This window comes from Micromonospora sp. NPDC049230 (assembly GCF_040647875.1).
Lineage (GTDB): Bacteria > Actinomycetota > Actinomycetes > Mycobacteriales > Micromonosporaceae > Micromonospora.
This window is the reverse complement of the sequence record NZ_JBEZCZ010000032.1, coordinates 1-56,973: the sequence shown is the minus strand read 5'-3', so window position 1 is coordinate 56,973 and position 56,973 is coordinate 1. Positions and strand designations below refer to the sequence as shown.

52 protein-coding genes (1 of these 52 only partly in view) are annotated in these 56,973 nt (G+C 71.5%); 30 read left to right on the top strand and 22 right to left on the bottom strand.

The genetic code is table 11. The features are described 5' to 3' along the window. Positions 1 to 435, top strand: the 3' portion of a protein-coding gene (locus AB0A95_RS24360) for a TrkA family potassium uptake protein (RefSeq protein WP_357558072.1). It extends 234 nt beyond the left edge of the window; 435 of the gene's 669 nt are visible here — the last part of the coding sequence; its start codon lies off the left edge, out of view; the stop codon is at positions 433 to 435. 38 nt (positions 436 to 473) lie between these two features. Here the strand turns inward: AB0A95_RS24360 and AB0A95_RS24355 are convergent, their stop codons facing one another. The 7 genes from AB0A95_RS24355 to AB0A95_RS24325 all read right to left on the bottom strand — a co-directional run bounded on the left by AB0A95_RS24355 (position 474) and on the right by AB0A95_RS24325 (position 9,266). Beyond that, positions 474 to 2,132 carry a serine/threonine-protein kinase gene (locus tag AB0A95_RS24355; protein ID WP_357558071.1) on the bottom strand — a complete coding sequence of 553 codons (1,659 nt, stop codon included), beginning with the start codon at positions 2,130 to 2,132 and terminating at the stop codon, positions 474 to 476. 121 nt (positions 2,133 to 2,253) lie between these two features. Next, the gene (locus tag AB0A95_RS24350) at positions 2,254 to 3,816 is read right to left on the bottom strand and encodes a fused MFS/spermidine synthase (protein WP_357558070.1); all 1,563 of its coding nucleotides are present in this window, start codon (positions 3,814 to 3,816) and stop codon (positions 2,254 to 2,256) included. A gap of 36 nt (positions 3,817 to 3,852) precedes the next feature. After that, positions 3,853 to 4,869, bottom strand: a complete 1,017-nt coding sequence (locus tag AB0A95_RS24345) for a hypothetical protein (RefSeq protein WP_357558069.1) — start codon at positions 4,867 to 4,869, stop codon at positions 3,853 to 3,855. A 216-nt stretch (positions 4,870 to 5,085) separates the two neighbouring features. Further along, on the bottom strand, positions 5,086 to 5,895 hold the full coding sequence (locus tag AB0A95_RS24340) for an inositol monophosphatase (protein ID WP_357558068.1): 810 nt from the start codon (positions 5,893 to 5,895) through the stop codon (positions 5,086 to 5,088). After that, positions 5,888 to 6,340 (bottom strand): response regulator, encoded by a 453-nt coding sequence (locus AB0A95_RS24335; RefSeq protein WP_007465485.1) that lies wholly within the window; start codon positions 6,338 to 6,340, stop codon positions 5,888 to 5,890. The genes AB0A95_RS24340 and AB0A95_RS24335 overlap by 8 nt, the downstream gene beginning before the upstream one ends. Further along, positions 6,337 to 8,070 carry an ATP-binding protein gene (locus AB0A95_RS24330; protein WP_357558067.1) on the bottom strand — a complete coding sequence of 578 codons (1,734 nt, stop codon included), beginning with the start codon at positions 8,068 to 8,070 and terminating at the stop codon, positions 6,337 to 6,339. Before AB0A95_RS24330 ends, AB0A95_RS24335 begins: the two co-directional genes overlap by 4 nt. Continuing rightward, positions 8,067 to 9,266, bottom strand: coding sequence for a fused response regulator/phosphatase (locus AB0A95_RS24325; RefSeq protein ID WP_357558066.1), 1,200 nt, complete (start codon positions 9,264 to 9,266; stop codon positions 8,067 to 8,069). Before AB0A95_RS24325 ends, AB0A95_RS24330 begins: the two co-directional genes overlap by 4 nt. A gap of 370 nt (positions 9,267 to 9,636) precedes the next feature. On the opposite strand from AB0A95_RS24325, the gene AB0A95_RS24320 reads away from it, so the two are divergent. After that, on the top strand, positions 9,637 to 11,955 hold the full coding sequence (locus tag AB0A95_RS24320) for a M28 family peptidase (protein ID WP_357558098.1): 2,319 nt from the start codon (positions 9,637 to 9,639) through the stop codon (positions 11,953 to 11,955). Positions 11,956 to 12,104: 149 nt separating this feature from the next. Here the strand turns inward: AB0A95_RS24320 and AB0A95_RS24315 are convergent, their stop codons facing one another. Further along, complete coding sequence (locus AB0A95_RS24315) at positions 12,105 to 13,616, bottom strand: ATP-binding protein (protein ID WP_357558065.1); 1,512 nt, start codon at positions 13,614 to 13,616, stop codon at positions 12,105 to 12,107. Positions 13,617 to 13,636: 20 nt separating this feature from the next. Between AB0A95_RS24315 and AB0A95_RS24310 the strand changes: the two genes are divergently transcribed. The 11 genes from AB0A95_RS24310 to AB0A95_RS24260 all read left to right on the top strand — a co-directional run bounded on the left by AB0A95_RS24310 (position 13,637) and on the right by AB0A95_RS24260 (position 23,008). Next, complete coding sequence (locus AB0A95_RS24310; protein WP_357558064.1) at positions 13,637 to 14,035, top strand: hypothetical protein; 399 nt, start codon at positions 13,637 to 13,639, stop codon at positions 14,033 to 14,035. An 86-nt stretch (positions 14,036 to 14,121) separates the two neighbouring features. After that, entirely contained in the window at positions 14,122 to 14,874 is a 753-nt protein-coding gene (locus AB0A95_RS24305) for a hypothetical protein (protein ID WP_357558063.1), read from the top strand. 432 nt (positions 14,875 to 15,306) lie between these two features. Beyond that, positions 15,307 to 16,545, top strand: coding sequence for a helix-turn-helix transcriptional regulator (locus tag AB0A95_RS24300; protein ID WP_357558062.1), 1,239 nt, complete (start codon positions 15,307 to 15,309; stop codon positions 16,543 to 16,545). Between the two features lie 276 nt (positions 16,546 to 16,821). Continuing rightward, positions 16,822 to 17,016 carry a hypothetical protein gene (locus AB0A95_RS24295; RefSeq protein ID WP_357558061.1) on the top strand — a complete coding sequence of 65 codons (195 nt, stop codon included), beginning with the start codon at positions 16,822 to 16,824 and terminating at the stop codon, positions 17,014 to 17,016. Beyond that, positions 17,013 to 17,321, top strand: coding sequence for a hypothetical protein (locus tag AB0A95_RS24290; protein ID WP_357558060.1), 309 nt, complete (start codon positions 17,013 to 17,015; stop codon positions 17,319 to 17,321). The genes AB0A95_RS24295 and AB0A95_RS24290 overlap by 4 nt, the downstream gene beginning before the upstream one ends. Continuing rightward, complete coding sequence (locus tag AB0A95_RS24285) at positions 17,321 to 17,620, top strand: flavin reductase (RefSeq protein WP_357558059.1); 300 nt, start codon at positions 17,321 to 17,323, stop codon at positions 17,618 to 17,620. The genes AB0A95_RS24290 and AB0A95_RS24285 overlap by 1 nt, the downstream gene beginning before the upstream one ends. A gap of 98 nt (positions 17,621 to 17,718) precedes the next feature. Continuing rightward, positions 17,719 to 18,240, top strand: coding sequence for a hypothetical protein (locus AB0A95_RS24280; RefSeq protein ID WP_357558058.1), 522 nt, complete (start codon positions 17,719 to 17,721; stop codon positions 18,238 to 18,240). A 538-nt stretch (positions 18,241 to 18,778) separates the two neighbouring features. Then, a complete protein-coding gene (locus AB0A95_RS24275) occupies positions 18,779 to 19,711 on the top strand; it encodes a helix-turn-helix transcriptional regulator (RefSeq protein WP_357558057.1) in 933 nt (310 codons plus the stop codon). A gap of 370 nt (positions 19,712 to 20,081) precedes the next feature. After that, the gene (locus AB0A95_RS24270) at positions 20,082 to 20,507 is read left to right on the top strand and encodes a MerR family transcriptional regulator (RefSeq protein ID WP_357558097.1); all 426 of its coding nucleotides are present in this window, start codon (positions 20,082 to 20,084) and stop codon (positions 20,505 to 20,507) included. 77 nt (positions 20,508 to 20,584) lie between these two features. Further along, complete coding sequence (locus tag AB0A95_RS24265; protein WP_357558056.1) at positions 20,585 to 22,030, top strand: MFS transporter; 1,446 nt, start codon at positions 20,585 to 20,587, stop codon at positions 22,028 to 22,030. A 60-nt stretch (positions 22,031 to 22,090) separates the two neighbouring features. Beyond that, positions 22,091 to 23,008, top strand: a complete 918-nt coding sequence (locus AB0A95_RS24260; RefSeq protein WP_357558055.1) for a TIGR03619 family F420-dependent LLM class oxidoreductase — start codon at positions 22,091 to 22,093, stop codon at positions 23,006 to 23,008. A 42-nt stretch (positions 23,009 to 23,050) separates the two neighbouring features. Here AB0A95_RS24260 and AB0A95_RS24255 read toward each other — a convergent pair whose 3' ends face one another. The 3 genes from AB0A95_RS24255 to AB0A95_RS24245 form a co-directional block, all read right to left on the bottom strand. Further along, entirely contained in the window at positions 23,051 to 23,305 is a 255-nt protein-coding gene (locus tag AB0A95_RS24255; RefSeq protein ID WP_007465523.1) for a Smr/MutS family protein, read from the bottom strand. A gap of 122 nt (positions 23,306 to 23,427) precedes the next feature. Continuing rightward, positions 23,428 to 23,796, bottom strand: a complete 369-nt coding sequence (locus AB0A95_RS24250) for a tetratricopeptide repeat protein (protein ID WP_357068371.1) — start codon at positions 23,794 to 23,796, stop codon at positions 23,428 to 23,430. Between the two features lie 88 nt (positions 23,797 to 23,884). Further along, a complete protein-coding gene (locus AB0A95_RS24245) occupies positions 23,885 to 24,655 on the bottom strand; it encodes an ROK family protein (protein ID WP_357558054.1) in 771 nt (256 codons plus the stop codon). A gap of 62 nt (positions 24,656 to 24,717) precedes the next feature. On the opposite strand from AB0A95_RS24245, the gene AB0A95_RS24240 reads away from it, so the two are divergent. The 3 genes from AB0A95_RS24240 to AB0A95_RS24230 all read left to right on the top strand — a co-directional run bounded on the left by AB0A95_RS24240 (position 24,718) and on the right by AB0A95_RS24230 (position 27,725). Beyond that, positions 24,718 to 26,355, top strand: a complete 1,638-nt coding sequence (locus AB0A95_RS24240) for an ABC-F family ATP-binding cassette domain-containing protein (protein ID WP_357558053.1) — start codon at positions 24,718 to 24,720, stop codon at positions 26,353 to 26,355. Between the two features lie 42 nt (positions 26,356 to 26,397). Beyond that, entirely contained in the window at positions 26,398 to 26,706 is a 309-nt protein-coding gene (locus AB0A95_RS24235) for a hypothetical protein (protein WP_357558052.1), read from the top strand. Between the two features lie 293 nt (positions 26,707 to 26,999). Further along, positions 27,000 to 27,725, top strand: a complete 726-nt coding sequence (locus tag AB0A95_RS24230) for a methyltransferase domain-containing protein (RefSeq protein ID WP_357558051.1) — start codon at positions 27,000 to 27,002, stop codon at positions 27,723 to 27,725. Between the two features lie 118 nt (positions 27,726 to 27,843). Here the strand turns inward: AB0A95_RS24230 and AB0A95_RS24225 are convergent, their stop codons facing one another. Beyond that, positions 27,844 to 29,346: an amino acid permease gene (locus AB0A95_RS24225; protein ID WP_357558050.1), complete on the bottom strand. Its 1,503-nt coding sequence runs from the start codon at positions 29,344 to 29,346 to the stop codon at positions 27,844 to 27,846. A 200-nt stretch (positions 29,347 to 29,546) separates the two neighbouring features. Between AB0A95_RS24225 and AB0A95_RS24220 the strand changes: the two genes are divergently transcribed. After that, complete coding sequence (locus tag AB0A95_RS24220; protein ID WP_357558049.1) at positions 29,547 to 31,202, top strand: family 10 glycosylhydrolase; 1,656 nt, start codon at positions 29,547 to 29,549, stop codon at positions 31,200 to 31,202. A gap of 180 nt (positions 31,203 to 31,382) precedes the next feature. Further along, the gene (locus tag AB0A95_RS24215) at positions 31,383 to 31,916 is read left to right on the top strand and encodes a phospholipase (RefSeq protein ID WP_357558048.1); all 534 of its coding nucleotides are present in this window, start codon (positions 31,383 to 31,385) and stop codon (positions 31,914 to 31,916) included. Positions 31,917 to 32,085: 169 nt separating this feature from the next. On the opposite strand, the gene AB0A95_RS24210 is transcribed toward AB0A95_RS24215, so the two are convergent. Continuing rightward, entirely contained in the window at positions 32,086 to 34,926 is a 2,841-nt protein-coding gene (locus AB0A95_RS24210) for an adenylate/guanylate cyclase domain-containing protein (protein WP_357558047.1), read from the bottom strand. Positions 34,927 to 35,078: 152 nt separating this feature from the next. Next, a complete protein-coding gene (locus AB0A95_RS24205; protein WP_357558046.1) occupies positions 35,079 to 35,291 on the bottom strand; it encodes a zinc ribbon domain-containing protein in 213 nt (70 codons plus the stop codon). Positions 35,292 to 35,327: 36 nt separating this feature from the next. Here AB0A95_RS24205 and AB0A95_RS24200 point away from each other — a divergent pair, with 36 nt between their 5' ends. The 3 genes from AB0A95_RS24200 (at position 35,328) to AB0A95_RS24190 (ending at position 41,456) form a co-directional block, all read left to right on the top strand. Further along, positions 35,328 to 36,971 (top strand): lytic murein transglycosylase, encoded by a 1,644-nt coding sequence (locus AB0A95_RS24200; protein ID WP_357558045.1) that lies wholly within the window; start codon positions 35,328 to 35,330, stop codon positions 36,969 to 36,971. Positions 36,972 to 37,043: 72 nt separating this feature from the next. Beyond that, the gene (locus AB0A95_RS24195) at positions 37,044 to 38,060 is read left to right on the top strand and encodes a GNAT family N-acetyltransferase (RefSeq protein ID WP_357558096.1); all 1,017 of its coding nucleotides are present in this window, start codon (positions 37,044 to 37,046) and stop codon (positions 38,058 to 38,060) included. A 93-nt stretch (positions 38,061 to 38,153) separates the two neighbouring features. After that, positions 38,154 to 41,456 (top strand): lamin tail domain-containing protein, encoded by a 3,303-nt coding sequence (locus AB0A95_RS24190; RefSeq protein WP_357558044.1) that lies wholly within the window; start codon positions 38,154 to 38,156, stop codon positions 41,454 to 41,456. A 667-nt stretch (positions 41,457 to 42,123) separates the two neighbouring features. Here AB0A95_RS24190 and AB0A95_RS24185 read toward each other — a convergent pair. After that, entirely contained in the window at positions 42,124 to 42,471 is a 348-nt protein-coding gene (locus AB0A95_RS24185) for a MerR family transcriptional regulator (protein WP_357558043.1), read from the bottom strand. 57 nt (positions 42,472 to 42,528) lie between these two features. Between AB0A95_RS24185 and AB0A95_RS24180 the strand changes: the two genes are divergently transcribed. Genes AB0A95_RS24180 through AB0A95_RS24165 form a run of 4 tightly spaced genes read left to right on the top strand, consistent with a single transcriptional unit; the run spans position 42,529 to position 44,061 of the window. Beyond that, complete coding sequence (locus AB0A95_RS24180) at positions 42,529 to 43,104, top strand: NAD(P)H-dependent oxidoreductase (RefSeq protein ID WP_357558042.1); 576 nt, start codon at positions 42,529 to 42,531, stop codon at positions 43,102 to 43,104. A gap of 8 nt (positions 43,105 to 43,112) precedes the next feature. Further along, a complete protein-coding gene (locus AB0A95_RS24175) occupies positions 43,113 to 43,340 on the top strand; it encodes a hypothetical protein (protein ID WP_357558041.1) in 228 nt (75 codons plus the stop codon). Between the two features lie 29 nt (positions 43,341 to 43,369). Beyond that, the gene (locus AB0A95_RS24170; protein ID WP_357558040.1) at positions 43,370 to 43,651 is read left to right on the top strand and encodes a hypothetical protein; all 282 of its coding nucleotides are present in this window, start codon (positions 43,370 to 43,372) and stop codon (positions 43,649 to 43,651) included. After that, positions 43,603 to 44,061 (top strand): hypothetical protein, encoded by a 459-nt coding sequence (locus tag AB0A95_RS24165; RefSeq protein WP_357558039.1) that lies wholly within the window; start codon positions 43,603 to 43,605, stop codon positions 44,059 to 44,061. The genes AB0A95_RS24170 and AB0A95_RS24165 overlap by 49 nt, the downstream gene beginning before the upstream one ends. Here AB0A95_RS24165 and hemB read toward each other — a convergent pair. The 5 genes from hemB to AB0A95_RS24140 are packed head-to-tail and all read right to left on the bottom strand — an operon-like array spanning position 44,012 to position 49,723. Further along, positions 44,012 to 44,995, bottom strand: coding sequence for a porphobilinogen synthase (hemB, locus tag AB0A95_RS24160; protein ID WP_357558038.1), 984 nt, complete (start codon positions 44,993 to 44,995; stop codon positions 44,012 to 44,014). The genes AB0A95_RS24165 and hemB overlap by 50 nt on opposite strands. Before the next feature lie 21 nt (positions 44,996 to 45,016). Next, positions 45,017 to 46,597, bottom strand: coding sequence for a uroporphyrinogen-III synthase (locus tag AB0A95_RS24155; RefSeq protein WP_357558037.1), 1,581 nt, complete (start codon positions 46,595 to 46,597; stop codon positions 45,017 to 45,019). Continuing rightward, positions 46,594 to 47,562 (bottom strand): hydroxymethylbilane synthase, encoded by a 969-nt coding sequence (gene hemC / locus AB0A95_RS24150; protein WP_357558036.1) that lies wholly within the window; start codon positions 47,560 to 47,562, stop codon positions 46,594 to 46,596. The genes AB0A95_RS24155 and hemC overlap by 4 nt, the downstream gene beginning before the upstream one ends. Next, positions 47,559 to 48,956 (bottom strand): glutamyl-tRNA reductase, encoded by a 1,398-nt coding sequence (locus AB0A95_RS24145; RefSeq protein WP_357558035.1) that lies wholly within the window; start codon positions 48,954 to 48,956, stop codon positions 47,559 to 47,561. Before AB0A95_RS24145 ends, hemC begins: the two co-directional genes overlap by 4 nt. After that, complete coding sequence (locus AB0A95_RS24140; RefSeq protein ID WP_357558034.1) at positions 48,953 to 49,723, bottom strand: redox-sensing transcriptional repressor Rex; 771 nt, start codon at positions 49,721 to 49,723, stop codon at positions 48,953 to 48,955. Before AB0A95_RS24140 ends, AB0A95_RS24145 begins: the two co-directional genes overlap by 4 nt. A gap of 370 nt (positions 49,724 to 50,093) precedes the next feature. Between AB0A95_RS24140 and AB0A95_RS24135 the strand changes: the two genes are divergently transcribed. Together AB0A95_RS24135 and AB0A95_RS24130 are read left to right on the top strand one after the other, a co-directional pair. Beyond that, positions 50,094 to 51,395, top strand: a complete 1,302-nt coding sequence (locus AB0A95_RS24135; protein WP_357558033.1) for a sensor domain-containing protein — start codon at positions 50,094 to 50,096, stop codon at positions 51,393 to 51,395. Positions 51,396 to 51,453: 58 nt separating this feature from the next. Next, entirely contained in the window at positions 51,454 to 52,104 is a 651-nt protein-coding gene (locus AB0A95_RS24130; protein ID WP_357558032.1) for a response regulator transcription factor, read from the top strand. Here AB0A95_RS24130 and AB0A95_RS24125 read toward each other — a convergent pair. Then, on the bottom strand, positions 52,085 to 52,747 hold the full coding sequence (locus AB0A95_RS24125) for an HAD hydrolase-like protein (protein WP_357558031.1): 663 nt from the start codon (positions 52,745 to 52,747) through the stop codon (positions 52,085 to 52,087). The two genes, AB0A95_RS24130 and AB0A95_RS24125, sit on opposite strands and share 20 nt — an antisense overlap. A 20-nt stretch (positions 52,748 to 52,767) precedes the next feature. After that, entirely contained in the window at positions 52,768 to 53,022 is a 255-nt protein-coding gene (locus AB0A95_RS24120; RefSeq protein WP_238658313.1) for a glutaredoxin family protein, read from the bottom strand. A 717-nt stretch (positions 53,023 to 53,739) separates the two neighbouring features. Between AB0A95_RS24120 and AB0A95_RS24115 the strand changes: the two genes are divergently transcribed. The 3 genes from AB0A95_RS24115 to AB0A95_RS24105 all read left to right on the top strand — a co-directional run bounded on the left by AB0A95_RS24115 (position 53,740) and on the right by AB0A95_RS24105 (position 56,861). Next, a complete protein-coding gene (locus AB0A95_RS24115; RefSeq protein ID WP_357558030.1) occupies positions 53,740 to 54,705 on the top strand; it encodes an ECF subfamily RNA polymerase sigma factor, BldN family in 966 nt (321 codons plus the stop codon). Positions 54,706 to 54,986: 281 nt separating this feature from the next. Next, entirely contained in the window at positions 54,987 to 55,859 is an 873-nt protein-coding gene (locus tag AB0A95_RS24110; protein WP_357558029.1) for a DUF5667 domain-containing protein, read from the top strand. A gap of 126 nt (positions 55,860 to 55,985) precedes the next feature. After that, positions 55,986 to 56,861, top strand: a complete 876-nt coding sequence (locus tag AB0A95_RS24105) for an HAD-IB family hydrolase (protein WP_357558028.1) — start codon at positions 55,986 to 55,988, stop codon at positions 56,859 to 56,861. The last annotated feature ends 112 nt before the right edge of the window (positions 56,862 to 56,973 follow it).

Sequence of the window (56,973 nt, the reverse complement as noted above, 5' to 3'; positions counted from 1 at the left end):
GCCATCGGGGCCTCGGTGGAGGCGAGTGTGCTCACCGTGCTGGCCCTCGTCGAGTTGGGCCTGCCACAGATCTGGGCCCGGGCCACCTCGCAGAAGCACGCCAAGATCCTGTCGTCGGTGGGCGCACACCACGTGATCTTTCCGGAGGCGGAGACCGGCGACCGGGTTGCGCACCTGATCGTCAGCCGGTTGCTGAACTTCATCGAGTTCGACGACGACTTCGCCATCGCCACCGTCCGAGTGCCCGAGACCCTTGTCGGTCGTACCCTGCGCGACCTACGACCCGAGGAGCACTACGGGATCCGGGTGGTCGGCGCGAAGCTGCCTGGTGAACGCTTCCGCTACACCTCGGACGACACCGCGCTCCCTGCGGGTGGGGTGCTCATCGTGGAGGGTGGGATCGACCAGGTGCAGCGGTTCGCCGGGCAGCGCTGACCGTCACCGCGGGTGGGGGCCGTGACCACGACCCCCGGTCAGTTTGGCGCTTTTCCCGGACCACCACCCTGGCCTACGGCCTTCGGTTTCGCCGGGCCCTTGGGTGCCGCCGGTGGCTTGGCCTTCGGCGCTCCACCGCCGCCGCCGGCGCCGGCACGCACCGTCGTCTTCTTCGGCGGGGCCTTCGGCGCGGTGGGCTTGGGCGGCGGGGCCGTGGACGGCGTGCTGCCGGCGACCCCGGAGACGCGTACGCCGCAGGTCACCTCGCCGAGTCGGAACTCCACAGGCAGCGGGTTGGCCCCGCTGTACGTCCCGGTGAGGGTGAGCTTCTCGGCCGCGCCGGGGGCCAGCGTGTTGCGTTGGGCCGCCGGCCGGATCACCACGGTGCTCCCCTGCTGGTGCACCGGCGCGGGTTCCGCCTTCGTCACCGTCTGCTGACCGGGGAAGCTGAAACTCATCGCCCAGTCCCGCAGCTCCCGGTCACCGGTGTTGGTCAGCGTCAGGTCGGCGGCGAAGTCGGTGCCGGAGTCCGTCCGCAGCGCGTACGCCACCTCGCAGGGCGCCGCGGTCGGCAGACCCATCCGCGCCTCGGTCGTCGGCCGGCCCTCACCGTTGGCCGGGCTGCGCGAGGTGAACCCCCACATCACCCCGGTGACCGCGATCAGCCCGACGGCTGCCACCCCGGCCTCCACCCGCCGACGCCGGGTCACCCGCTGCCGGGCTCGCCGGTTCCGTTCGCGGGTACGCGGAAACGGCATCGCGTCGGTCGCCGCCGACCAGGGCAGAATCGTGGTCCGCGCGCTGCTCAGCACGGCCGGGTCCAGGGGGCCGGTGGCCGGGGAGACCGGCACCGCCGCCAGCATGCCGACCGCGTCGGAGAGGATCCGGGTCAGCTCGGCGGAGGCCGGTCGGTCGGCGGGCCGCTTCGCGAGGCAGCGCCCCACCAACTCGGTCACCTCGTCGGGCAGCCCCGCGACTGTGGGCATCGGCTCCGGGTCGGTGTACATGTGTGCGCGCAACATCTGGGTGGTCGTCGTGGCCTGCCACGGCAGCCGGCCGGTGAGCATCCGGTAGAGCAACAGCCCGACGGCGTACACGTCGGTGGCCGGGGACACCTGGCCGTTGTCCAGCCGTTCCGGTGCGAGGTACGCGGGTGTGCCCAACAGCGCGCCGTCCGGCCCCTTCTCGCTCTCCCCCACGAGGGCGGAGATGCCGAAGTCGACGACCTTGACCCCGGTGGAGGTGAGCATGACGTTGCCCGGGGTGACGTCGCGGTGCACCACGCCCCGGGCGTGCGCGGTGGTCAACGCCGAGCTGACCTCCGCGCCGATCGTCACCGCCTCCCGCCAGGGCAGCTGGCTCTCCCGGCCCAGTCGGCTGGCCAGCGAGGTGCCGTCGACAAGCTCCATCACCACGTACGGCACGGTCAGACCGACCTGCTCGGACTCGCCGTAGTCGTACACGTTTGTGATGTTGGGGTGGCAGAGTCGCGCGGCGGCCTGCGCCTCGATCCGGATCCGGTGGCGGAAGGCCCGGTCGCTGGCCAGTCTGGAGGCCAACACCTTCACCGCGACCTGGCGGCCGAGCACCTCGTCGTAGCCGCGCCACACCACCGACATGCCGCCCGCACCGAGCTGCTCGATCAGCCGGTACCGCTCATCGAGGAGCTGCGCGCTGTTTCGGTCCCCACCACCCATGGTGACCGTTGTTGCCCAGGATCAACCGACCTACACCTGGAGTATCGGAATCGGTCAGGATTGTCACCCGTTCAGGGTGTGTCGAAGCCCTCGGCCGAGCCGAGGGCTGCGACACGCGCCCCTAGGCGGTGGCCAGCAGTTGGTCCACCGGGGCGTAGTCGTCGGTCAACACCAGCGCCCCGCCGACGAAGTCCGTCAGCGCGGTGCCGGAGAGCAGGCTGACCTTCGGATCCACAGCGGTCAGCCGGGCCCGCACCGCTTCCAGCGGCAGCGGCGCGTCGGAGCCGACGATGAGGAAGTTGGAGCCCCGTTCCTCGGCGAGCGCCTCCGGCGGCGCGATCAACGCGACGTGCCGGAACTCGGTGGCCACGGTGGCCAACTCGGCGCGGATGAACCGCAGCGGCGGGTAGTCGATGACGTTCTGCACGTACACGCCGCCGGGGCGGGTAACCCGCCGGACCTCGGCGGCCATCTCCCGGGTCGCCAGGTGCCAGGGCACCACCAGGTGACCGAACGCGTCACCGACCACCAGGTCACGGCTGTCCGTCGGCTCGCCGGCGACGAGCATCCGGGCGTCGCCCACCACCGCCCGCAGCTCCGGCCCGGCCCGTACGCCCAGCTCCTGCTCGCCCAGCTCGACCAGCCCGCCGTCGATCTCGAACACCACGTTGTCGGTGCCCGGCCGGGTGGCGGTCAGGTAGCGCGGCACTGTGAATCCGCCGCCGCCCAGGTGCAGCGCGTCCAGCCGCTGACCGGCCGGCGCGGCGACGTCCGCGACGGCGCCGATCCACTTCGTGTACGCGTACTCCAGGTGTTTCGGGTCGGCGAGGTCCACGTACGAGTGCTGGGCCGAGTTGAGCAGCAGCGTCCGCCCGGTGGGCCGGTTCGGGTCGGTGGTGACCCGGGCGCAGTGGTACGCCGTCTCGATGTCACACGGGTTCGGTGCCACTGTGCTCAGCCCCGCCCCGATCAGGCCGAGCACGGCCAGTGCGGCCCGGGTCCGGGCCGGACCGGGCAACTCGGTGGGCTCCTGCCGGCGCAGATACCAGCCGAGGCCGATGCCGACCAGCCCGAGCGCAATCGCCAGGGTCACCAGGATGACAGTGCTGCGCAGGGCGGCGACCAGCACGAAGCCGGTGAGCAGGGTCGCGGTGATGCCGCCCAGGGTGCCGATCCCGGAGAGTCGACCGACCACCTGGCCGGTGCGGCGCAGATCGGCCAGTTGAAGCTTCACGACCAACGGGGTGACCGCCGCCAACAGCGCGGCCGGCACGAACACGGCAAGCGAGACCAGGAGCAGGATGCCGCTGGCCGCGCCACCGCGCAGCACCTCACCGGCGTACCGGACGACGGGCAGGGTCACGGCGGTGGCGATGCCGGCCAGCACCAGCGCCGGGGCCAGCAGACCGCGCGGGTTGCGCCGGTCGGCCAGCCAGCCGCCGGTCCACGCCCCGTAGGCGATCGCGGCCAGCGCGACGCCGATCACCGAGCTGGTCACCTGGAGGGTCACCCCGACGTATGGGCCGACCAGGCGCAGCGCGACGGTCTCCAACACCAGCACGGCACCGCTGGAGAAGAAGACCAGGAAGGCGGCCAGGCCGTTGGGCAGCGCCCGGCCGGTGACCGGCACGGACGGGGCAGCGGCGGCCGGCGGGGCCGCGACGTCGGGCGGTGGGGAACTCATCGTCGCGATGGTACGCAGCGAAGCTGGCGTTCAGGGTCAGTACAGCGATAGATGAACGTGGTTCGTGTGGGAAGCGGCGGGGCTGCCGCTGCCGCTGTACGACCGCCAGCCGGTGCCGGGATGCCAGATCTGCCGGTACCAGATCACGTAGAGCACGCCCAGTCGGTCGGCGTTGCGCACGTGCCAGGCGGCCAGGCTGTCGCCGTACGCCTTGTCGCCGCCCGTCGCGTTCTTGTCCTCGAAGCCGTTCGTGGCGGCTGCGAAGTCGCAGGCACGCCCCTTCGGGTGCTCGCCGCCGCCACCGCTGCGCTTGCAGGAGACGTGCCGCTTGTAGCCGGCCGCCTGGGTCTGCTTGAGCGCGTTGAGGGTGCGCGGAGTGATGCAGCCGGACGTGGTCGGGTCCTTCACCGAGCACGACTCCGACGGCCAGGATCCGTCGGAGTTGCGTGGTGCGGGCGTCGCCGAGGCGGAGCTGCCGCCGCTGAAACCGTTGCTGCTGCCCGAGCTGACCTCGGCGAGGGCCTCCTCGGCCTCCTTCTTCTTCTTCGCCATCACGGCGAGCTGCTTCTGCTGCTCGCGGACTTCCGCGTCGATGGCGACCTTGGCCTGTTGCGCCTGCTCCCGGGCTTCGACGAGATCACGCAGCCGCTTGCTGTCCCGCTGGGCCATCAGGTCGAGGTCGCTCGCCCGTTCCAGGAACGCCTGCGGCGTGGCGGTGTTGAGCAGCATCGACGCCGGGCCCAGCCGACCGAGCCGGTAGGACTGTGCGGCGACCTCGCCGACCTGCTCGGTGAGCCCACCCATGCGGCCCTCGATCGCCGTCAACTCGCCGGTCAACGCCGTCTGACGACGCTTGGAGTTGTCGAGCTTGGCCTTGGCCTCGATGTGCCCCTTGGCGGTCAGCTCCAACGCGTCCTGAAGCTTCTTGCTGCCACCCTCGCCCGGCTCGGCGTACGCCGGCACGGCGGCACCGCCGAGCACCAGCGCGACGGCGGCGAGCAGAGCGAACAGAGCGCGGCGACCGAGCCGCGGGCTGAGCCTGGTCCTGGGCACGAAAGCGTCCTTCCGTCGACCGCCGGCCCCCGGTGAACAACTGCACGGCGGCGGCCCCACCGGCGCCGATCGGCGTCCTGCTGGCGGAGACCGCCGGTCACGATACCGGACTGTGGGCCGCTGACCAGCCCCCGGACCGTCGGCATACCCAGATGTCGACGGAGCGTTCCGGCAGTGTCGCGCAGCGCGCGAATCAACAGTCGCGCAGTGCGCGGATCAGTCGCCGAGGAGGGCGTCGCGTACCTCTGCCCAGACCTGCTCGTTGGCGGCGACGAGCAGACCGCGGCCGTCGTCGGCGGGGTGGTAGTCGACGCCGTCGAACCGGCGGGCGACGCCACCGGCCGCACGGACCAGCACGGTGCCCGGGGCATGGTCCCACGGCAGGGTGCGCCAGAAGAGGACGAACTGCTGCTCGCCGGTGAGGATGTCCAGATACTCCCGGCCGGCGCAGTGTTGGCCGGGCAGCAGCTCACCGAGCCGTTGGCCGCCGGCGCGGACCTGGTCGCGGGTCTCCGGCGGCAGGAACTGGGTCATCGCCGCGCCACGCAGCTCGCCGAGTGGCGGCACCGAGATGGTGCCGTCCACCGACTGGCCGTTGAGCAGGGTGCCGTCGTCCGCCCAGCCGGCCGCGAGGGTGCCGGCGAGTGGGTCGAGGATCCAGCCGGCGGTTGGCCGACCATCGGTCAGCAACGACACCATCAGGGCGAACGGCCGGCGACCGGCGGCGAAGTTGGCGGTGCCGTCGACCGGGTCGACAAGCCAGACGTCACCGGCGTCGCGCAGGTGCCGCAGCAACCCCGGATCGTCGGCGACGCCCTCCTCACCGACCACCGTCGAACCCGGCCGCAGCCGGCGCAACCCCGCGGACAGCAACTCCTCGGCCCGGCGGTCGGCGACGGTGACCACCTCACCTGGTGCCTTCTCCGACACGTCGGCGTCGTCGAGCTTGCGGAACAGTGGCACGACGACCTGGTCGGCGGCCTCCCGCAGCAGGTCGCCAACGTCGTCGAGCAGGGTGTCAGCCACGCGGCGGCAGCTTGACCACGCTGACGAAGAACTCGTCGATCTGGCGGACCACCGAGATGAAGCGCTCGAAGTCCACCGGCTTGGTCACGTAGGCGTTGGCGTGCAGCTGGTAGCTGCGCAGGATGTCCTCGTCGGCCTGCGAGGTGGTGAGCACCACCACCGGGATCCGACGCAGTTCCGGGTCGTTCTTGATCTCTTCCAGCACCTCCCGGCCGTCGCGCCGGGGCAGGTTGAGGTCGAGCAGGATCAGATCGGGTGCGACAGCGTCCGCGTACTGGCCCTCCCGCCGCAGGTAGGCGAGCGCCTCGGCGCCGTCGGAGACGACGGTCAGCCGGTTACGCAGCTTGTGCTCCTCGAACGCCTCCTGGGTCATCAGCACGTCACCCGGGTCGTCCTCGACGAGCAGGACCTCGATCGGGCTCTTGCCATCCGCCGGCGCGGTCATCCCACCGTCTCCCTCATGTCACCCGTTCTACCGCCTTCCGGCGACCTGTCGGCCCGGTCCGGCCGGTCCGACCCCCCGGACTGCTCACTCGGCGTCGCCGGAGTCTCGTTCGAGGGCGTCGCGTCGTCCGCAGTCAGGGCCGGTGGCTGCTCCGGCGAGTCGACGGCGGCAGCCGCCTCCAGGTCCTCGGGAAGCGCCGGCAGCGTGAACCGGATCGCGGTGCCCTCCGGCACGGAGGTGTCCACCCAGACCCGACCGCCGTGATATTCAACGATCTTCTTGACGATGGCCAACCCGATGCCCGTGCCCGGGTACGCGTCCTTCGAGTGCAGCCGCTGGAAGATCACGAAGATCTTGTCGGCGAACTCCGGCTCGATCCCGATGCCGTTGTCCTGGCAGCTGATCTCCCACTCGGTGCCCACCAGCCGGGCCGAAACGTGCACAGTGGGCGCGACGTCCGCGCGGCGGAACTTGATCGCGTTGCTGACCAGGTTGGCCAGCAGGTTGGTGAGCAGTGGTTCCTCACCCGAGATCACCGGCAGGTCGGTCCAGGTCAGCTCGGCGTCGGCGTACTGCCGGGCGGCCTCGGTCTGGCCTGCCACGTCGCCCATCACCTTGTTGAGGTCGACCTCGACGAAGCCGGTGGTGAGCCGACCGATCCGGGAGAACGCGAGCAGGTCGTTGATCAGGCGCTGCATCCGCTGCGCGCCGTCCACCGCGAAGGCGATGTACTGGTCGGCGCGCTCGTCGAGCTGCCCGGCGTAGCGGCGCTGGAGCAACTGGCAGAAGCTGGCCACCTTGCGCAGCGGCTCCTGGAGGTCGTGCGAGGCCACGTACGCGAACTGTTCCAGGTCGCGGTTGGACCGGGTCAACTCCTCGGCCTGCTTCTGAAGCTGGCTGTTGACCCACTCGATCCGCTCGCGGGCGGCCCGCACCTCGGCCAGGTCGGCGGCGATCTTCTGGCGCATCGCGTCCACGTCGTCGCCGAGCTGGATGAACTCCGGCGGGCCGGTGGTGGCGATGCGGTGCTGGTAGTCGCCCTCGGCGACCTCGCGGACCTGCGTGGCCAGGCCGGTCAGTGGCCGGACCACCATCCGGTCCAGGGAGAGCAGCAGCACCGCGCCGGCCACGACGACCACCAGGGCCGCCACGATCAACAGGACGACAAGCACGTTGCTGCTGGTGCGTACGTTGTCGGCGGTCTGCTCCCGGGCAGCCAGGACCTCCTCCTGAAGGTCGTTGACCGCCGTGCGCACGCCGTCGAACTGCTGCCGGGCCTGCTCGGTGACAAGTGCCTGGCCCGCGCTGGTGCCGCTGCGCTCGGTGGTGGTGATCACCGGCTCGGCCACCGACTGCCGCCACTGCGTGGTGCGTTCCTCGACTATCCGCAGCTCCTGGCTGATCTGTGGATAGTCGTCGAGCAGCGCCCGCATCGAGACGATGACGCTCTGCTCCTGGGCGAGCCCCTCCCGATAGGGGTTCAGGTCGTCCTGGTCACCGCTGACCGCGTACCCGCGGATCGCCGTCTCCTGGTCGAGCAGCGCGTTGAGCAGCTCCTGCGACTGCACCCGCAGCGGGCCGGTCTCGTTGAGCACGGCGTCGATCTGGGTACGGTTGCGGGCGGCCATGGTCGCCTCCGCGGCGGCCAGGGCGATCAGCAGCACCCCCACGACGGTGAGCAGCGTGATGACCCGACGGCGCAGACTCCAGCCGCCAACCACCGGCTTCACCGGCCACCACCCCGGCTCACCAGCAGCATTGCCACGTCGTCGGCGAGCGGGCCGCCGTTGATCTGCTCGGCCCGGCCGACCAGCCACGCCGGCAGGGCCGGCAGCGACACCTCGCGGTTGGCCGGCTCGTCCAGCAGCCCGCTCAGGCCCGGCACGTCGAGTCGCTCGTCACCGGCACCCACCCTCCCCTCGATGAGCCCGTCGGTGTACATCAGCAGGGACCAGTCATCGGTGTCGAACTCCAGGTCGTAGGCGATCGGCCGGCGGGGTCGTACGCCCAGCAGCAGGCCGCCGGGCGCGGGCACCGGGGTGACCCGGCCGCCGGAGAGCAGCAGCGGCGGGGGGTGCCCGGCGAGTCGGACTGTCGCGCGGTTGGCGTCCAGGTCCAGCCTGGTCGTGGCCACCGTCGCGAAGATCTCCTGAAGGCGGCGCTCACTCATCAGCACCTGCTCCAGCGCGGGCAGCACCTCGTCGTCCGGCACACCGGCGAGCACCAGGGCCCGCCAGGCCACCCGCAGCTCGACGCCGAGCGCGGCCTCGTCCACCCCGTGCCCACAGACGTCGCCGACGATCAGGTCGAGACGGTCCGGACGGGTCTGCACCACGTCGTAGAAGTCCCCGCCGATCAGGGCGGCGTGCCGGCCCGGCCGGTAGAAGGTGTGCACCGCCACCTGGTCGGTCGTCATCAGCGGCTGGGGCAGCAGGCCGCGTTCGAGTCGGGCCGACTCGGCCTGGCGCAACTCGACCTCGCGCAGCCGGCGGGCGTTCTCGTCGGCGCGCTTGCGCTCCACGGCGTAGCGCAGCGCCCGGGTCAGCAGCACCCCGTCGACCTGACCCTTGACCAGGTAGTCCTGTGCGCCCTCGGCGACCGCCACGACGCCCAGGTGCTCGTCCGAGCGGCCGGTCAGCACACAGACCGCGGCGCCGCTGGACATCTCCAGCACCTGGCGCAGCCCGTCCAGCCCCTGTGCGTCGGGCAGGCCCAGGTCGAGCAGGACGCAGTCGACGTCGGTGATCCGCTCCCGCGCCGCGCGAAGGCTGGTGGCGACCAACAGGTCGATCATCGAGTTGGTCTCGGCGAGCAGCTCGCCGACGAGGAACGCGTCGCCCTCGTCGTCCTCCACCAGCAGCACCCGCAACCGCTCGCCGGGTGGCAGGTCGGCGTGCCGCGCCAGGCCACCGTGCGGGTACGGCACAACTGGGGACCCGGTCGAGCCGGACCCCCGGTGCGGCCGGGTCACCGCCGCGAGACGCGGGAGATCGCTGGTGATGTCGGGCTCCTTCCGAGTGCCCTGCTGATCCTGTATTAGACAACGGTCGCACACAACACGATGCCCACGGCACGGGCGGGGATGGGGCGCATCACTGCCCGCCCAGAGAGAGGCAGCCGATCGGCCGTCCCGCCCCGGGCCCCGGAACGGCAGGATGATGCCACCCCAGGCCCCACCACCCCGAGGAGTTTCCGTGGGCGCACCTCCCACCCCGGCCACGACGGGCACGCCGGCCCGCGCGACTCCGGGCGTACCCCCTGCGGACCGCGCGCTGACCCGGCCGCACCGGCGGCTCGTGGCCGCCGCGGCGGCGCTTGTGGCGCTGGCCGCCGTCGGCGCCGGCAGTCTGCTCGACCTGCGCACGCCGACACCGAAGCCGGCGGACGCCCCGGTGGGCGAGTTCAGCGCCGGCCGGGCGTTCGAGGACGTCCAGGTGATCGCCGCCCGGCCGCACGTCGCCGGCAGCTCGGCCAACGACCAGGTCCGCGCGCACCTTGAGCAGCAGTTCCGCGGGTTGGGCCTGGAGACCGAGGTGCAGGACACCGTGGCTCCGGAGGCCGGTCAACTCAGCGGGGCGGCGGGCGGGGCGACACTGGCCCGGGTCCGCAACGTGGTGGCCCGGCTGCCCGGCACCGACTCGACAGGTCGGGTCTTCCTGGTCGCCCACTACGACTCGGTGCAGACCGGGCCGGGCGGCAACGACGACGCGGCCGGCACCTCGACAATCCTGGAGGTGGCCCGCGCGCTGACCACCGGCCCGCGACCCCGCAACGACATCGTCTTCGTGTTGACCGACGCCGAGGAGGCGTGCCTCTGCGGGGCGTCCGCGTTCGCCGCCAGCCACCCGCTGGCCGCCGACGGCGGGGTGGTGCTCAACCTGGAGGCGCGCGGCTCCGCCGGACCGGTGATCATGTTCGAGACGTCCCGGAACAACGCGAAACTCGTTGACGTCTTCGGCCGGGCCGCCCCGCACCCGGTCGGCACCTCGTTCGCTGTGGAGATCTACCGGGCGCTGCCCAACGACACCGACTTCACCGCGTTCCTGGACCGGAAGTTCGTCGGGCTGAACTCGGCGTACATCGACGGCGGGGCGATCTACCACACCCCGCTGGACACACCGGCGGCCATGGACCGGGGCAGCCTCCAACAGCACGGGGACAACGCGCTGGGCCTGGCCCGGGAGTTCGGCCGCACCGACCTGACCGACCTGCGCTCCGGGCACGACGCGACCTACTTCCCGGTCCCCGGTGGGCTGGCCCGCTACCCGGGCTGGCTCATCCTGCCGCTGGCCCTGCTCGCGGTGGCGGCGGTGGCCGCGCTGGGCTGGCTGACCCGCCGCAGTGGCCGGGCCAGCACCGGCCGGCTGGTCGCCGGCTTCGCGCTGGCCCTGGTGCCGATCATCGCCGCGCCGGCCGCCGCCCAACTGCTCTGGCTGGCGATCACCACGATCCGACCGGGGTACGCGGAACTCCTCGACCCGTACCGGCCGATCTGGTACCGGTTGGCTGTCCTGGCGCTCGCCGCCGCCATCGTGTTCGCCTGGTACGCGCTGCTGCGCCGCCGGATCGGCCCGGCCGCGCTGGCCGTGGGCGGGCTGGCCTGGCTGGCCCTGCTGGGGGTGCTGCTCGCCGTGGCGGTGCCCGGCGGGGCGTACCTCACCACAGTGCCGGCGCTGGCCGGCGCCCTCGGCGGGCTTGTCGCGCTGCGGACCCGGCAGACCGGGCCGTGGCCGGTGGTGGCGGTGACCGCCGCCGCGGCGGTTGGCGTGGTCATCCTGCTACCCACCGTGGTGCTGCTCTTCCCCGCGCTGGGGATGGCGATGGGCGGGGTGGCCGCGCTTGTCGCGGTGCTGCTCGGCCTGACCGCCCTGCCGGTGGTCGACCTGCTGCACCCGCAGGCCGGCGGCCAGCGCGGCCTGCGGGCGTTGCGCGCCCGCCGGCTCGGCCTGCTGCCGGCCGTGGCCGCCGCCGTGGCGGCGGTGGTGCTCGCCGGGGTCGGGCTGGGCGTCGACAGGTTCGACGCCGCCCATCCCGCGCCCACCCACCTGATGTACGCGATGGACGCCGGCACCGGCCAGGCCCGCTGGCTCAGCCACGAGGCCGACCCGCAGTCGTGGACTGACGGTTACGTGGACGGGACCGCCGACGTCGGCGACGACTTCCCCGGCCTCGGCGACGGTGAGCTGCGGGCCGGCCCGGCACAGTCGGCGAGCCTGCCGGCACCGAAGCTGGACGTGGTGGCCGACACCACCTCCGGTGGGGAACGCACCCTGCGGCTGCGGCTCACCCCGCAGCGGGTCGCCCGGCTCGCCACCCTGCACGTCGACACGTCGACGGCCACAGTGCTGCGGGCCGAGGTGGCCGGGCGGCCGGTGCCGGTGGAGCCCCGGGCGGGCAGGTGGGGCTTCGGGCTGGTGTTCCACGCTCCGCCCGCCGAGGGCGTCGAGGTCACGCTGACAGTGCGGCCGATCGCCGGGCAGGTGTCGTTGCGGGCCATGGACGCCAGCGACGGGTTGGACGCGCTGCCGGGCTTCCGCCCCCGACCGCCGGGCGTCGGCGTGGTCGGGTCGCACAGCTCCGAGATGCTGGCGGTCGCCCGCACGTATCCCTTCTGACCGGCCATCCGGTGGTCCGGCGGAGACTGCTTCCCGCCGGACCACCGCACTAGCCGTAGAGGGCTGACACCCACAGGTGGGTCACCGTGTCGACCAACAGTCTCCGGTCGTCGAACGGCGGCACGCCGCACGCGGCCAGTGGGGCGGCATCAGACCGACCACGCCCGCACGATGTCGTCGGGCCCCCAGACAAGGTCCACAGCCCCAGCCGGAAGGTTGACCCCAGAGCGGCTGACGACGACCAGCCCGCTGGTCCCGGGCTGAAAACCCGGAATCATCGGGGCGTGGCGGCGCAGGTCGTCGAGATGGTGCCGGTCGAAGGGGCCGTCCTGCCACTTGATCGAGCCGGCGAACGCGATGTGCGAGGCGATCGGGGCGCGGTCGGCGCCGACAAGGTCGATCTCCGGGTTGGACTGCCGGTTCCACCAGCCGCCGACCTCCCACGTGTCGGTCCAGGGCAACTCGCCAGCGCCAGCGGAGATGGCCAGCGCGTCGCGGATGATCGGCTCGACGGCGTTGCCCCGCCAGGCGGACCACCGACTGTCAAGGGTGGCGCGAGCGGCAGCTGTCCGATCACGCAGAACCAGTTGCTGCACATCGCGCAGAATGGCCAGGTACAGACGCAGGTTGCTGTCGGCGATTCGATACTGGGCCAGTTTGCTGGGCTTTGTGGAGAGCGGCTTGTCCACAGCCAGGATCTGTTTCTCCTCGACGAGCCGATGCAGCAGCGGCGACAGGGTGCCGGAGCTGACCGGGCCACTGCGGTCCCCGGCGGCGGCGGCGATGTTGCTGAACGTGCGGCTACCTGTCCCGCCGACCGCTTCCAAGATGCGCCGGGCAGTGTCCGGAGCGGGAAACTCCGACGCCAGGGACTGTTCAGGGACGGTGAACAACGCTGACGTCTTGTTGGCGATCTCCTGACTCAGGAAATCGGCGGGTGGCGTTCCCGGCAGCCATTCCAGGGCGATACCGGGCAGTCCACCGGTGATCAGGTACGCATCGATCGCGTCCGCGCCGCCCAACCCGGTCACGGCGGCGGTTTCGGCAGGATTGAACGGGCCGAGGACCATGTTCGTGGCCCTTCCGTAGAACGGTCTGTCGTACTCGGTGAATCGCTGCATCATGTGCAGATCACTGCCGAGCAGCAGCAGGAGCACCGGCTTGCTGGAGATGAGCCGATCCCAGGCGACCTGAAGGTGCCCGTCGAACGTCGCGTCCTGCTCGGAGATCCAGGGCAGTTCGTCGAGGACGACCACACTCGGCGTATCGGGCAGGACACCCGCCAAGATCCGCAGCATGTCTCCCCAGCCACCGGCCGGCGGCTGGGACGGCAGAAGATCACGACCGCCAGCGGTGAGCAGCGACGAGTCGCGCAGAGCGCTGAGAAAGTAGCCGACCGCTTCGGTGCTCGACGCGCCCTTGACCGCGGTGTAGAAGCAGTACGGCAGGTCGACCCGGTCGCACAACTCCTGTACCAGCCGCGACTTGCCCACCTGCCGCCGTCCACGGATGGCGACAGATCGCCCTTCGCCGGTGCGCTTCACTTGATCAAGCTGCCGGCCGAGCCTGTCAAGTTCCGCGCGACGCCCGACGAACATCGGCGCTCCCGAAGCTAGATTGAATCTTACTTCGAAGCAGTCTACCTGGATTCGGCGTCGCACCGAGGCGCTAGCTTCCGGCGGTGAGCTACGACATGTTCGTTCAGCGGTTCGAACAGGGCGACGCCGCCCCGATGCCGGGCGATGCCTTTCTGGCCGTCTTCGCGCCCAGGGCCGACCATCGGGAGCCGCAGTACAACTACTGGCACATCAGCGCCGACGACGGCAGCACCGCGGACGTCTACGCCACCCTTGCCGACGACACGCTCCGCAGTCTGATGATCAGCCGGTTCTCTGGCGGCCCCATTCTCGACATGCTCGTCACGTTCCTCGGACTCGCCGATGCCGTTGTGCTCCCACCTGGCTGCCCCGCCCTGCTCGCACACGAAAATCAGCGGTGCCACCTACCCGAGGATCTTCGCGCCGACGCCGTGGTCGTTCAGTCCGGGGCGGACGTAGAGCGCGTCCTTCGGAGCTGCTAGGCGATGTCTAGCGCACATGTTCGGTTACGGGACATGCTGCCCTCGCGTCCCACCACGGCCCTTTACAAGATCCGTTAGGCCGATTGATGACGGAGCGGGCCGGCGGAGACGATGCCGATATGGACGCATGGGCGGACGGCGACCTGGATGGCGAGTTCGAGCGGCAGCTTGACGACCTCCTGGCCGAGCTGAACTCAGACTGGGTGGAGCCCGAACTGCCGCCGAGGTTCGCGAGTAACGAGGCTTTCCGTCGCTACCACCGAAGGGGCGGCAAACGCTGGCAGCTTGCCTGCGTCCTTCGAGAACGCCCTGACCTGGCGGCCACCCTGGCCGACCGAGTCCTGGCCGCCGTGGTCTGCGACGAACACGTGGCCGCCAATCGCCAACTCATCGAGCCGATGTTGGCAGCGGTGGGCCGCCGCAGGGTCCAGGAGTACCTCATCTCGGTCGTCACCTCTGGATCACTGCTGCAACGCGTCTGCGCGGTCCGCGCCTGGTATTGGTCGCAGGCCGTGCTCGTGTACGAGTCACCTGAGGCCGTGACCAGCGGGCAGCCCACGAGGGGTAGCCAGGCCCAGGATGACGAGGTTGTCGACCTGCGCGCGTGGTATCGGGCAGCCTGCCTCACCGCCTTCGTCGACTGCGACCACAACCCCACACGCGAATGGCTCGCCCGCGGCTTCATCCTGGTCGAGTCCTTCTATCCGGCGAACCTGCACCGCCGGGTGGCTGCGGCCCGCGCTATCGCCGAATCCGACCCGATCCGGTTCAAGGAACTCATCGCCGCGACCACGGATGGAACGAACCTCGCTGCCATCCGGCCCGCTGGTGATCGCTGAGTTCCACCCCCACCGCGAGGCCCGAGACCCCCACCACCAAGCCCGCGAGTTCTGGCCGGGCTGGCGATTCTTCTCCGGCTAGGGCGTACCCGCAGCCCCTTGCCCTTCAGCCGGTGCGCCAGAACTACACGCAGGCCGGCCTCCACATTCCAAGCCCGTGGGTACACGCGACAGGGAAGCACCCAGCATCGTCTGCTTCATCGACCACATCGAAACCGCGTGGCAGAAGACGAGCGACGGCGAGATAGCGCAGACATCGATCCCATATCCCGCTCACGTGCAGGCACCCCTCAATGTGGCGGTGCCGCCGACCGCCTAGCGAGTCGTTCGCCAGGCAGCATCCGCCCCGGATTTGGGCGTACCGTGGCTGGTGGCAGGCCAGCCGGTTGTAGCGGTCGGTGGGCCGCCCCAGACCGCTACCGGGGAGCCCTGATGACGAACCCGACCACCGGTGACAACCTCGCTCGACTCCGCCGAGCTGCGAAGCTCACTCAAGAGCAGCTGGCCGAACGCGCCGCGCTGAGCGTCGAGACAGTCCGAAAGTTGGAACAGAACAAGCCCGGCTCGGCTCGCCTGGAAACCCTTCACGCGTTCGCCCGCGCGCTCGGTGTGCCCACCACCGCGTTGATCGGTGACGCGTCCGGAGCCGCCGCCCGGGACGAGCCTCACCATCGCCCGCTGTCCCTGGCCGAGATCCGCCGAGCGGTCGCCCCCGTGCACGGGCTGACCGGTGCCGCGCTGGCCGCGCCCGTTGGCGACCCACCACCCGCCGATACGCTCCGGACGAGACTGCGTGCCGTCGACCGGGCGTACCAGGCCAACGACTACGCCACCGCGCTGACCGCCCTGCCACCGCTGCTGCTCGACGTACGCGCCGCCGTGAGCCTGGCCGCTGACGATGACGAGCCGGCCGCGTTCGCTCTGCTCGCCCGCACCCTTCACCTGACCGGGAACCTGCTCATTCAGCTACGCGCGGGCGACCTGGCGCAGACCGCACTCACGGACGCGCTGACCGCCGCACGCCGGTCCGGGGACCAGGTGGTCGCGGCCACCGTCATCCAAGGACTGTGCTGGCTGCTGACGCGGCAGGGCCGGTTGGCGGAGGCCGCCGAGCTGGGTGTGTCGACCGCCGACCAGGTTGAGCCCCGTTTCTCCCGCGCCACCCCTGGCGAACTCGCGGCGTGGGGCTGGCTGCTGATGGGTGCCGCAGCCGCGCACGCCCGGGACAACCGACCTGACGACGCCGCCGAGCTGGTCAACGCTGCCGCGGCGGCGGCGGTCCGGATCGGCGAGCGGGACCCGGGTGGGGAGCACCTGATGATGGTCGGCGGGTTCAACGCCGGCCGGGTGCAGATGGCACGGGTCGAGGCGGCGGCAGTGGCCGGCGACCCGGGACGGGTGCTCACACTCGCCGAGGCGGTGCCGCCGGGGCCGACGCCCGTCGGGTCGAGTTGGCAGCGTCACCGCCTGGACGTGGCATGGGCGCACGCCACACGCCGCCAGTTCGTCGAGTCGGAGGCGATCCTGATCGATCTGGGGCGCCTGGCGCCGGCGTGGCTACGGCACCAGCGCTATGCCCGGGACATCGTGCAGACCATCGACGAAGGTCGGCGGCGAGCGATGACCGACGATCTGGCCGCTCTGGCTGACCTGGTCGGATACAAGAACTAGTACGGAAAGTACGACCGGCGTCACTCATCGTCGCACGTCGTGCGGCCAATGCCTGGAAGGTCGTCGATCTACCCGCGAACCTCGTGGTGAGGGTCCGGTAACCGGCTATTGCGCCCGTGACGTCCGGCTACCGGGCCCTCGCCGGGACGGCGTCGGGTGTGGCATCTATGCCTGTTGTCGATGCACGCGGTCGCCCCCGCCGTCCCCCAAAGAAAGGGCAGGGGCGGCCGTGCCGGACGGGGCGGCCGCCTCCGCTCCTGAGGCGAGAGGGCACCGATGAGGAATCCGTTCCGCCGGCGGCACCGGCAACCCGTGCAGCTCGACCAGACCGGCCCAGCGACCTGCTACGAGCAGCGTGCCGGCGCACATCCCGGCGACCGGCCGGCGTGGGCCGGCCCGACGCTCATCATCACCACCAGGTCTCCCTTGATGACCCGTGGCCAGCGCTACCGCAGCGGCGGCGACCGGTGAGCCAGGGTCAGGGCCAAGTCGACGCCATCATCCGGTGGGAGACTCCGCCTCCGGTGGCCCGTCGACCGGCCACCCGCGACGGGATGACCCCGGTGGAGCGGGTCCGGCGGATGGCCGCCGAGCTGCGTGCCCGCCCCGGTGAGTGGGGTGTCGTCGCCGAGGGCGCCAACGCCCGCGCGCACACCACCCGGATCCGTGAGGGCATGGTGCTGGCGTGGCGACCGGCCGGCGCGTTCGAGGCAGCAGCCCGCACCGTCGACGGGCGGATCACCATCTACGCCCGCTACGTCGGAACAGCCCGGTGATGGGCGAGGAACCCACGACTCTCCGGGCGGCCCGCGCCGACCTGGCGCAGCGGTCGGCCAGAGCGCTCGGCGAGCGCCTGGAGGGTGAGCACCTGCCCAGCCGGCCGACGTGGGACTGCCGAACCTGCGAGACCCCGTGGCCCTGCGACCCGGCGCGCGTTCGTCTCGCCGAGACGTACGGCGGGAACCGGGTCAGCCTGTCCATGTACCTGGCGTCGCTGCTGGACGCCGCCCTCGTCGAGATGCCGGACACCCCGGCCGCGGAGCTACACGAGCGGTTCGTGTCCTGGACCCGGTGACCGCCACCACGGCCAGGAGCAGAGGGCCGCCCACCGCCGCGGCTAGACTGACCCGGCCCGTGAGCTGCCCAGATCCCGCCATCAGATCGGAAAGCACCGTGCAGGTATCCCAGGCCCTGGACGTGATGGAGGCCCTACTGCGGGCATCCGAACACCCGGACATCACCGCGATCGAGCGGTACGGACAGGACGCTCAGGTAGGGGGCCAGTCCCCTCCCGGAATCTCGGTGCTGCACAAGTCATCGGACACGCGGGCGTTGCTCACGGCCCTCCCCGCACCGCGTGACGCCACGCCGGTGCAGCTGCCCACGGAGCCGCTGTCGATGCAGCACCGGGCAGCTCGAATGCTCGTGTTCGCGCACCACCTGCTGGACGCCACTCGCCCCGAGGTCTTCGCCTCCTGGGAACTCTGCTCTGAGCCAGGCACGAAGGGGCCGGTCGCTGCGGCGATCCGGATCGCTGCCCGCGATGGCTCGGTGATCTACCTGCGGGGCCTCGCGGCGTCGGGCTCGATGCGCGAACCCGAGACCGACCCTCACCCGGACTACCAAATCCCGCAGGGAGTCCAGTCATGGCACCTCAGTCCCAGTGCGGCACGTCCGGGGCCCGTGTCGGCGTAACCCCCGGCAAGCCCGCCCCCGCCCATCAGGCGATGGGCAGCCGGGGCACGTGCCCCGGCACCGGTCGACCCACGATGTAACAGCAAGCAGCCCCGCTCTCGGTGGGAGCGGGGCCGCTACGCGTCTCGACGCTGGGGCCGTTGTGTCGACGCTGCGGCCTCTGACCGTCAGAACGTGTGCTGCGAGTCGCGGGTAGCTGGTCGACGGGTCACCGGCGGCGGAGTCTCCCACCGAATGATGGCCTGGCTCTGGCTCACCGCATGTCCCCGCAGGTGCGAGGGATCGCGCCCGGCGGCAGCGTGGGCGGGTCGGCCCACTCGGGTTCGGGATAGGTGCCACCGGGCTCGCCCTGGTCGACTTGCACTGTCCGACGGCGCCAGCGGAATGGTCTGATCATCACGACAACCTCCATACGGCATCCTCGTTACTGCTCGTATCCGTGCGATCTACCCTGCGGCGGTACGCTCAGTGGAGTCGATGTGTTGCGGGTTGCCGGGGAGCATGAGCAGCCCGGCAATCCCCGGCGGAAGGCCGAGACATGCCATCGTTCGGCGCCCAGATGCGGGCAGCACGGCAAGCCCGAGGCCTCAGCCTGGCCGGCCTCGCCGAGCTGCTTCCCGCCGACAAGGGTCACCTATCTCGGATCGAGAATGGCCACCGTCGACCCGGTGAAGACCTGGCCCGCCGAGTCGACGAAGTCCTCGGCACCCGCGGCGAGCTGATCACGTGCGCCGCCCTGGACGTGTCCGCCGCCCTAGATGCCCGACCTTGGGAAACCGCCGAGCTACTGCACCGGATGCGGGCTGGCGCGGAAGCCACTCGCATTGCCGCCCGTCAGCTCGGTGACGAAGCCGGCCACACCGGCATCACCGGCTGGTCGTGGGAGATGGCCGCATGGTTTGCCCTCACCCAGTCTCGTCACGGCGCGGTGCTGGCCGCCTCTCGTGCCGGACAACTGGCCGCCGGACGGCAAGGGGTGACGGTGCAACTGATCGCCCAGGAAGCTAAAGCGCTGGCTCGACTCGGCGACGCTCCCGCAGTACGCGAGGCGCTGGACCGTGGCCGCCAGTTGCTCGACGCCCTGCCGGCACCGGACCGGCCCGACAACCACTTCGAAGTCGATCCGGACAAGTGGCTGTTCTACGCCATGGACGCCTACCGGCTCGCCAGCGACGACGCCCCGGCAGAGCACTACGCCACTGAAGTCATCCGCACCGGCACCAGCCCCAACGGCGTCGAGCGGTCACCGATGCGGGTAGCCGAGGCCCGCCTCACCCTCGCCGCCACCGCCGTGCGTTCCGGCGACCTGGAACGCGCTGTCGATTCGGGGCTTGCCGCGTTCACTGCGGCTCGACGATCCCTGCCGTCCCTGCTGCTGGTCGCTGGCGAGGTCGACGCCGAGTTGCACCGCCGGTATCCACGGGAACACGCCACCCAAGACTTCCGGGAAGCGTTGAACGCGCTCAGGTAGGACTCTCCCCGGTCGGACGCGAGACGGCCCGCCAGGCGCGATCCTGGCGGGGCGTTACCAACTGGCTGATAAGCACGCGTCCGGCGCACACGTCTGGCCCGGTCTCAGGGCCGCCGACCAAGTACTGGCACCACGCTCAGACGCACCGCCACCGCGGCGAAGTGGTTATCACCAGTTGCTGAATCGATCGCCGGTTAAAAGATCAAGTTAGTCGAGGGCGACGTCGAGGTCCGGCAGTTCCGGTTGGAAACGGGTGACCGGAGTGGGTCTCCGACGGGGCTCCCCACGATCGTGAAAACCGGCGCAATGATTGACCTTGACGCCAGTGTCAATGTTCTAGCATCGCCATGGGCACGAGGGGGTGATCGAGATGCGCATCGGAGAGCTGGCCGACAGTTGCGGCGTCAGCACCAGGTCCGTGCGGTACTACGAGCAACAGGGCCTGATTGCTCCGCGTCGTGCCTCCAACGGATATCGGGAGTACGACGAATTGGCGGTGGTCAGAGTCCGAAACATTCGTGAGCTTCTTGAATCCGGATTGACCGTCGAGGACATCCGGCTCTCGATCGAGAAGGGCTGCCTCGACCAGCCATTGAGCACCCTGCCCGTGTGTCCCGACGCCATCAGGATCGCCGCCGACCGGCTCGGAGCCCTCGACCGGCGTATCGCCACGTTGCAGGACCTGCGCAGGCGGCTCGCCAGGCAGATCCTGGACACCGAGACGGCGATGGCCTGCGACGGGACCCTCGTGGCCGACGAGCGGGTTCCCGCCAGCGCCACCTCCAACAGCCACTGAATCCCTGCACTACGGGCGGACCGGCGATCCGGACCGCCCGCTCGACGCTGCCCGGAACGCCCCGTCAGGAGCTTGCCGTGACCATCGAACACGACGTTGAGACCGAGAACGAAGCGGGCCTGTCGTCCCGGCACTGGCTGGCTCTGACGGTCCTCGCCGGAGCGCTCGCGCTCGACATCGGCAGCATGAACGTCATCAACGCCGCGTTGCCGGGCATGCAGCGGCAGTTCGCGCTCGACAGCTCCGTCCTGCAATGGATCCTGACCGCGTACGCCGTCACGTTCGCCGGGTTCCTGCTGCTCGGCGGTCGCCTCGCCGACGTGTTCGGCCGCCGCCTGGTGTTCGGTCTCGGGGTCGCGCTGTTCACGGCGGCGGCGCTGGCTGGCGCTCTGGCCCCCAACGTCGAGGTGCTCATCGCCGGTCGCGCATCGCAGGGGCTGGGAGCGGCTCTGTCCGGCCCCGCCGCCATCGCGCTGCTGTCCGATGTCTTCCCGGTGGGGCCGGCCCGCAACCGGGCCTTCAGCATGTACGCGGCGATCGGTGCCGCCAGCGGCAGCGGTGGTTTCGTGCTCGGCGGCGTGCTGACCGACCTGTTCGGCTGGCGGGCGGTGTTCGCGTTCTCCGTGGTCCTCGGCCTCCTGGTGCTGCTGCCCCTGCGGGCGGCCCTGCCGGCTACGCCCCGCAACCCGCATCCCCTCGACGTGCCGGGTGCGGTCCTGGTCACGGTGGGCCTGCTGTTGGCGGTCCTCGGTGTCAGCCGGGGCGGCTCGGCTGGCTGGGACGACGCCGGGGCGGCCGGCTCGGTCGCCTGCGCCGTCCTGCTGCTGGTCGGCTTCGTCGTCTGGGAGCGGCGTACGGCCGACCCGCTGCTGCCGCTGTCCGTGCTCCGTCCCGCTCCCGTGCGGTTGGCGACTCTCTCGGCGTTCCTGCTCTACACCGCAGCGCTGGGTCTCCAGTTCTTCGCCCCGCTCTACCTACAGGAGATGCTGGACTACTCGCCGTTCCAGTCCGGTATCGCGGTGATGCCGTTCTCGCTGAGCGTCTTCCTCGTGGCCAACCTCTTCACCGGTCGCCTGCTGTCCCGCTTCGGCCAGAAGATCATGCTCGCCGGCGGGCTGGTGTTGATCGGTCTGGGCATCCTGGCCTGGGCGTGGACTCCGCTGGACGGCAACTACTGGCTGCACATGCTGCCCGGCCTGATCGTCATCGGGATCGGCGTCGGCTCGGTGTTCCCCACCATGACCGCCGCGTCCCTGACCGGAGTGCCGGCGGAGCGGCACGGCGTGGCAGGCGCCGTGAACGTCACCGCCCAGCAGGTCGGCGCCAGCGTCGGTGTGGCGGCCCTGGTCGTCGTCGCGGCGACGACCACGGTCAGCGCCGACGGGCAGGCCGGTGTCCTGCATGGCTACCACGTCGCCTACGTGGTGGCGGCGGTCGCCTGTGTGCTCGGTGCCGTGCTGGTGAGCCTGGTCCCGTCCTGGGAGCGGGGCGCCTCGGCCGATGCCGAGTCCACAGCGGTCTGACCGGGCGGTGGACCGCGGTACCGCTGCTCCCTATGTCGCCTTCATCGTCAGGAGACGGGTATGAGATTCGGACTCTCCCTCGAGCCGCAGGCGTGGCCGCGTGCCGGGGGTGACGCCATGCTCCGGGCAGCGCGTGATGCCGAGCGGATCGGTCTGGATTATGTCCTCATGTCCAACCACGTGCTGGAGAACCCGCACGGTGCTGGCCACGATCCGGTGGTCCTTCTGGCGGCGATTGCCGGCGCGACGACCCACATCGGTATCGCGACGAGTGTGCTGGTCCTGCCCTACTACCGGCCCGTGGTGCTGGCCAACCAGATCGCGACGCTGGACGTCATGTCGGCGGGTCGCCTGGTGGTCGCCGTCGGCACCGGATGGAATCCGCAGGAGTTCGACGCACTCGGGGTGCCGATCCGGCTCCGGGGCCAGCGGACCGACGAGTGCCTCGAAATCATGAAGGCCCTCTGGTCCGGCACCACCGGGGGCCTGGACGCCAGGTTCGCCGGCCTCCGCGACGCGATCATCGGCGTACCACCGCACCGACCCGGCGGGCCGCCGATCTGGGTGGGCGGGCACAGCGACGCGGCGATCCGGCGTGCGCTGCGGTTCGGCGACGGCTGGCACGGCTCCGGCATCAACCACGAGGAAGCACGCTTCTTCCGGCGCCGGATCGAGGAGCTTGCCGACGGTACGGGGCGCGACCCGGCGACGATCGAGATCAACACGGTCGGGTTCCTGGTGCCGCGGGGAATACCGGCGGTCCGGCCAGTGCCGGGCCGGCTGCTCGGCGGCACCGACGCCACCACCGAAGCGATCGTCGAGGACCTGCGCCAGCTCGCCGACGCGGGTGTGACGATGTGCTCGTTGTGGATGCCCATTGACGGCCGCCTGGTGGGCGAGGCGTTGGAGTGGCTGGCCAGCGAGGTTCTTCCCCATGTGGAGCCGACGAGCTGGTCCGGTCCACGCCACCGGGTATGAAAGGCCGATGCCCGCGTCGCCGCTGAGGGACGTCTCGCGCTGCTACTTCCAGCGGAAGTGGACGAAAAGTCGGCCGAAGTTCTTGGAGTCTTTTTCCACGCGGTGGTAGAGCTGCTTGACGTCCTTCTGGTCGAGGAACCGCAGCACCCGCTTCTTGAGCTGACCCGACCCCTTGCCGGGGATGATCTCCACGAGGGTGGCCTTCTTCGCCACCGCCTCGTCCATGATCCCGCGCAACGCGCGGTCGATGTCCTGCCCCTTGTTGAAGATCTCGTGCAGGTCCAGCTTGAGCTTCATGCCACGGCCCCCGCCCGGTCAGGTCCCATGCCCGCCATCCTAGGCACGCCCGGCGGCCCACCCGCCGGACGACGAAGGGGCGGTCCCGCAGGACCGCCCCTTGCACCGTCACCGGTCCACGCTCAGCGCGTGCCACCCACCCGGGTCTCCACCCGCTCCAGCGCGATCCGGTAGTCGTCGTTCGTCGCGTACATCGCGGCGGCGATCCGCAGGTGCCGCAGCGCGTCGGTGTGTCGGTTGAGCCGTTCCAGCGTCCGACCGAGCACGTGGTGCGCGTAGTGGTCGCTCGGGTCCCGGTCGACAAGCTCGCGCAGGTGCTCCTCGGCCCGGTTGAGCTGGGCCGACTGGAAGTACGCCCGGGCCAGCAACTGCCGCACCGCCGCGTTGCCGGGTTCGGCGGCGACGATCGGCTCCAACAGTCGGGCCGCTCCGCTCGGGTCACCGGTTTCGAAGAACATGGTCGCCCGCCGGTAGTCCGCCAGAAGATCCATCTGCCCACCTCCTCGGGTCGCACCGTCACCTGTTCCGACGCTGGCACAACACCGGCCGTTTGGCGACTGTTCCCGGGCCACAAAAGGGTCAGGCGCGGGCGTCCCGGCGTCCGGCGAAAAGCTCCCAGGCGCGGACACCGCCGACAATCCCGGCCGTGTTCGGCACCACCACCACGTCGTCGCCCATCCGGGCCAACTGCTCGGGCCGGATCAGCCGGGAGTTTCCCCCGCCCAGATAGAGCCGGTCCCAGCGGAACACCGGGCGGAGCCCGTCCACCACCTGCCGGATCCGCCGGGACCAGAACGCGTCGCCGAGCCGCCGCCGTTCCGGCTCACCCACGTACGTGTCGTAGGTGGTGCCCCAGCGCACCGGCGCGTGCGACAGCTCCAGGTGCGGCGCGAGCACCCCACCGTCGTAGAGCGCGCTGCCCAGCCCCGTCCCCAGGGTCAACACCAGCTCGCACCCGGTGCCGGCGACCACTCCGGCGCCGTGCACCTCGGCGTCGTTGAGCACCAGCGCCGGCACCCCGAACGCGTCGGCCAGCGCGCCCCGCGCGTCCCAGCCGGACCACTCGGCGAGCAGATCCGGGTCGACCCGGCTGCGCGGGCCGCTGCGGGTCACGTAGTGCGGCGTCGCCACCACCACCCCGTGCCGGATCATCCCCGGTACGCCGACGGTCAGCCGGTCCGCCGTCGGCAGGCGCCCGCCCAGATCCAGCAGGGTCCGGACGAAGAGCGCGGGCGGCAACGGGTACGGGGTCGGCACCCGCAACGGCCGGGCCCGCATCGTCCCCGCCTCGTCGAGCACGGACGCCTTGATGCCCCCGCCGCCACAGTCGATCGCCAGTGTGGTCACCACGCCGTTGAGTCTGCCCGCTGCCGTCGGCTGGTATGCCAGCAGCCGGATAGGCTGCCGTCCTGATGAGTGCCACGATGATCGTCAAGGACCTGGCCGCCGGGCATGGCGACCGCCCACTCTTCTCCGGGCTGGACCTGGTGGTCGCCCCCGGTGACGTGATCGGCCTGGTCGGGCCGAACGGGGCCGGCAAGTCGACGCTGCTGCGTACCCTCGCCGGGTTGTTGCCGGTCGAGGCCGGCAGCGTGCGACTCAGCCCGCCCACCGCGAGCGTCGGGCACCTGCCGCAGGAGCCGGAACGGCGACCGGGCGAGACAGTGCGGGACTTCCTGGCCCGCCGGACCGGGGTGACCGCCGCGCAGGCGGCATTGGACACGGCGACCGAGGCGTTGACCGCCGGGGCGGTGGGCGCCGACGACGCGTACGCCGACGCGCTGGAGCGCTGGCTCGCCCTCGGCGGCGCGGACCTGGACGAACGCGCCGAGCAGGTGAGCGCGGACCTGGGGCTCGCGGTCGACCTGGACCACCCGACGACCGGTTTGTCCGGCGGTCAGGCGGCCCGTGCCGGGCTGGCCTCGCTGCTGCTCAGCCGCTACGACGTGTTCCTGCTCGACGAGCCGACGAACGACCTGGACCTGGCCGGTCTGGAGCGGTTGGAGGAGTTCGTGACCGGGCTGCGGGCCGGCACGGTGTTGGTCAGCCACGACCGGGAGTTCCTCCTCCGCACGGTGACCCGGGTGCTGGAGCTGGACCTGGCGCAGCAGCAGGTCAACCACTACGGCGGCGGCTACGCGGCCTACCTGGAGGAGCGCGAGGTCGCGCGCCGGCACGCCCGCGCGGACTTCGAGGAGTACGCCGACACCAGAGCCGGGTTGGAGGCACGCGCCCGCACCCAGCGCGGGTGGATGGAGAAGGGCGTGAAGAACGCCCGCCGCAAGGCCACCGACAACGACAAGATCGGCCGCAAGTTCCGCAGCGAGGCGAGCGAGAAGCAGGCCGCCAAGGCCAAGCAGACCGAACGGCTTATCGAACGGCTCGACGTGGTCGAGGAGCCCCGCAAGGAGTGGGAGCTGCGGATGGAGATCGCCGCCGCGCCCCGCGCCGGCGCCGTCGTGGCCACGCTGCGCTCCGCGGTGGTACGCCGAGGCGGGTTCACCCTCGGCCCGATCGACCTCCAGATCGACTGGGCGGACCGGGTCGCGGTGACCGGGGCGAACGGCTCGGGCAAGTCCACCCTCCTGGCCGCGCTGCTCGGGCGGCTCCCGCTGGACGCCGGCACCGCCTCGCTCGGGCCCGGGGTGGTGGTCGGTGAGGTGGACCAGGCCCGAGGGCTGTTCCTCGGCGACGCGCCGCTGATCGACGCGTTCCACGCGGCCGTACCCCACATGTCGCCGGCGGACGCGCGGACCCTGCTGGCCAAGTTCGGGCTCCGGGCGGCGCACGTGCCGCGACCGGCCGCCACCGTGTCCCCCGGTGAGCGGACCCGGGCGGCGCTGGCGCTGCTCCAGGGCCGCGGGGTCAACCTGCTGGTGCTCGACGAACCCACCAACCACCTCGACCTACCCGCCATCGAGCAGCTCGAGTCGGCGCTGGCCAGCTACCCCGGAACGCTGCTGCTCGTCACCCACGACCGGCGGATGCTGGCCGCCATCGAGACCAATCGGCGACTGCGGGTCGACGGCGGGCGGATCGCCGAAGATTGATCCGTGCCAGCGGGGCTGGCTGCCCGGGGTGAGAATGACGCCATGCTCAAGTGGGAGTACGCCCTGCTGGTCCGCCGCCGCCAGGCCGCGACCAACGACCTCGGCTGGGAGGTCGTCTTCGTCTGGTACGGCCCGGACGGCTCGATGGTCGACGTGACGCCGTACGGCGACACCTCGCTGGCCCACCTGAACCGGGCCGGTGACCAGGGCTGGGAGTTGGTCGCGATGAGCGAGGACCCGTCCCTGCCCGGCCACCACGAGCTGCACCGCTATCACCTGAAGCGGCCGAAGCCCGCCGCACCGCAACCCCGCCAACGGATCCGCGGCAGCCGCCGTACCCTCTCGGGCTGATCCGACCGGCCCGGTGGCCGGCGCGGCCCGTCGGCGCGGCGAGGCGACCTGGCCTGCCGCTTGTTCGCAGGAGCCGAATCTGGCTGGTCGCGGTTCGGCTCCTGGCGGCGGTGGGTCCTTTGCGCGTGATGCCCCTGAGTCGTCTTGATGCCTGTGTGGCATCAAGACGATTGCCGTCCTGCCCCGCATTCTGCGACACGCCCATGGGCCGCCGCGCCGGAGCAGGCGACGACGCGGACGAGCGGGGCATACCGGGCGCGATTGCGGGTAACGCGCGGCGGGAGGTGGCCCGAATGGTCGCTTTGGCACAGACTCCACCCTCGGCCGACCGGCTGCGGGCGATCGACGAATCCCTCACCCAGGCATGGGCGGACCAGGCTCGGCACGACGACCGGCTGCGGGGCTTGGCGGTCGAGGTGCGGTTCGACCGAGGGGTGGCCCATCTCAGCGGAGACGTGGCCGAGCCCGCCGAGCTGCGGCTGGTGCGTGAGCTGGTGGGCCGGTTGGCCGGCGTCTACGGCGTCTGGTGCCGGGTCGGCATCGGCGGACGGGCACCGGTGATCGTGGACCTCGGGTGTGGCCCGACCAAGCAGTGGTCGGGAAACCTGGGGCTGGACATCTACCCGGCACCCGGGGTGGACGCGGTCGCGGACCTGTCCGGCTCGCTGCCGCTGGCCGACAACTCGGTGGATGTCCTCTTCGCGGTGCACATCCTGGAGCACCTGATCGACTTCCTGCCGCTGGTGGACGAATGCCACCGGGTACTCCGTCCGGGTGGTGTGCTGCACGTGATGAGCCCCTGGTGGGGGCACGTGAACGCGGTGGCCGACCCGACGCACGTGCGGCTGATGGACGTGCAGACGTTCAAGGGGATCTGCCAGCTCCGGCCGCCGGGCGCCCCACGGTGGTACCCACTGCACGCGGGCTGCGACGGCGCCTCGATCTTCGCCGACCTGACCCCCCTCCCCCCAGAAGCCGACCCAGCCCCCCAGTCCCACCTAGCCCGCTTCTTCGACTAACCCCACCCCCACCCCCCCACCACCCCCTAGTTGATCGTGGAGTTATAGCGGCGACACGCCGTCATTCAGGGCAATAACCTCATGATCAACGAGGGGGTGGGGGAGGGACGGGGGTGGGTTAGCTGTTGGTGGTTGGGGCTCGGGGGGTTGGGGTTACCGCTGGTTCGTGTTGGGCCAGGCGGTTGCGGCGATAGCCGTAGCCGAAGTAGATGATCGCGCCGAGCAGCATCCAGGCCAGGAACCGCAGCCAGGTCTCCACCGACAGGTTGAGCATCAGGTAGAAGCAGGCCAGCGCCGAGACGATCGGCAGCACCGGGGAGAACGGCACCCGGAACGGCCGCTCCAGATCCGGGCGCTTGCGGCGCAGGATCGGCACCGCGATCGACACCAGCACGAACGCGCAGAGCGCGCCGATGCTGACCAGGTCGGCCAGCGCGGACAGCGGCAGGAAGCCGGCCAGCAACGCGACAGCCACCGTCATGATCGCCGAGATCCGGTACGGGGTGCCCCAGCGCGGGTGCACCGCCGCGATCGACGGTGGGATCAGCCCGTCCCGGGCGATGGCGAAGCCGATCCGACCCATCGCCACCAGGTCGACCAGGATGACGCTGGTCAGGCCGGCGACGGCGGCGATGGAGACCAGCACGGCCGCCCAGCCCGCGCCAACCGCCTCGAACGCCGACGCGATCGGGGCGCCCCTGTCGATCTCGGTGTACGGCACCATCCCCACCACCACCAGCGAGACGCCGATGTAGAGCAGCGTGGAGATCAGCAGCGTGCCGAGCAGACCCAGGGTGAGGTCCCGCTTGGGCTTCTTCGTCTCCTCACCCAGGTTCGCGACGGCCTCGAAGCCGGTGTACGCGAAGAACACCACAGCGGCGGCGCTGAGCACCCCGACGAAGCCGAAGACCGACGGTTCCAGCCCGAAGAGCGCCTGCGTGACAGGTTGCTTGATGCCGTCGTCGCCGCCGCCCGCGGGCTCGGCCGGTGGGATGAACGGGCTGAGGTTGGTGGCCTTGACGAAGAACAGGCCGGCCACCACCACGAACACGCAGATGGCAACCTTGACCAGCACCAGCAGGTTGGTGATCCGGGAGGATTCCCGGATACCGACGATGGCCACGACGCCGAGGATCAGCACGATGGCGATGGCACCGATGTTGACGGTGCTGCCCTCCTCGCCGAACCAGCGGGTCGGCAGGTCGAGCAGTTCGGCCAGGTAGCCGGACCAGCCTCGGGCGACCACGGCGGCGCCGAGCGCGAACTCCAGCAGCAGGTCCCAGCCGATGATCCAGGCGACGATCTCGCCCATCGTCGCGTACGCGTAGGTGTAGGCGCTGCCGGCCGTCGGCACGCTGGAGGCCAACTCGGCGTAGCAGAGCGCGGCGAGCAGGGCGACCACGCCGGCGATGGCGAAGGAGATCACCACGCCCGGTCCGGCGCTGTCCCGCGCCTCGATGCCGGTGAGCGTGAAGATGCCGGTGCCGATCACGATGCCGATGCCGAAGCCGGTGAGGTCGACAGCGCCGAGCCGTCTCTTCAGCCCGAGCGAGCCGTCACTGCCGTCCGCCTCACCCTGGGCTATCACGTCCTTGATTGGTTTTGTGCGCAGCACGGACACCCGGTCACCCCTCCCGCCGTGCGACCACCTGCGTGGCGGTCGGTGACCGCCGTTGCTACCCAGCGGAGCGGTTGGTCAACCACGAACCCTTGCGGCAACGGCCAGACTGTGAAAATTTCCTTCCAGCAACGCGGACATCTAAGGCGAATCTTGCCGCGCGCCGCGAACCATCCGGGAGCCCCAACGAAGGGACACACCGCATGAGAGCCACCCGACTCGGAGCCGCTGGGCTGGTCGCAGCCCTGATCGGCACGTCCGTCACCGCCACCCCCGCGAGCGCCGCGACCGATGCCGCCGCGCCCACCACCACCTGCGTCACCGACCCGGCCACGCCGAAGCGTCAGTTTCGGGCCATGTGGATCTCGTCGGTGGTCAACATCGACTGGCCCAGCAAGGCGTCCCAGAGCAGTCCGGACCAGGTCGCCACGCAGCAGGCCGAGTATCGGGAGCTGCTCGACCTCGCCGAGCGGCTGCACCACAACGCCGTCGTGGTGCAGATCCGGCCCACCGCCGACGCGCTCTGGCCGTCGGCGTACGAGCCCTGGTCGGAGTATCTGACCGGTGTGCGTGGCCAAGATCCCGGCTGGGACCCGTTGGCCTTCCTCGTCGACGAGTCACACAGGCGCAACCTGGAGTTCCACGCCTGGTTCAACCCGTACCGCGTCTCCATGCCGGCGCCCGGCGGTGCCGGCGCCGACCTCACCCAGCTTGCCCCCGGCCACCCGGCCCGGCAGCACCCCGACTGGACCTTCGCCTACCCGCCGGCCGGCGTGGCCGGCAGCCGGCTCTACTACAACCCCGGCATTCCCGAGGTACGCGAGTTCGTGCAGACCGCGATGATGGACGCGGTCCGGCGGTACGACATCGACGGCGTGCACTTCGACGACTACTTCTACCCGTACCCGAGCGGGACCCACCAGGTGCCCGACGACGCCACCTTCGCCGCGTACAACCGGGGCTTCACCGACCGGGCCGACTGGCGGCGGGACAACATCAACCTGTTGATCCGGGAGATGAGCGGAAAGCTCAAGGCGGCGAAGCCGTGGGTGAGGTTCGGTGTCAGCCCGTTCGGCATCTGGCGCAACAGGACCGCCGACCCGCTCGGCTCGGACACCACCGGCAGCCAGTCGTACGACATCATCTCCGCGGACACCCGCACGTGGATCAAGCAGGAGTGGATCGACTACGTGGTGCCGCAGCTCTACTGGTACATCGGCCAGTACCCGGCCGCGGACTACGCGCGTCTGGTGCCGTGGTGGGCCGAGACGGTGCGCGGCACCCGCGTGCAGCTCTACATCGGTCAGGCCGACTACAAGAGCGGCGATCCGGCGTACGGGCCGTACTGGCAGAACCCGCGGGAGTTGTCCGACCACCTGACGCTCAACCGTTCGTACCCGGAGGTGCGGGGCAACGTGCACTTCTCGGCCGTCCAGGTGCGGGCGAACCGGCTCGGTGCCACCGACATCTACGCGGCCGAGCACTACTCGCGCCCGGCGCTGGTGCCGACCATGCCGCACCTGCCGGCCAGGCCGCTGTTCTTCCCGGTGGTCACCAGGGCAGCCCGACAGGCTGACGGGGTACGGCTCACCTGGCGCCAGCCCGCCGCCGGCATCGGCCCACTCGGCACCGCCACCTCGTACGCGATCTACCGCTTCGACGGCACCACGCTGCCCGGCCGGTGCGCCACGGCCGACGCCGCGCACCTTGTCGACACCGTCCGGGCGACGCCCGGCGACACCCAGTCCTGGCTGGACACCTCGGCCGAGCCCGGCCAGCGCTACACCTACCAGCTGACCGCCCTGGACCGGTCAGCCAACGAGAGCCCCACCAGCCCGCCGGCATTCGTCAGGCGCTGACCCGCTCTCGTCGAATGCCCCGGGTGCCCCTGGCAACCGGGGCATTCGCCTGTTTCGACGCATGTCACCAATAGTTTGCGAGACGCATTCCCGCTGGTCGACCCCTTGATCGAAACTTATCGACATCCGGTAACCCGCCGGTAACTTCCGTCCCACCCGCTTACCCCGCGGAGGTAACCCGTGCCCCGACGTCTCGCCACCCTGCTCACCTCGGGCGCGTTAGCGCTGCTCGCCACCCTCGTCATCGCCTCCCCCGCCGCCGCCGTCACCCCCAGCCAACGGCTCTCCGTGCTGTCGAGTTGGACCCAGACAAGCGCGTCCAGCTACACCTCGTGGAACAGCGCCCGAGTCAACCGGGCGCCCTGGGCCGAGTACAACTTCACCTGGTCCACCGACTACTGCTCGTCCAGCCCGGACAATCCGCTCGGCTTCACCTTCAACCTGGGCTGCTACCGGCACGACTTCGGCTACCGCAACTACAAGGCCGTCGGCCAGTTCACCGCCAACAAGCCCCGCCTCGACAACGCCTTCTACGAGGATCTGAAGCGGGTCTGCACCACGTACAACTCGGTCGTCCGGCCGGCCTGCTACAGCCTGGCCTGGACCTACTACCAGGCCGTCCACATCTTCGGTTCGGTAGCGGCCGTCCAGCAGGCCGACATCGACCGCGCCGCCCGAATGAAGGCCAAAGCCGAAGCCCAAGCCCGCCCCTAACAGCTCCCTCCCCCTCCCCCTCTCCCTCCCCCTCTCCCCCACCTCCTCCCCACCCCTCCTCTCGCCCGTTGATCATGGGGTTATTGCCCGTCCGCCCGGCGTGTCGCAGCTATAACCTCATGATCAACCGCAGTGGGGGCGGGGGCGGGGTGGGGGTTTGGGGGTTTGGTTAGGCGCGTTCGGTGCGGGTTGCTGGGTGGCGGTCGGGGTCTACCGGGCGGCGGGGGGTGGGCTGGGACAGGCCGGTGCTGAAGCGTGTCGAATCCGCTGCCAGGTCCGGATGTTCCACGTCCAGTGCCAGCGCTGCCGCCTCGTCCAACCCCAACTCGGCACCCTCGCCGTACGCGTCGTCGAAGACCGTGTCGCCCAGCACCGCGCGCAACTCCGCCTGCTGTTCGGCCCAGTAGCCGCCGAAGATGCCCGGGGTCGCGCGCATGCTCGCCCGGGTGGCCTGCGCCGCCCCGAACAGGCGCGCTGCGGTCAGCCGGTCCCCGCCGATCGCGCAGCGCACCGCTATCGCGTTCAACGTGTCGCAGGCGCGGCCGTGGTAGCCGTGACCCATCCGCGAACGCAGCGCCACCAGCAGGTGCTCGTGTGCCGCGATCACGTCGCCCCGGGCCAGCGCGACCATCCCGAGCAGCATGTCCACCGACCGCCGGCCCCGCTCCACCGGACGGGCCGCCTCCACCGGGCGGACCGCCCCCAGCAGGTCCGCCGCCTCTTCCAGGGCACCCCGCCGCCAGAGCAACTCGGCCAGGCTGAACACCGCCAGCAGCGCCTCGCCGACCACGTCCTGCCCGTGCGCCCAGTCGATGACCTCCCGGCACACCCGCTCGGCCTCGACGAACTGCCCCATGTCCACGAGCGGGGCAGCCCTGCCGGCGAGGACCCGGGCCAGCAGCCCGGCATCACCGGCCTGGCGGGCGGCGGCCTCGGCTCGCTGGGAGTAGCGCAGCTCCTCGGCGAACTCACCGTCCGCGCCGGCGTGTAGCGAGTGCATGTGGTAGACCGCCGCCAGCTCCGCCTCCGGGATCCGCTCACCCGTCTCGGCGATCCGCCCGTACAGTCGAAAGAGCCACAGCCGCCCCTCCCGGGCCAGGCCCCGCTCAAGCCACCACTGGTCCAGGCCGCCAGCCAGACCGAGACCGGCACGGGCGCTGCCGCCGGTGGCGCACCACCGCAACGCGGCGCGGACCTCCCCGGCCAGGGGGTCGAGGGCGTACAGCGACAGGGTCACCGGACGGCCGTCCTGGCCCAGGTGCGCCCGGTCCACCGCGTGGGCCGACCAGGCCACATGCCGGTCCCGGGCGGCCTGCGCCTCACCCGCCTCGGCCAACCGCCGCGCCGCGTACGCCCGGATGGGGTCGAGCATCCGGTAGGTGCTGCCGGTGGCTCGTGGCTCGGCCAACACCATCGACTTGTCCACGAGCACCGAGAGCGGATCCAGCGGGTCGTCACCCAGCAGCCACTCCACAGTCTCCAGGTCCACCGGCCCGGCGAAGACCGACAGCCACCGCAGCAGGCGGGCGGCCCGGGGCCCCAACGTCCGGTACGACCAGGTGACGGTGGCCTGCATGGTCAGGTGCCGCTCGGTGGCCGAACGCTGCACCGCCCTGCTCGCCGGAGTGGGCGGCGACGCCCCGGACGCCGCGGCCACCAGGTCCACGGTGTCCTGCTGGTTGCCGGACCAACCGCGCTCCACCGGCGGCGGATCCGGGTCCTCCCGACCGGCGTCCAAGGTGCCGAGAACGTCGTCCAGGCGCTCCGCGAGCTGGCCGACGGAGAGCACCCGCAGCCGGGCGGCGGCCAACTCGATGGCGAGCGGCAACCCGTCCAGGCGCTGCACCACCCGGCGGAGGTCGGCCGACTCGGCCGGGTCCGGTCGTCGGCCGCCGCGCGCCGCCGCCGTACGGTCCAGCAGCAGCGCCACCGCGTCGCTCTCCGTGCCGTCCGCCAGTGGGTCGACCGAGAGCGGCGGGATCCGCCACACCACCTCGCCCGGCAGGCTGAACGACTCACGGCTGGTCGCCAGCACCCGCACTCCACTCCCACCGGACAACAACCGCGCGATCACCTCCGCGCAGGCCGCCGGTTGGGTGTCACAGGTGTCCAGGACGACAAGCATGCGGCGGGCCGCCGCGTACTCGACGAGGGTGTCCAGCATCGGCCTGCCCGGCTCGGGTCGCAGGCCAAGCACCGCGGCGATCGCGAACGCCACCAGACCCGGGTCGGTCACCGCGGCGATGTCGACGAACCAAACCCCATCCGGGTACGCCTCGACGACCCCGCTGGCCAACTCCACAGCGAGCCGGGTCTTGCCCGCCCCGCCCGCGCCCAGCACCGTGATCAGGCGATGCTGCTTCACGAGCAGGCCCAACTCGACGCGCTCGGTCTGCCGACCCACGAACGACGTCACCTGGGTCGGCAGGTTGTGCGCCACCGCGTCCGCGGTGCGGGGCCGGGGGAACTGCCGCTCCAGGCCCGGCGCGACAAGTTGGAAGAGCCGTTCCCGGTCGTCGAAGCCACGCAACCGGTGCAGGCCCAGGTCGAGCAGTGTCGCACCGGGCGGCAACGGCTCGGCCCGACGGGCGGTGGACGCCGAGCAGAGCACCTGCCCACCGTGCGCGGCGGCGGCCACCCGGGCGGCCCGGTGCACCTCCGGGCTGGCGTAGTCACCGTCGCGCGGCTCGGCGTAACCGGTGTGCAGGCCCATGCGTACCCGGGGTGCGGCTTCGGCGGTGGGCCAGTCGTGGTTGGACAACGCGCGCTGGGCGGTCAGGCAGGCGGTCAGCGCCGCGGCCGCGTCCTCGAAGGCGAGGAAGAACGAGTCGCCCTCGGTCAGCAACTCCGCGCCACCCGTGCTGGCCAGTGTCCGACGCAGCAGCCGTCGGTGCTCGGCGAGCACCGGGCGGTAGTCCGGGCCGAGCAACTGGGCCAGCCGGGTCGAGCCCTCGATATCGGTGAATACGAAGGTCACCCAACCGCTCGGGAGCTGGATCCGTGGCGACATGCGTGGAACCTCCGCCCGTAACGTCGGGTTCATGCTGCCTGAGTCCGAGCGGTAACGCATCGTGAGAACGGCCGGGCAGATGCCGCCTCAAAGTGCCACTCGAACCCGCTCACGGCAAGACCAGCCCACCAGGTGGCGGAGATTGGGGCCGATCAGCAACCGCAGGCGCCGCCGCAGCACCCGCCACCGGCGGGCATCGGAGCGCTGCCGGCCCCACCCCGGCCGGTGACCGCGACCGCGGAGAGCAGCTTGACCGTGTCGGCGTGTCCCGCTGGGCAGGTGGCCGGGTCGGCGGCCGCCGCCATCGAACGGTTGACCTCGAAAGTGTCGCCGCAGGCGCGGCAACGGAACTCGTACCGGGGCATGTGCCCAGGGTACGTGGATCTGACGTCCGGCGGAGGATGGGTGATACTCGACGGGTGGTGGACGGCGAGGACGACACGCGTGTGCAACCGTTACGACCGGCCGCGCCGTTGGACGGGCCACTTGAGGGCTCCGGGGCCGCGCCCGACCCGGTGCGCGCGGTGCCCCGCCCCCGCCGGCCCTGGCTGAGCGGCCGGATCGGGGGTACGCCGGCCACACCCGCCACCAAGGCCAACCCCGCCACGGCCAGCCCGACCGCGAACGCCGCCGGCCCAGACGCGAGCGCCACCGGGTCCAGCACGGACGCGAGCGCCACCACTCTGGGCGCGAAGCCGTCGGCCGCGTCCCTTCCGATCGCCGACGGCAAGGCCGACACGCAGGTCGAGGCTCCCAAGTCCGAAGGCGCGAAGACCGAAGGGTCGAAAGGCGAAGGCCCGACGGCCGCCGACTCAACGGCCGCCAGCTCGGAACCCGCAGGCCCAGAGGCGACCGGTGGCACCGGTGACCCGACCGCGTCGAAGTCCGCCACCGAATCGAAGACCGACGGTGCGAAGGCCGAGCTGCCGACCGACGGCGCGAAGGCCGAGGCGCCGACCGACGGCGCGAAGGCTGTCACAGTGGTTGGCGCCGGGGATCCGGCGAAGACCGGGGATTCGGCGAAGACCAGTGTGGACGAGTTGCCCGTCGTGGCGGCGTCCGGCCGGGCCCGGCGACGGCGGGTGCCGTTCGCGCACGCGGTACGGCTGCCACCGCGCCAGGCGGCAGCCTCCGCCGCCCGTGCGACCCGAGCCTGGGCTCGCCGGCCGAGCGGTCGGCTCACACTGCCCGGCCTCTTCCTGCTGGCGCTGGTGGGCGCGACCGCCGCGGCGGGGGCCCTGCTCGTGCCGGCCACGATCCGCGCACCCCGTCCGGTCGCGGCCGACGCTTCCGGCACGCCCACAGTGCCGCCGGGAGCGCCGTCCGGCCTGCCCACCGGGCAGGTACCGAGCGGCCCCGGACTTCCCGGCGGACTACCCAGCGGCGGGCTACCCAGTGGTGGACTACCCAGCGGTGGACTGCCCAGTGGTGGACTGCCCAGCGGGCCCGCTATCGGGCCGGGGGTCGGTGTTCGTCCGTCGGACGCCCTGGCGGGCTGGGCGCAGCAGGTCGCCAGCAAGGTGGGCATTCCGGCCGTCGCCATGCAGGCGTACGGCTACGCCGAGCTGATGCTCGCCCAGACCAACCGCAGTTGCGCGCTGAGCTGGACCACGCTGGCCGCGATCGGTCAGGTCGAGTCGGGGCACGGCTCGGCCAACGGCGCCCGGCTGGGGCAGGACGGCAAGGCGCTGCCGAAGATCATCGGACTGCCGTTGGACGGTAACGGCGGCCGAATGCGGATCATCGACACCGACCGTGGGGTGCTCGACGGGGACCTGACCCTCGACCGCGCCATCGGGCCGATGCAGTTCATCCCGACCACCTGGCAGGAGATCGGCGCGGACGCCGACAACGACGGGGTCAAGGATCCGCATGACCTGGACGACGCGGCGCTGGCCGCCGGCAACTACCTCTGCAAGGGAGGTCGCAACCTGAGCATCCCCGGCGACTGGTGGAACGCGATCCTCTCCTACAACGACGTACGGCGGTACGCCCAGGACGTCTACGACACCGCCAACCGGTACGGACGGGCCAGTCGCCTGTGAAGTGATCGTCTCGATACGTTGGAGAACTGGACACTTCCCCCCGGCCTCTGTTAGCGGCAAGCTAGACAGGTGATGGTGCGCGAGTGGGACCCCAGGACCGCGTCGTCCGCCGAGATCGCGTCGCTGCTGGTCACGCTGAACGCGGTGCTGGCGGCCGATCTTCCGCAGGACCCGCCGTGGCGGGAGACCTCACTGCGGGAATACCTCGCCGAGGTGATGCCCGGCGAACGGCGGATCTCGTGGATCGCCCAGGCCGAGCCGACCGGCCCCGGTGACCCGGGCGCGGTGCTCGGCCAGGTCCACGTGCTGCTCCTCGGTGACATCGGTGTGCTCGAGGTGCTGGTGCACCCGTCCGTGCGACGCAGCGGCCTCGGTCGTGACCTGGTGTTGCGTGCCGCCCGCCGGGTCTACCAGGAGGGTTTCCAGTCGATCGGGGTCGAGGTGGTCGGCGACACGCCGGCGGTCGGGTTCTACGAGTCGCTCGGCTTCACCCGGGAGTACGTGGAGACGCGCAGCGTGCTCGACCTGACCGCTGTCGACTGGGCCGAGCTGACCCAGATGGCGACCGGCGTCGCGGCGGGCTACCACCTGGAGTTCTTCCCCGGCGGGCCACCGGACGACCTGATCGAGGCGTACGCGCGGGCGAAGGCCGAGGTCCGCGACGTCGACGACGGTGAGTTGCGCCCCAGCTCCTACGATCCGGAGCGGCTGCGCGACAGCATCGACACACTGCACCGGCGAGGCATGAAACCGTACATCGTGCTCGCTCGGCACGAGGAGAGCGGCGAGGTGGCCGGCCTGACCGAGGTGGTGGTCCCCGCGCAGCACCCGACCCGTGCCGACCAGTACGACACGATCGTCGCGCAGGACCACCGGGGTTACGGCATCGACCGGGCGATCAAGGCCCGGATGCTGCTGGAGCTGCGCTCCGCCGAGCCGGAGCTGATCGAGGTGCAGACCTGGAACGCACAGGCCAACGAGGCGATGCTCAAGGTCAACGCGGAGCTGGGCTACCGGCCCGACCGGGACTGGTGCGAATACAGCGTCGACGTCGCCGAGTTGGTGCACCGGCTCGATCCGCCGCGCTGAGGGAATTCACGCAACTGTCCACTAGGGGATGGACGGTGGACAGTCGGGCACCTTAACGTGCGTTGACTCTCATCCACCCATCGTGGAGGCCCTATGCGCCCGCGCCGCTCAATCGCCGCGCTCGCGACCGCCACCGCCGCCGTGACGGTGGCGGCGCTCGGCGTCGCACCCACAGCGGCCAGCGCCGCGCCCACCGACCTGTTCATCTCGGAGTACGTCGAGGGCTCGTCGAACAACAAGGCGATCGAGCTGTTCAACGGCACCGGCGCTCCGGTCGACCTCACCGCCGGCGGCTACCAACTCCAGCTCTACTTCAACGGCTCCGGCACGGCCACGACGATCGCGCTGGCCGGGACGGTGGCTGCCGGAGACGCGTTCGTGTTCGCCAGCGCCTCGGCCGGGGCCGCCGTCCTCGCCCAGGCCGACCAGACCACCGGGGCCAGCCTGTTCAACGGCGACGACGCGATCGTGTTGCGCCGGGGCAGCACAGTGCTCGACTCGATCGGGCAGGTGGGCGTCGACCCGGGCACCGAGTGGGGTGCGGGTGCCACAGGCACCGCGGACAACACCCTGCGCCGCCTGTCGACAGTGACCACCGGCGACACCGATCCGACCGACGCGTTCGACCCCGCCGCGCAGTGGGCCGGTTTCCCGGTCGACACCTTCGACGGCCTCGGCACGCACACGGTCGACGGCGGCGGCCCGGTCGACGTCCCGGCCACGCTGACCTGTGGTGGCCCGCTGGTCACCAGCGCGGGCACGGCGGCGAGCCGGGAGGTCACCGCCACCGACCCCGACGACATGATCGTCGACCTGACGGTGACCTCGGTCAGCCCGACGCCGTCCGCCGGTTCGATCACCCGCACCGCGTTCACTCCCGCCGAGGGCCTGGGCGGCACCGCCCGCGCCACGGTCGGCGCGAGCGCCGACCTCGCCGCCGGGGCGTACACCGTCGCAGTGACCGCGACCGACGCGGACGGTGGCACCGCCACCTGCGCGTTGGCCGTGCAGGTCACCCGGGAGTTGACAGTCGGCGAGGTGCAGGGCCCGACCACCGACGCCGAGCCCGGTCCGACCGACCGCTCACCGCTCGCACCGACGAGCGGCAACGGCACGAGCAGCACGCTGTACGACGTGCGCGGCGTGATCACCCAGTTGACCCTCGCCCGCACCTCGGCCGGCGCGGAGCAGCACGGGTTCTTCCTACAGAGCCGTGTCGGGGACACCGACGGTGATCCGACCAGCTCCGACGGCATCTTCGTGTTCATGGGCGCGTTCACGTCGCTGATCGGCGGCTACGTGCCGACCGTCGGCGACGAGGTCGTGCTGCGGGCCCGGGTGTCGGAGTACTACAGCTTCACCCAGCTCTCCGGCGCCTCACTGGTCCGTCGGATCGCCGGCGGCCTGGCCGTGGACAGCGCTGTCGCGGTGACCGACGCGGTGCCACCGGCCGAGCTGACCGACGCGCAGCGCTTCTGGGAACGTCACGAGGGTTCCCGGATGCGGGTCCGCGCGGGCAGTGGCGCGGTGAGCGGCCGGGACGTCTTCTCCTCCACCGCCGACGCCGAGTTGTGGGTGGTCGACCGCGACGACCCGCTGCTGGACCGCGCCGACCCGTACTCCCGGCGGGTCTTTCGTGACTCGCACCCGCTGGACAACGACCCGACCCGCCGCTTCGACGACGGCAACGGCCAACGGACACTGCTCGGCAGCATGGGCGTGAAGGCGACCGCCGGGGACAGCGCCGCGCTGCTCCCGCCGGCGCACACCTTCGACACGCTGCGCGCCGACGCGGTGGGCGGGATCTACTACTCGTTCGAGAAGTACGGCGTCCAGGTCGAGCGGGCGGAGTTCGACGCCGGTGCCGACCCGTCGAAGAACAACCCGCCCAAGCCGGCCGACCGGTCGCAGGAGGTGGCCGTGGCCACCTACAACGTGGAGAACCTGTACGACTACCGCGACGACCCGTTCGACGGCTGCGACTTCACAGGTAACACCGGTTGCCCGGGTGTCGACCCGCCGTTCGACTACGTGCCGAGCAGCGAGGCGGACTACCGCGGGCAGTTGGCCGCGCTCGCCGACCAGATCGTGAAGGATCTGCACGCACCTGACCTGATCCTGGTGCAGGAGGCCGAGGACCAGGACATCTGCACGGTCTCCGGTGCCGCGCTGAGCTGCGGTGACACCAACAATGCCGACGGCGCTCCGGACAGCATCCAGGAGTTGGCGCTCAGCGTGGCGGCGGCCGGCGGGCCCGCGTACGCCGCCGCCTATGACCGCACCGGCGCGGACGCCCGCGGCATCACCGCGGCGTTCCTGTACCGCACGGACCGGTTGTCGCTGGCTGCCGCGACGGCGAACGACCCGCTGCTCGGCTCGGCGCCGACAGTTCAGTACCGGGCTGCTGGGCTGCCGGCCAACGCCGACGTGCAGAACCCGAAGGCGCTCAACGCGGTGCTGCCGGCGGATGTGGACACCTCGACCGGTCGGGACGGCACCAACGTCTTCACCCGTGCTCCGCAGTTGGGCAAGTTCAGCGTGGCCGCGTCACCCGGCGCGTCCGAGCGCTTCACCCTGTACGCGCTCAGCAACCACTACTCCTCCGGCCCGGACGGCCGGGTCGGGCAGCGGCGGGAGCAGGCGCGCTACGGTGCCGCCATCGTCACCGCGATCGAGGCGGCCGACCGGAGCGCCCGGGTGGTCTACGGCGGGGACCTGAACGTGTTCCCCCGACCGGACGATCCGTTGCCCTTTGGGCACCAGGAACTCAGCGCGACGGCTGGCCAGCCCACGCCGTCGGACCAGCTCGCGCCGCTCTACGAGGCTGGTCTGCACAACCTGTGGGACAGCCTCGTCGCGGACGTGCCGGCCTCCGCCTACTCGTACAGCTTCGAGGGGCAGGCGCAGACCCTCGACCACCTGTTCGTCAACGACGCGCTCTACGGCGATCTGGTGCGGGTGCGGGCGGCACACGTCAACGCCGACTGGCCGGCGGAGTTCGCCGGCGACGGATCGCGCGGTTCCAGCGACCACGACCCGCAGGTGGCGAGGTTCCGCTCCCGGGCGTCGCTGACCGTGGCCGACACGACTGTTGTCGAGGGCAATCAGGGCACCCGGCAACTGACCTTCACCGCGACGGTGTCGCGGCCGCTGTCCCAGCCGGTGCTGCTCTGTGCCGCCACCGTGGGCCGCACCGCGCAGGCCGGCTCGGACTTCGACACGTACGCGGGCTGCCGGTTGCTGGCCGCCGGGCAGACGTCTGTGGCGTTCCCGGTGACCGTTCGGGGTGACCGCAGGCGGGAGGCCGACGAGAAGCTGACGCTGCTGGTGGCCGGCGTACCGGGCCTGCGGCTGGCCGACCCGCTCGCAGTCGGCACGATCACCGACGACGACTGATCCCGGAGTCTGGTCGATAATGGCCCGCCGCCCCCGAGTGGGGTCGGCGGGCCGTCGGATCGCCCGGACGATGCCAACGACCGGCCACGGTGTGTCGGAGGGCTCGCTGAGTATGGCTTTCCGCTGCGCGGTGCTGGGGCTCGTGCCGTTGGGAATCCCACTGTCGGCGCTGGCTGCTCCCGCATCCGGAAGTATTGGTGAGTCGTCCATGCAGCCACCGTTCCGGCTCGCTCCGTTCCTCGCAGCCCCGTTCGGTGAGCCTGTGGACAACGAAAGGGCCTGTGGATAACCGCGCGCTCATAGCGGCACGGAGGTGGCTCCCGCCCGGCCTGCGAACCCGTGAACCGTGAACTGCACGTCCTCGCCGCCAAGGGGCAGGGACGGCAGCCCCACCCTGCCCTGCCCTCCCCTTCCCCTTTGCTCTGCACCCCGATATGCGCCGGTCGCGGACCGTAGCCGTCGCATCCGCGGGTGCAGAGCAAAGGCCGGCATGAAGGTGTCGAGGGCCCGGGGACACGCGCTTCCGACCGATCCAGCCGCTCGCGGCAGCGGCGGGCACCTTCGAGCCACGGCGCTGCATGGCCGGCATGGAGGCGTCAGGGGCCGGGACCCGCGCTCCCGGCCGATCCAACCGCTCGCGGCAGCAATCGGACCCGCGCGGGCGGCGTCAGAGGTCGCAGAGGCGGCGACCGGAGCGGATGTCGTCGAGTGCCGCGTGCAGGTCGCGGATGCGCCGCTCGGCCTCGGCGGTCAGCCGATCGTGCAGACCCTCCCAGTCGGTCAGCTCGGGGTCGGGCGGCAGGGACGCGAGCAGGTCGCGGATGTCCTTGACGGTCAGGCCGACGCGTTGGGCCACTCGCGCCACCCTGATCCGGCAGGCCGCGTCCGAGTCGAAGCGCCGCTGGTTGCCGCTGGTGCGGGCCGCCGCGATCAGGCCCTGCCGTTCGTAGAACCGCACGGCGGAGCCGCTGACCCCGCTCTCCCGGGCCACCTCGCCGACCGTCAACGCGCCCATCGCCACTCCCCCGCCGCCATTGACTTCACTATTAGTTCAAGTCCTAGCGTCCACAGCATGACACCGCAAGAGAACAACGTGCCGCCGACCGTCGCCGTGCTCGTCGGGAGCGTCCGTCAACCTCGGGTGGGCCGCTCGATCGCCGACTGGTTCGTCGCCCACGCGGGCCGTCGCGGGGACCTCGGCCTGGACCTCGTCGACCTCGCCGAGGTGCCGCTACCCTTCGCCGACACCCCGCCCGGGGGCAATGCGGCAAGCCCGATCAGTGCCCGGTTGGCCGCCGCCGACGCGTTCGTGGTGGTGACACCCGAGTACAACCACAGCTTCCCGGCCGCCCTGAAGAATGCCATCGACTGGCACTACCGGGAGTGGGCCCGCAAGCCGGTGGCCTTCGTGTCGTACGGCGCCGGTTCCGGCGGCATCCGCGCGGTCGAGCAACTCCGGCTGGTCTTCGCCGAGGTGCAGGCCGCCACGACCCGCTCCGGGGTGGTGCTCCGGGCACCCTGGGAGCGGCTGGACGACACCGGTCGGCTGGTCGACGACGAGCCGCTGCGGCAGGCCGCCGACGCCACGCTGAGCGAGTTGGCCTGGTGGGCCGAGGCGCTGCGCGTCGCCCGCCGCGTCCGGCCCTGAGCCTCGACATGGACGTCTCCGCACGACGGCTCGGCTGGTACCTGACCCTGGGCGGTCTGCTCGCGGTGATCGACACCACGGTCACCGTGGTGGCCCTACCGAAGCTGGTCGACGACCTGGACACCAACCTCACCACGATCGGCTGGGTCACCAGCGGCTACGCGCTCGCCCTGGTCGCGGTGATGCCCACCGCGGCCTGGGGATCGGCCGCTTCGGTGCCCGCCGCAGCTACCTGACCGCGCTGCTGCTGTTCACCGCCGGCTCCGTGCTGGCCGGGGCCGCCTGGAACGTCGGGTCGCTTATCGCCTTCCGGGTGCTCCAGGGACTGGGTGGCGGGCTGCTCAACCCGGTCGGGATGGCCGTCGGGCTGCTGCTGCTCTGCCCCGGCCTGGCGCTGGCGGTCGGCGGGCTCAGCGTCACCGGCGAGCGGGGCGGAGTCGTCACCGCGACCGTGCTGCTGCCGCTCGCGCTCGGCGCCACGCTGGTGGTCGCTTTCGCGTGGCCACGCTGGGCGCGGTCATCGGCCTGGGCATGGGCGCGACGCTGATGCCGACGATGACCGCGGCCAGCCGATCGTTACCGCCCGGCGACCTGCCCGCCGGCTCCACGCTGCTCACCACTGTGTCGCACACCTCGGTCGCGGCCGGCACCGCGCTGATCGCCGCCGCCCTGTCCTGGCTGACGGACCGGCTCGCCCCGAGCCTGGGCGGCGGAGGCATCACGGCCGCCAACCGGCTCGACCGGCCGACCCGGGTCGGTCTCGCGCCGGAACTGGCGCAGGCCACCCGGCTCGCGCTCGCGGTATCTGTCGTGCTGTTGGCGCTCGCCTGGCTGACCAGCCGGCGACTTCCGGCCGCCGCCGCGGGTGCCGACAAGGGGACCACCCCGGCGGAACCCGGACAGTCGATCAGTAACGCTGGCGCAGCAGCCCAGCGGCCTCGACCGCCCAGTAGGTGAGGATGACCTGCGCGCCGGCCCGTTTGATCGAGGTCAGCGTCTCCAGCATCACGCGCTCCCGGTCGATCCAGCCGTTCGCGGCGGCGGCCTCGACCATCGCGTACTCGCCGGAGACCTGGTAGGCGGCGACCGGGACGTCCACCGCGGCCCGGACCGCCGACACCACGTCGAGGTAGGGCAGCGCCGGCTTGACCATCACCAGGTCGGCACCCTCGGCGACGTCGAGCGCCACCTCACGCAGCGACTCCCGCAGGTTGGCCGGATCCTGCTGGTAGGTGCGCCGGTCCCCATCCAGCGCCGACTCCACCGCGTCGCGGAACGGGCCGAAGAACGCCGAGGCGTACTTCACCGCGTACGCCAGCACTGCCACGTCCTGGTGCCCGGCGGCGTCGAGGGCCCGGCGTACCACGCCGACCTGGCCGTCCATCATCCCGGACGGCCCGACCATGCCGACCCCGGCGGCGGCCTGGGCCACCGCCATCTCGGCGTACGCGGCCAGGGTGGCGTCGTTGTCGACCTCGCCGTCTCCGGTGAGCAGCCCGCAGTGCCCGTGCGAGGTGAACTCGTCCAGGCACAGGTCGCTCATCACCACAGTGGCGTCGCCCACCTCGGCGACCACGTCGCGGATGGCGACGTTGAGGATGCCGTTCGGGTCGATGCCGGCGGAGCCGGTCGAGTCCCGCTGTTCCGGTACTCCGAAGAGCATGATCCCGCCGATCCCGGCCTGGACCGCCTCGGCGGCGGCCTTGCGCAGCGAGTCCCGGGAGTGCTGGAGCACCCCGGGCATCGACGCGATGGCGCGCGGCTCGGTCAGCCCCTCCTTGACGAACATCGGCACGACCAGCTCGGCCGGGTCGACGCGGGTCTCGGAGACCAGCCGCCGCACGGCCGCGTTACGGCGCAGCCGGCGGGGCCGGATCTCGGGGTACGACATGAGGGGCCTCCTCGGAGACGACTACCGGAAGCGGAGGGCGGTCGGCCCCTGCACCTTCGAGCCACGGCGCTGCTTGGCCGGCATGGCGGCCAGCTTCTCGCGCAGCTCGACGGCGTAGGCGGCGAGCGCCTCCACCAGGTCGGGCACCGAGGCGTGCGGTGGCTGCACGTCGACCCGCAGGCCGAACTCGGTAGCGGTCTCCGCCGTCTTGGGCCCGATGACGGCAACAACGGTACGCGCGTGCGGCTTCCCGGCGATACCGACCAGGTTGCGGACGGTGGAGGATGACGTGAACAGGACAGCGTCGAACCCGCCCGACTTGATCGCGTCCCGGATCTCGGCGGGCGGCGGCGCGGCCCGCACCGTCCGGTACGCGGTCACGTCGTCGACCTCCCAGCCGCGCTCGGTGAGCCCGGCAGCGAGCGTCTCGGTGGCGATGTCGGCACGCGGCAGCAGCACCCGGCCCACCGGGTCGAGGATCTCGTCGTGCGGGGAGAACTCGGCGAGCAGCCCCTCGGACGACTGCTCGCCGGCGGGGATCAGCTCCGGCTGGATGCCGAACGCGCGGACCGCGTCCGCCGTCGCCTCACCGATGCAGGCGATCTTGACGCCGCCGAAGTGCCGGGCGTCGAGGCCGTGCTCGGCGAACTTTTCCCACACCGCGCGGACCGCGTTCACCGACGTGAAGATCACCCAGGCGTACCGGCCGTCGACCAGGCCCTTGACCGCCCGCTCCATCTGCGCCGGAGTACGCGGCGGCTCGACAGCGATCGTCGGCACCTCGCACGGGATCGCCCCGTACGCGCGCAGCCGGGCACTCATCGCGCCGGCCTGCTCCTTCGTGCGGGGTACGAGCACCTTCCAGCCGTACAGCGGGCGGTTCTCCCACCAGCTCAACTTGTCGCGCTGACCCACCCCGACACCGACGGTGAGCACCACCCGGCCGGTGAAGCCGAGCGCGGCGGCCACGAAGCTGTCCACTGTCGACGTGGTCGTGTACTGGGTCTCGCCGGTGCCGTCGCCTGTCACACCGACGCCTGTGGCGCCGTCGACCCCGGCGGCGAGCAGCCCGTCCCGGACGGCGGCGAGGTCGCCGGCGTCCACGGCGAGCGCGAGCGAACCCCGGCCGACGGCCGCGGCCAACGCCTCGAAGTCCAGGGCGCTGACGTCCTCGACGTCCGCGGCGGTACGCACACCCGGCAGCGGAACACCCGCGTAGGTGGCCACCCCCTCGGCCTGGCCGACACCGGGCACCACCTCGAAGTGCGCGGCGGTGCGGGCCACCGCCTGCACCTCCTTCACCACCGAGTCGTGGCCGAACGGGTCGCCGGCGACCAGGTGCACCGCGTTCAGCCCGGACCGGGCCGCGGAGATCAGCACCTTCGCCACGTCCCCGGGTGCGCCTTCGGCGGGGGTGAACTCGGCATCGTCGGAGGCCTCGGCGCGAACGACGGCGAGCAACGACTCCGGGACTCCCCGGTCGTAGATCACCTGGTCGGCGTCGACAAGGGCGTCGTGGGCCCGACGGGTCAGCAGGCCCGGGTCACCGGGGCCAGCCCCGACGAACGCGATACGGCCGACGGGCTTACGGGTGCGGGTCATTCTGTGCTCCCAAATTGCTGGGTCCCCGGGCCGGTGTGTCCTTCGTGGCCGAGGATCGAGTCGGCGCCGAGGTCGAGGAGTTCGGTGGCGAGTGCCTTACCGATCTCCGCCGCGTCGGCGGGCGTTCCGGTGCGGGACAGCCGGAGGTCACGAGTGCCGTCCGGGCTGATCACCGCCCCGCGCAGGTAGATCTCATCGCCGTCGTCGCCTTCGGCGAGTTCGGCATAGGCGGCGACGGGTGCGCTGCACCCGGCCTCCAGGGTTGCCAGCAACGCGCGTTCCGCGGTGACCGCGGCGCGCGACGGTGCGTGGTCCAGCGCCGTGAGCAGCTCGACCAGGTCCTGGTCGTCGACCCGGCACTCCACGGCCAGCGCACCCTGAGCGGGCGCGGGCAGCATCAGCATCGGGTCCAGTGCCTCGGTGACGACGTCGAGCCGGCCGAGCCGGGCCAGCCCGGCCCGGGCGACGACGACGGCGTCGAGGTCGGCGTCGGGGCCGAGCACCCGCGCCAGGCGGGTGTCCACGTTGCCGCGGATCGGGGTGACCTCCAACTGAAGGCCGAGGGCGTGCAGTTGGGCGATACGGCGTAGCGCGCCGGTGCCCACAGTGGCACCGGGCGGCAGTTCGGCGAGCGTCCGGCCGCCTCGGGCGATCAGCGCGTCGCGCGGGTCCTGCCGGGGCGGCACCGCCGCGATGTGCAGCCCACCGGCGGCAGCCGTGGGCAGATCCTTGTAGGAGTGCACAGCGAAGTCGATCGTCCCGGCGGTCAGCGCGTCGCGCAGCGCGGAGACGAACACCCCGACGCCGAGCCGGTGCACCGGCGCGTTGGAGCGGTCACCAGCGGTGACCACCTCGACCAACTCGACAGGGCGGCCGGTGGCGGCGGTCAACGCCTCGGCGATCTGACCGGACTGGGCCATCGCCAGGGCGCTGCCCCGGGTGCCGAGGCGCAGGGGGGCGATCATCGCGCTCCTTGAGAGGGTGGGGTCGGCTCGACGGTGTCGGCTCCGGACACCGGGTCGATGCCGGGGAGCGCCACGCCGAGGTCGGGGGCCAGCACCTCCGGGACGGTGTCCACCGGAGAGGTCTGCGGCACCTCGAGGTCGAACAGCTCGCGAAGCAGGGCCGCGTACTGGTCGCCGCCCGGCTCCGCGGCCAACTGGCGGACCTTGACGGTGGGTTGGTGCAGCAGCCGCTGCACGACCCGGTGCACCGTCCGGGCCACCTCGGCGCGCAGGTCGTCGCCGAGGTCGGGGCGACGCTGAGCCAACCGGCGCAGCTCGGCGGTGACCACGTCGTCGGCCCGGCCGCGCAGCGCGGCAACCGTGGGTGCCACGTCGGCGCCGCGCAGCCAGGTGAGGAAGCCCTCCACCTCGCCCAGCACGATCCGTTCGACGGCGGCGGCGTCCGCGGCGGCCGGACCGTCGGCGAGCAGGGCCGCCATCCGGTCGATGTCGATCACCTCGACGCCGGGAAGCTCGGCGACGCCATCCTCGACGTCACGGGGGACGGCCAGGTCGAGCAGGACCAGCGGGCCCCGGACCGGGTCCCGGTCGGCCAGGGCCGCGCCGACCACCGCCCGGGTGAGGACCGGTTCGGTGGACGCGGTGGCGGCCACTACGATGTCCACTGTGGAGAGGGTGGCGGCCAGCTCGGTCATTGGCGCGGCACTCGCCCCGTACGACTCGGCCAGCCGGACGGCCCGGTCGGCGCCCCGGTTGCTGACGGTGAGCGGGCCGGCGCCCAGTCGGGAGAGCGTGGCCACCCCGAGCGAGCCCATCGCGCCGGCGCCGACCACCAGGGCCGGGTGGCCGGCGAGGTCGCCGTCGAGGTGCCCGGCGGCCAGCTCCAGCGCGGCGGTGACGACGCTCTGGCCGGCCCGGTCGATGCCGGTCTCGGCGTGGGCCCGCTTGCCGACCCGCAGCGCCTGCTGCATCAGCTCGTGCAGCAGCCGGCCGGCCGAGTCGGCGCCGGTGGCCCAGTGGTACGCGTCGCGCAGCTGGCCGAGGATCTGCGCCTCGCCGACCACCATCGAGTCCAGACCCGTGGCGACCCGGAACACGTGGTCCACGGCGGCTGTGTCGTAGTGCACGTACAGGTGGCTGGCGAGCGCCGCCGGCGAGCTGCCGGCCTGCTCGGCCAGGACGGCGCAGACGTCACCGAGCCCGCCGTGGAAACCGGACACGGCGGCGTAGACCTCCACCCGGTTGCAGGTGGAGACGATCACCGCCTCGGCCACGTACGGCTGGGCGACGAGGCGGTCCAGGGTGCGGGTCAGGTCGGCGGGAGGGACGGCCAGTTGCTCCAGCGTGGCGACCGGGGCGGTCCGATAGGACGCGCCGACGACGAGCAGTTTCACGTGCCTATCGCCTCCTGGGTGTCGGTGGCCGCGAACCCGCCGGGCAGGGCGGTGAGAGCGGACCCGCCGGTGGCGGGCAGCGCGGTCAGCGACGCCTTGCGGTGCTCGTGGAAGGACAGAATCTGCAGCTCGATGGCGAGATCGACCTTGCGCACGTCGACCCCCTCCGGCACCGAGAGTACGCACGGCGCAAAGTTGAGGATGCTCGTCACGCCGACGGCGACCAGTTGGTCGGCGACCTGTTGGGCGGCGGCGGCCGGGGTGGCGATCACGCCGATCGCGAGGGATTCCTCCGCGGCGACCGTGGGGAGGTCGTCGACATGCCTGACCACCAGGCCGTTGATCTCTTCGCCGACCCGGGAGGGATCGGCGTCGAGTAGTGCGGCGATCCGGAAGCCCCGACCGGCGAAGCCGTTGTAGCCGGCCAGAGCGTGACCGAGATTACCCACGCCGACCAGGGCGACCGCCCGGCGCTGGGTGAGCCCGAGCACATTCTCGATCTGCTCGATCAGCAGCGTGACGTCGTAGCCGACGCCCCGGGTGCCGTACGAGCCGAGGTGGGACAGGTCCTTGCGGAGCTTGGCGGAGTTGACGCCGGCGGCGGCGGAGAGCCCCTCGCTGGACACCGTCTCGTGCCCGGTGTCGGCGAGGTTGTGCAGCGCGCGCAGATATTCCGGAAGCCGGGCGACGGTGGCCTCGGGCAGGTCCGGGAGCGCTGGTACGGCACCGGCGCGGCCGGGCGCGCCTGGGTGACGGTGCTGACTCATGAGACTCCGTGCGGTGCGATCCTCGGCCAACTCCGCTGGTGGGCCGCTTATGGACTCCCGCTGGCGACCGAGGTTGGCGGCTGTGCTAGCAGGGCGCGTCGGAGTCACAGAGTAGGCGCTTGTGAAGACGTGCACAAATCGCGATCTTGTCGCTGCGCGCCGCGACTCCACAGGCACCTCCATTCCACAAGATCGATTTAGCGGCGTTTTCCGCACGCCGCCCGGGCGATTATTGCTCAATCCCGACTTCTCTGACCAATCCCGCGCCGAGCCTGGTGGGAGTGGCCCCGCAGGTGGTAGGGACAGCACTACGGGGGAGAGGCGGGGCTTCGGGATGGGGACACCGGGCCCGGTTGCCTAGCCTTTCCCCATGACCGCCGTTGCCGCCACCAGCGACCAACAGATGCTGGCACCGAGCATCCCCCGCCAACTCTTCGTCGACTCCGGGTACGTGCTGCTCGGGTTACCCCTGGCGGTGGCCAGCTTCGTCGTCCTCGTGGCCGGTTTCGCGGTCGGCCTCGGCCTGGTGGTCACGGTGATCGGCCTGCCGATCCTCAGCGGCACCCTGTACGCCGCCCGTGGGCTGGCCGACATCGAGCGGCTACGGCTGCCGGCCGTGCTTCGGCAGCCCCGGATCCGACCGCACTACCGTTTACCCGAGCCGGGCGCGAACACCTGGCGGCGGATCTTCGTGCCGATGCGGGACGCCCAGTCCTGGCTCGATCTGGCGCACGGCATCCTGCGGTTGGTCGCGGCGGCAGCCACCTGCCTGGTGACAGTGATCTGGTGGGCCGCCGCGATCGCCGGCTCGCTCTACTGGGTGTACGACTGGGCGCTGCCCCGACCGACAGGCGAGGACCAGGACCTGGCGCAGCTGCTCGGCCTGGGCGACTCGACCACCGCCCGGATCGGTCTGAACACCGCGCTCGGGGTGTTCTTCCTGATCACGCTGCCGATCGTGGTCCGGGGTTGTGCGCTGCTCCAGGCCAGCTTCGCCAAGGCCATGCTGACCGGGGTGGCCGAGATGCGCGACCGGATCACGGTGCTGGAGGAGCAGAAGCGGGCCGCCGTGTCCGCCGAGGCGTCCGCACTACGCCGGCTGGAACGCGACATCCACGACGGCCCCCAGCAGCGCCTGGTTCGCCTGGCGATGGACCTGAGCCGGGCCCGGATCCAGCTCGCCTCCGACCCGGAGGCCGCCGGCCAGACCATCGACGAGGCGGTCACCCAGACCCGGGACACGCTCGCCGAGCTGCGGGCACTGTCCCGGGGGATCGCCCCGCCGATCCTTGTCGACAGGGGCCTGCCCAGCGCCCTGGCCGCGATCGCCGGGCGCGGGCTGATCCCGATCGAACTTCAGGTGGACCCGCAGCTCGGCACCCCGGAGGGGCGGCTCGATCCGGCGGTGGAGAACACTGCGTACTTCGTGGTGTCCGAAGCGCTGACGAACGTCGCCAAGCACAGCCGGGCCACCGAGGCCGTGGTGACGGTGGCCCGGCAGGGCACCCACCTCCAGGTGGGGGTGGGCGACGACGGTCAGGGCGGCGCGCACCTGGCCAAGGGGCACGGGCTGGCCGGCATCGCCGACCGGGTGCGGGCCGCCGGTGGGGAGTTGCTGGTGGTCAGCCCGGCCGGTGGTCCCACCGAGATCCGCGCGGAGCTGCCGCTGTGAGCGATCAGGCACCGCGCCGCGCCCCCGAGGCGGCCCGGACGTGGTAGACAACACAGCCATGCGGATCGTGATCGCCGACGACGCCGTCCTGCTCCGGGAGGGGCTGGTCCGGCTGCTGACCGAGAGTGGGCACCAGGTGGTGGCCGCCGTCGGGGACGGCGACGCGCTCGTCAAGGCAGTGGTGGAGCACCAGCCGGACGTGTCGATCGTCGACGTCCGGATGCCCCCGTCGCACACCGACGAGGGGCTGCGGGCGGCGGTGGAGGCGCGGCGGCTGGTGCCGCGTACCCCGATCCTGGTGCTCTCCCAGTACGTCGAGGTCTCGTACGCCGATGATCTGCTTGCCACCGGCGGTGCCGGCGGCGGCATCGGCTACCTGCTCAAGGACCGGGTGGCCGCGATCGACGAATTCCTGGACGCGCTGCGCCGGGTGGCGGCCGGCGGCACGGTGCTCGACCCGGAGGTGGTGGGTCAGCTCTTCGCCCGGCGTCGCCGGGACGACCCCCTGCGTGAATTGACCCCGCGCGAGCGAGAGGTGCTCGCGCTGATGGCCGAGGGCCGCTCGAACACCGCCATCGCCCGTGCCCTGGTGGTCAGCGACGGCGCTGTGGAGAAGCACGTGCGCAACATCTTCACCAAGCTCACCCTTCCACCGGACACCGAGCAGCACCGGCGGGTGCTGGCCGTCCTCACCTACCTGCGGAACTGATCTCCCGGGCCAGGGCCACCGCGTCGGTGAGGGTGTCGGCCACCGGGTGACCGGAGGCGCGCAGCCGGCCCGGGTCGGTGAACCCGCCGGTGTAGAGCACGGCGCGGCCGCCCACCGCGAGCGCCGCGTCGGCGTCGTCGATGGAGTCGCCGATCAACACCACCGAGGTGCCGTCCACACCCAGTTCGGCAATGTGCAGTTTGAGCGACTCGGCCTTGCGGTCGCCGCCGACCGCCGCCCGCAGCCCGTCGACGCGGGTGAAGCGGCCGGTCAGCCCGTACGTGTGCACGGTCGGCACCAACTCCTCGTGGAACCACATGGAGAGCAGACTCTGACTGCCCGGCCAGGCCGCCATCGCGTCGCGCGCGTCGGCGGCCAGCTCACAGGTCGTCAAACCGGTGCGGTACGCCTCGTGGAAGATCCGGTCCAGTCGGCCGAACTCGTCGTGGTCCACGGCCTGGCCGAGCACCTCGGCGTAGTACTCGGCGATCGGCCGGCGGAACCGCACCCGGTGCTCGTCGAGGGTGACCGTCGGCCCGCCCAGGCTCGCGAACACGACGTTGGTGGCGGACACCACCAGGCTGAGGTCGTTGAGCAGGGTGCCGTTCCAGTCCCAGACGAGGTGCGGGTGAGCAGAGGTCATCAGAGCACCCTAGGCACCCGTCAGAGCTGCGGCGTGGTCAGGTCCCGCAGCAGCCGGTCCTCCTCGACCCGCCAGTAGCCGTGCTCCTTGCCGTCGAGCATGACCACCGGCAGCCGGTCCCCGTACTCCCGCTCCAGACCCTCGTCGCCGGTGACGTCCCACTCGACCCACTTGTCGCCGGTGACCGCCACCACCCGGTCGAGCGCGGCCTTGGCGTCGTCGCACAGGTGGCAGCCGGGTCGGGTGATCAGGGCGAGCCGGGCGTCAGTGGACATCGGTACCTCCGTCAGGGTGTCGGCGAGCGCCGGCAGCGTCGCCTGTCGCACCGGCGCCGCCGCCGCGTACGCCCGCACAGTCTCGCCGGTTCGCGGGTGCCGCACACCCGGTACCGCCGACTCGGCCGGCACGGTGATCGAGTCTGGCACGGCGGGCGGCGACCGGCCACGACCGACGGTGTGGACCAGTGCTGCGGCGTCGCACCGGGACAGTCCCGTCCACGGGACGGTCCTATGTGCCACCGACGAGCCGATCGAGTCCCACCGATGGGATGGACGGCGCCGTCCGCAGGTGTTTCGGCCACGACCGCGCGGCCACCCGAGGCGATAGGGTCAACCGAACGGGCGAGGGCTCCGACCTGGGCATCCATCCAGGAACAGCCGGTCAACGGAAAGTCAAACGCACACGACGGACAACCGGTCCGCCGCTGGTGCGACGGAGCGGGAAATACTTCCGCCTTGTGTAACGGACTTGCCACGCGCGGGTGACGTTGGCCCTATCATCACTCGGGTCGGCTCACCCCATTTGCCGTGAGTCGACACCCCTCAGCCCGAGGAGGCCCCCGTGCCTGTTAGCGCATTGGACCAGCACCTCCAGGGGATTTGCCGCCCATCGGCAACCCCCGCGACCGCCCTGCCCGACCGGTTGCCCGGTCGGTCCGCCCCGACACGACACAGACCGGCCCGTCCGGCGACCCACGGGACGGGGGCAACCCGGTGACCACCTTCGGTTACGCGGAACGCCCGGTCGGCCGGACCGGTCAACCGGCACGCTCGCACGTCAACGAGCGCCCGACGGCCCGCCCCCCAATGGACGAACCACCCGGCACCGCGGCGCGCGGCGACGGCGCGGCGCAACGGATCCGCAGCCGGCCACACCACAACGAGCCGCCGCCGCGGCCCGCGGTGCCCGGCGGGAACGCGCGACCAACCGGCGGCCGGGTCGCCGTTCCGGCCCGACCGACAATGCCCGCGCAGGGTCGCCGGGTCAGCGAGACGCCGACGGTGACCACCGATCCGGCGGCGGGCGAGACGGCGGTGATCCCGGCGGTGCCGGCCACCATCGCCGCCACCGCCACCACCCCGACCGGCTTTCCGAGCCGCCCGGACCCGTCCGACCCGGCCACCGAGGTCTGGACGCTGATCGAGCGCGCCCAGGCCGGTGAGTCCGAGGCGTTCGGTCTGATCTACGACCGGTACGTGGACACCGTGTTCCGGTTCATCTACTTCCGGGTCGGCAACCGCCAACTCGCCGAGGACCTCACCTCGGACACCTTCCTGCGCGCGCTCAAGCGGATCGGCAGTTTCACCTGGCAGGGCCGTGACCTGGGCGCCTGGCTGGTGACGATCGCCCGCAACCTGGTCGCGGACCACTTCAAGTCGGGCCGGTACCGGCTGGAGGTCACCACCGGTGACGTGCTCGACGCCGATCGGGAGGACCGGGGCCCGGAGGGCAGCCCGGAGGCGGCGGTGGTGGAGCACATCACCAACGTCGCGCTGCTCACCGCCGTGAAGCAGCTCAACCCGGAGCAGCAGGAGTGCATCGTGCTCCGCTTCCTCCAGGGCTTCTCGGTCGCCGAGACGGCCCGTGCGATGGGCAAGAACGAGGGTGCCATCAAGGCCCTCCAGTACCGGGCCGTTCGCGCCCTGGCCCGGCTCCTGCCCGACGGCTTCCAGCCGTAGTTCGCGGCGGCGGGACCGATGGGCGTCGATCGACGTCCGTGCAGCTCACAGTCGGTCCCGCCCGGTGATGACGATCACTTTCTGTAATTTCGGCTCCGCCCGGCCCGTAACCCGTGCCAGGTCCGCCGCGTTTCTCCGGGTGCGACCGGTGGTTGTCCCGGCAGGGCCGGGTCACCGAGGTCCGACCGGCAGGCCGGCGGCACCTCACCTCCGTGGTGTCACACTGCCGCCCGGTCGTCGGCAACGACGGCGGCCGACCGGCCGTGACCAGCGAGAGAGAGGTGCCTGCGGTGGATGACATCCTCTTCTCCCGCCGGCGCGCCGAGCGCTTCGCGCAGCTTCTCGACGAGGCCAACGGCGCTCGGCGACACCACGTGCGATCCCGGATGGACGCGCAACTCGCGCCCGTCGTCGCGGTGGGCCAACGACTCAGTACCGACCCCCCGACCGTCGAAGTGGACCAGGACTTCCGTACCGGCCTGCGGGCGATGCTGCTCGCAACCGCCGAACGGGAGGGGCTGGGCACCACACCGGCGGCCACCGAATCGGCCACGACCGCCCGTGGGCGGCTGCTACCGGCGGTCACCGCCCGGCGGGCCCGAGCCCGAGGCGCGATCCTGGTCGGCATCGCCGCCGGCGCCATCGCCGTCTCCGGCATCTCCGCCGCCAGCGAGAACGCGGTGCCCGGCGACGCGCTGTACGGCATGAAGCGCAAGACCGAACGCGCGCAACTCGCCCTGGCCAGCTCCGACATCAGCCGTGGTCAGCTCTTCCTGGACTTCGCCCGGACCAGACTGGGCGAGGCCGCCGAGCTGCGCGGTGACCGGGTCGGCTACAGCGCCGTCCTCGACGACATGGACGCCGACACCAGGCAGGGTGTCCGCCTACTCACCACCGCCGCGGCCGAGCGGGCAGAGCCGGGCAGCCTGGACACGCTCAACACGTTCGTCACCAGCCAACGTCGGGCGGTGAGCAATCTGCTCGACGGGAGCAGCCGCGTCGACCGGGAGCGGACCCAGCGGTCCCTGCGTCTGCTTGACAACATCCGGGAACGCTCGGACGCGCTGCGCGCGGCGATCGCCTGCGGCCTGCCGGCCCCGACCGCCAGCGACACCCTCGGCCCCGACCCGAACACCTGCCCCGGGGCTCGCTGACGGCACGCCCTTATACCGCACCGCCGACCGGCCGCGCCACAGTTCACGCTGTGCCCGGCCGGTCGACGGTGCGCGGCGGCTACCCTCGCGGGAGGCATCCGTCGTACCGGTGAGGAAGGGAGTCGCGTGGCGCGCAGCCGCAAGGTGACGGTCAGCACCGACGCCGCGGGACACACCACGGGCTGGGCGGAGACCGACCTGTCCCCTGCCGTCGCCCCCGCCCCGGACCCGACCGCGGCCGCCTTCTTCGACGTGGACAACACGATGATGCAGGGCGCGTCGATCTACTGGTTCGCCCGTGGGCTCGCCTCCCGCAACTACTTCACCACCGCCGACCTGGCCCGGTTCGCCTGGCAGCAGCTCCGGTTCCGGCTGTTGGCCCGGGAGCACGCCGGTGACATGTCAGTGGCCAAGGAGGCCGCGCTGGCCTTCGTGGAGGGGTGGCGGGTCGACGACGTGGAGCGCCTCGCGGAGGAGATCTTCGACGAGATGATGGCTCCCCGGATCTGGGCCGGCACCCACCAACTCGCCCAACGGCACCTGGACGTCGGCCAGCGGGTCTGGCTGGTCAGCGCCGCCCCTGTGGAGATCGGCCGGGTGATCGCCACCCGGCTCGGCCTGACCGGTGCCATCGGCACTGTGGCCGAGGTCGTGGACGGGGCGTACACCGGGCGGTTGGTGGGTGAGCTGATGCACGGGCCGGCGAAGGCCGAGGCGGTCACCCAGTTGGCCGTGGTGGAAGGGCTCGACCTGGCCCGCTGCGCGGCCTACAGCGACTCGGCCAACGACCTGCCGCTGCTCTCCGCCGTGGGCCGGGCCGTGGCGGTCAACCCGGACGGCACCCTGCTGCGGCAGGCCCGCCAGCACGGCTGGGAGGTACGGGACTTCCGCACCGGCCGGCGGGCGGTCAAGATCGCCGTACCGTCCACCGCCGCGGCCGGGCTGGTCGTCGGCGCGGTCACCGCCGGGCTGGCACTCCAGCGCCGCCGCCGCGCCGGCTAGGGGCTTTGACACACGCCCTAGGTGTGCTGTCCAGGGAGGTTGGTCGAGGTTGTGTGACGACACGATCTGATGTCGTAGGTAGGTGAAGGCCTCCGGTTGTGGAGTGGAGCTG

Bases quoted from the DNA above. Each gene is read 5' to 3' on its own strand.
- AB0A95_RS24355 (WP_357558071.1), bottom strand. From the start codon at position 2,132: ATGGGTGGTGGGGACCGAAACAGCGCGCAGCTCCTCGATGAGCGGTAC.
- AB0A95_RS24350 (WP_357558070.1), bottom strand. From the start codon at position 3,816: ATGAGTTCCCCACCGCCCGACGTCGCGGCCCCGCCGGCCGCCGCTGCC.
- AB0A95_RS24335 (WP_007465485.1), bottom strand. From the start codon at position 6,340: ATGACCGCGCCGGCGGATGGCAAGAGCCCGATCGAGGTCCTGCTCGTC.
- AB0A95_RS24305 (WP_357558063.1), top strand. From the start codon at position 14,122: ATGACGGAGCGGGCCGGCGGAGACGATGCCGATATGGACGCATGGGCG.
- AB0A95_RS24300 (WP_357558062.1), top strand. From the start codon at position 15,307: ATGACGAACCCGACCACCGGTGACAACCTCGCTCGACTCCGCCGAGCT.
- AB0A95_RS24295 (WP_357558061.1), top strand. From the start codon at position 16,822: ATGAGGAATCCGTTCCGCCGGCGGCACCGGCAACCCGTGCAGCTCGAC.
- AB0A95_RS24285 (WP_357558059.1), top strand. From the start codon at position 17,321: ATGGGCGAGGAACCCACGACTCTCCGGGCGGCCCGCGCCGACCTGGCG.
- AB0A95_RS24275 (WP_357558057.1), top strand. From the start codon at position 18,779: ATGCCATCGTTCGGCGCCCAGATGCGGGCAGCACGGCAAGCCCGAGGC.
- AB0A95_RS24270 (WP_357558097.1), top strand. From the start codon at position 20,082: ATGCGCATCGGAGAGCTGGCCGACAGTTGCGGCGTCAGCACCAGGTCC.
- AB0A95_RS24260 (WP_357558055.1), top strand. From the start codon at position 22,091: ATGAGATTCGGACTCTCCCTCGAGCCGCAGGCGTGGCCGCGTGCCGGG.
- AB0A95_RS24255 (WP_007465523.1), bottom strand. From the start codon at position 23,305: ATGAAGCTCAAGCTGGACCTGCACGAGATCTTCAACAAGGGGCAGGAC.
- AB0A95_RS24250 (WP_357068371.1), bottom strand. From the start codon at position 23,796: ATGGATCTTCTGGCGGACTACCGGCGGGCGACCATGTTCTTCGAAACC.
- AB0A95_RS24240 (WP_357558053.1), top strand. From the start codon at position 24,718: ATGAGTGCCACGATGATCGTCAAGGACCTGGCCGCCGGGCATGGCGAC.
- AB0A95_RS24235 (WP_357558052.1), top strand. From the start codon at position 26,398: ATGCTCAAGTGGGAGTACGCCCTGCTGGTCCGCCGCCGCCAGGCCGCG.
- AB0A95_RS24230 (WP_357558051.1), top strand. From the start codon at position 27,000: ATGGTCGCTTTGGCACAGACTCCACCCTCGGCCGACCGGCTGCGGGCG.
- AB0A95_RS24220 (WP_357558049.1), top strand. From the start codon at position 29,547: ATGAGAGCCACCCGACTCGGAGCCGCTGGGCTGGTCGCAGCCCTGATC.
- AB0A95_RS24210 (WP_357558047.1), bottom strand. From the start codon at position 34,926: ATGTCGCCACGGATCCAGCTCCCGAGCGGTTGGGTGACCTTCGTATTC.
- AB0A95_RS24205 (WP_357558046.1), bottom strand. From the start codon at position 35,291: ATGCCCCGGTACGAGTTCCGTTGCCGCGCCTGCGGCGACACTTTCGAG.
- AB0A95_RS24200 (WP_357558045.1), top strand. From the start codon at position 35,328: ATGGGTGATACTCGACGGGTGGTGGACGGCGAGGACGACACGCGTGTG.
- AB0A95_RS24195 (WP_357558096.1), top strand. From the start codon at position 37,044: ATGGTGCGCGAGTGGGACCCCAGGACCGCGTCGTCCGCCGAGATCGCG.
- AB0A95_RS24190 (WP_357558044.1), top strand. From the start codon at position 38,154: ATGCGCCCGCGCCGCTCAATCGCCGCGCTCGCGACCGCCACCGCCGCC.
- AB0A95_RS24185 (WP_357558043.1), bottom strand. From the start codon at position 42,471: ATGGGCGCGTTGACGGTCGGCGAGGTGGCCCGGGAGAGCGGGGTCAGC.
- AB0A95_RS24180 (WP_357558042.1), top strand. From the start codon at position 42,529: ATGACACCGCAAGAGAACAACGTGCCGCCGACCGTCGCCGTGCTCGTC.
- AB0A95_RS24175 (WP_357558041.1), top strand. From the start codon at position 43,113: ATGGACGTCTCCGCACGACGGCTCGGCTGGTACCTGACCCTGGGCGGT.
- hemB (WP_357558038.1), bottom strand. From the start codon at position 44,995: ATGTCGTACCCCGAGATCCGGCCCCGCCGGCTGCGCCGTAACGCGGCC.
- AB0A95_RS24155 (WP_357558037.1), bottom strand. From the start codon at position 46,597: ATGACCCGCACCCGTAAGCCCGTCGGCCGTATCGCGTTCGTCGGGGCT.
- hemC (WP_357558036.1), bottom strand. From the start codon at position 47,562: ATGATCGCCCCCCTGCGCCTCGGCACCCGGGGCAGCGCCCTGGCGATG.
- AB0A95_RS24140 (WP_357558034.1), bottom strand. From the start codon at position 49,723: ATGAGTCAGCACCGTCACCCAGGCGCGCCCGGCCGCGCCGGTGCCGTA.
- AB0A95_RS24135 (WP_357558033.1), top strand. From the start codon at position 50,094: ATGACCGCCGTTGCCGCCACCAGCGACCAACAGATGCTGGCACCGAGC.
- AB0A95_RS24130 (WP_357558032.1), top strand. From the start codon at position 51,454: ATGCGGATCGTGATCGCCGACGACGCCGTCCTGCTCCGGGAGGGGCTG.
- AB0A95_RS24125 (WP_357558031.1), bottom strand. From the start codon at position 52,747: ATGACCTCTGCTCACCCGCACCTCGTCTGGGACTGGAACGGCACCCTG.
- AB0A95_RS24120 (WP_238658313.1), bottom strand. From the start codon at position 53,022: ATGTCCACTGACGCCCGGCTCGCCCTGATCACCCGACCCGGCTGCCAC.